The 57,671-nt window shown below is 57.2% G+C and carries 48 protein-coding genes and 3 pseudogenes (1 of these 51 only partly in view); 35 read left to right on the top strand and 16 right to left on the bottom strand.

Annotation, left to right across the window (positions count from 1 at the left end; all coding sequences use genetic code 11):
* Positions 1–64 precede the first annotated feature (64 nt).
* On the top strand, positions 65–1,036 hold the full coding sequence (locus K0P33_RS21980) for a LysR family transcriptional regulator (RefSeq protein WP_094949821.1): 972 nt from the start codon (positions 65–67) through the stop codon (positions 1,034–1,036).
* Positions 1,037–1,305: 269 nt separating this feature from the next.
* Here the strand turns inward: K0P33_RS21980 and K0P33_RS21975 are convergent.
* Positions 1,306–1,518, bottom strand: a pseudogene (locus tag K0P33_RS21975) (IS5/IS1182 family transposase); the annotation flags it as partial.
* Between K0P33_RS21975 and K0P33_RS21970 the strand changes: the two are divergent.
* A complete protein-coding gene (locus K0P33_RS21970; protein ID WP_242151423.1) occupies positions 1,426–1,713 on the top strand; it encodes a hypothetical protein in 288 nt (95 codons plus the stop codon). The pseudogene K0P33_RS21975 and the gene K0P33_RS21970 overlap by 93 nt on opposite strands.
* A 368-nt stretch (positions 1,714–2,081) precedes the next feature.
* A complete protein-coding gene (locus K0P33_RS21965; RefSeq protein WP_094953897.1) occupies positions 2,082–3,503 on the top strand; it encodes a serralysin family metalloprotease in 1,422 nt (473 codons plus the stop codon).
* 86 nt (positions 3,504–3,589) lie between these two features.
* On the opposite strand, the pseudogene K0P33_RS21960 reads toward K0P33_RS21965, so the two are convergent.
* The 6 genes and pseudogenes from K0P33_RS21960 to K0P33_RS21935 form a co-directional block, all read right to left on the bottom strand.
* Positions 3,590–3,670 (bottom strand): annotated as a pseudogene (locus K0P33_RS21960) (hypothetical protein); the annotation flags it as partial.
* 399 nt (positions 3,671–4,069) lie between these two features.
* Complete coding sequence (locus tag K0P33_RS21955; protein ID WP_242151418.1) at positions 4,070–4,330, bottom strand: hypothetical protein; 261 nt, start codon at positions 4,328–4,330, stop codon at positions 4,070–4,072.
* Between the two features lie 240 nt (positions 4,331–4,570).
* Positions 4,571–5,824, bottom strand: coding sequence for a ferredoxin reductase family protein (locus K0P33_RS21950; protein ID WP_242151415.1), 1,254 nt, complete (start codon positions 5,822–5,824; stop codon positions 4,571–4,573).
* Between the two features lie 673 nt (positions 5,825–6,497).
* Positions 6,498–6,899, bottom strand: a complete 402-nt coding sequence (locus K0P33_RS21945; protein ID WP_242151411.1) for a hypothetical protein — start codon at positions 6,897–6,899, stop codon at positions 6,498–6,500.
* 34 nt (positions 6,900–6,933) lie between these two features.
* Entirely contained in the window at positions 6,934–7,359 is a 426-nt protein-coding gene (locus tag K0P33_RS21940; RefSeq protein WP_242151407.1) for a DUF6228 family protein, read from the bottom strand.
* 322 nt (positions 7,360–7,681) lie between these two features.
* Positions 7,682–9,056 (bottom strand): annotated as a pseudogene (locus K0P33_RS21935) (IS1182 family transposase).
* A 220-nt stretch (positions 9,057–9,276) separates the two neighbouring features.
* On the opposite strand from K0P33_RS21935, the gene K0P33_RS21930 reads away from it, so the two are divergent.
* The 8 genes from K0P33_RS21930 to K0P33_RS21895 all read left to right on the top strand — a co-directional run bounded on the left by K0P33_RS21930 (position 9,277) and on the right by K0P33_RS21895 (position 13,168).
* A complete protein-coding gene (locus tag K0P33_RS21930; protein ID WP_242151404.1) occupies positions 9,277–9,930 on the top strand; it encodes a hypothetical protein in 654 nt (217 codons plus the stop codon).
* Positions 9,931–10,051: 121 nt separating this feature from the next.
* A complete protein-coding gene (locus tag K0P33_RS21925; protein ID WP_242151401.1) occupies positions 10,052–10,354 on the top strand; it encodes a hypothetical protein in 303 nt (100 codons plus the stop codon).
* 37 nt (positions 10,355–10,391) lie between these two features.
* The gene (locus K0P33_RS21920; RefSeq protein ID WP_242151398.1) at positions 10,392–10,778 is read left to right on the top strand and encodes a hypothetical protein; all 387 of its coding nucleotides are present in this window, start codon (positions 10,392–10,394) and stop codon (positions 10,776–10,778) included.
* A gap of 137 nt (positions 10,779–10,915) precedes the next feature.
* A complete protein-coding gene (msrA, locus tag K0P33_RS21915; protein ID WP_242151395.1) occupies positions 10,916–11,422 on the top strand; it encodes a peptide-methionine (S)-S-oxide reductase MsrA in 507 nt (168 codons plus the stop codon).
* Between the two features lie 117 nt (positions 11,423–11,539).
* Positions 11,540–12,022, top strand: coding sequence for a GNAT family N-acetyltransferase (locus tag K0P33_RS21910; protein WP_242151391.1), 483 nt, complete (start codon positions 11,540–11,542; stop codon positions 12,020–12,022).
* 55 nt (positions 12,023–12,077) lie between these two features.
* The gene (locus K0P33_RS21905) at positions 12,078–12,557 is read left to right on the top strand and encodes a hypothetical protein (protein WP_242151387.1); all 480 of its coding nucleotides are present in this window, start codon (positions 12,078–12,080) and stop codon (positions 12,555–12,557) included.
* 12 nt (positions 12,558–12,569) lie between these two features.
* Positions 12,570–12,812 carry a hypothetical protein gene (locus K0P33_RS21900; RefSeq protein ID WP_242151384.1) on the top strand — a complete coding sequence of 81 codons (243 nt, stop codon included), beginning with the start codon at positions 12,570–12,572 and terminating at the stop codon, positions 12,810–12,812.
* A 32-nt stretch (positions 12,813–12,844) separates the two neighbouring features.
* A complete protein-coding gene (locus K0P33_RS21895) occupies positions 12,845–13,168 on the top strand; it encodes a hypothetical protein (protein WP_242151382.1) in 324 nt (107 codons plus the stop codon).
* A 118-nt stretch (positions 13,169–13,286) separates the two neighbouring features.
* Here the strand turns inward: K0P33_RS21895 and K0P33_RS21890 are convergent, their stop codons facing one another.
* The 3 genes from K0P33_RS21890 to K0P33_RS21880 all read right to left on the bottom strand — a co-directional run bounded on the left by K0P33_RS21890 (position 13,287) and on the right by K0P33_RS21880 (position 14,489).
* Positions 13,287–13,625 (bottom strand): hypothetical protein, encoded by a 339-nt coding sequence (locus tag K0P33_RS21890; RefSeq protein WP_242151379.1) that lies wholly within the window; start codon positions 13,623–13,625, stop codon positions 13,287–13,289.
* Between the two features lie 68 nt (positions 13,626–13,693).
* The gene (locus tag K0P33_RS21885) at positions 13,694–14,020 is read right to left on the bottom strand and encodes a hypothetical protein (protein ID WP_242151376.1); all 327 of its coding nucleotides are present in this window, start codon (positions 14,018–14,020) and stop codon (positions 13,694–13,696) included.
* A 4-nt stretch (positions 14,021–14,024) separates the two neighbouring features.
* Positions 14,025–14,489, bottom strand: coding sequence for a hypothetical protein (locus tag K0P33_RS21880; protein WP_242151373.1), 465 nt, complete (start codon positions 14,487–14,489; stop codon positions 14,025–14,027).
* Positions 14,490–14,763: 274 nt separating this feature from the next.
* On the opposite strand from K0P33_RS21880, the gene K0P33_RS21875 reads away from it, so the two are divergent.
* Positions 14,764–15,288 carry a GNAT family N-acetyltransferase gene (locus tag K0P33_RS21875; RefSeq protein WP_242151370.1) on the top strand — a complete coding sequence of 175 codons (525 nt, stop codon included), beginning with the start codon at positions 14,764–14,766 and terminating at the stop codon, positions 15,286–15,288.
* 61 nt (positions 15,289–15,349) lie between these two features.
* Here K0P33_RS21875 and K0P33_RS21870 read toward each other — a convergent pair whose 3' ends face one another.
* Positions 15,350–15,682, bottom strand: a complete 333-nt coding sequence (locus K0P33_RS21870) for a DUF6124 family protein (protein WP_094951521.1) — start codon at positions 15,680–15,682, stop codon at positions 15,350–15,352.
* A gap of 542 nt (positions 15,683–16,224) precedes the next feature.
* Between K0P33_RS21870 and K0P33_RS21865 the strand changes: the two genes are divergently transcribed.
* Together K0P33_RS21865 and K0P33_RS21860 are read left to right on the top strand one after the other, a co-directional pair.
* Positions 16,225–17,712: an ATP-binding protein gene (locus K0P33_RS21865; RefSeq protein ID WP_242151367.1), complete on the top strand. Its 1,488-nt coding sequence runs from the start codon at positions 16,225–16,227 to the stop codon at positions 17,710–17,712.
* On the top strand, positions 17,702–18,670 hold the full coding sequence (locus K0P33_RS21860) for a hypothetical protein (protein ID WP_242151364.1): 969 nt from the start codon (positions 17,702–17,704) through the stop codon (positions 18,668–18,670). Before K0P33_RS21865 ends, K0P33_RS21860 begins: the two co-directional genes overlap by 11 nt.
* Positions 18,671–18,811: 141 nt before the next feature.
* Here K0P33_RS21860 and K0P33_RS21855 read toward each other — a convergent pair whose 3' ends face one another.
* Positions 18,812–19,138: a DUF6124 family protein gene (locus tag K0P33_RS21855; protein WP_242151362.1), complete on the bottom strand. Its 327-nt coding sequence runs from the start codon at positions 19,136–19,138 to the stop codon at positions 18,812–18,814.
* A 472-nt stretch (positions 19,139–19,610) separates the two neighbouring features.
* On the opposite strand from K0P33_RS21855, the gene K0P33_RS21850 reads away from it, so the two are divergent.
* The 9 genes from K0P33_RS21850 (at position 19,611) to K0P33_RS21810 (ending at position 40,658) form a co-directional block, all read left to right on the top strand.
* Complete coding sequence (locus K0P33_RS21850; RefSeq protein WP_242151360.1) at positions 19,611–21,332, top strand: ShlB/FhaC/HecB family hemolysin secretion/activation protein; 1,722 nt, start codon at positions 19,611–19,613, stop codon at positions 21,330–21,332.
* A 33-nt stretch (positions 21,333–21,365) separates the two neighbouring features.
* Positions 21,366–35,591 carry a filamentous hemagglutinin N-terminal domain-containing protein gene (locus K0P33_RS21845; protein WP_242151358.1) on the top strand — a complete coding sequence of 4,742 codons (14,226 nt, stop codon included), beginning with the start codon at positions 21,366–21,368 and terminating at the stop codon, positions 35,589–35,591.
* Between the two features lie 308 nt (positions 35,592–35,899).
* Positions 35,900–36,574 carry a hypothetical protein gene (locus tag K0P33_RS21840; RefSeq protein WP_347341858.1) on the top strand — a complete coding sequence of 225 codons (675 nt, stop codon included), beginning with the start codon at positions 35,900–35,902 and terminating at the stop codon, positions 36,572–36,574.
* 151 nt (positions 36,575–36,725) lie between these two features.
* Positions 36,726–37,115, top strand: coding sequence for a hypothetical protein (locus K0P33_RS21835; RefSeq protein WP_242151351.1), 390 nt, complete (start codon positions 36,726–36,728; stop codon positions 37,113–37,115).
* A 308-nt stretch (positions 37,116–37,423) separates the two neighbouring features.
* The gene (locus tag K0P33_RS21830; RefSeq protein WP_347341857.1) at positions 37,424–38,098 is read left to right on the top strand and encodes a hypothetical protein; all 675 of its coding nucleotides are present in this window, start codon (positions 37,424–37,426) and stop codon (positions 38,096–38,098) included.
* A 146-nt stretch (positions 38,099–38,244) separates the two neighbouring features.
* Complete coding sequence (locus K0P33_RS21825) at positions 38,245–38,613, top strand: hypothetical protein (protein WP_232000085.1); 369 nt, start codon at positions 38,245–38,247, stop codon at positions 38,611–38,613.
* A 133-nt stretch (positions 38,614–38,746) separates the two neighbouring features.
* Positions 38,747–39,247, top strand: coding sequence for a hypothetical protein (locus tag K0P33_RS21820; protein ID WP_242151344.1), 501 nt, complete (start codon positions 38,747–38,749; stop codon positions 39,245–39,247).
* Between the two features lie 400 nt (positions 39,248–39,647).
* Positions 39,648–40,178 (top strand): contact-dependent growth inhibition system immunity protein, encoded by a 531-nt coding sequence (locus K0P33_RS21815; RefSeq protein WP_094953270.1) that lies wholly within the window; start codon positions 39,648–39,650, stop codon positions 40,176–40,178.
* Between the two features lie 60 nt (positions 40,179–40,238).
* Positions 40,239–40,658, top strand: coding sequence for a hypothetical protein (locus K0P33_RS21810; RefSeq protein WP_094953248.1), 420 nt, complete (start codon positions 40,239–40,241; stop codon positions 40,656–40,658).
* A 205-nt stretch (positions 40,659–40,863) separates the two neighbouring features.
* On the opposite strand, the gene K0P33_RS21805 is transcribed toward K0P33_RS21810, so the two are convergent.
* Entirely contained in the window at positions 40,864–42,102 is a 1,239-nt protein-coding gene (locus tag K0P33_RS21805) for an acyl-CoA dehydrogenase family protein (RefSeq protein WP_094953249.1), read from the bottom strand.
* A 271-nt stretch (positions 42,103–42,373) separates the two neighbouring features.
* Between K0P33_RS21805 and K0P33_RS21800 the strand changes: the two genes are divergently transcribed.
* The 3 genes from K0P33_RS21800 (at position 42,374) to K0P33_RS21790 (ending at position 44,120) form a co-directional block, all read left to right on the top strand.
* On the top strand, positions 42,374–43,297 hold the full coding sequence (locus tag K0P33_RS21800; protein WP_242151341.1) for an ABC transporter substrate-binding protein: 924 nt from the start codon (positions 42,374–42,376) through the stop codon (positions 43,295–43,297).
* A gap of 138 nt (positions 43,298–43,435) precedes the next feature.
* Entirely contained in the window at positions 43,436–43,738 is a 303-nt protein-coding gene (locus K0P33_RS21795) for a type II toxin-antitoxin system RelE/ParE family toxin (protein WP_242151337.1), read from the top strand.
* Position 43,739: 1 nt separating this feature from the next.
* Positions 43,740–44,120, top strand: a complete 381-nt coding sequence (locus K0P33_RS21790) for an addiction module antidote protein (protein WP_094953253.1) — start codon at positions 43,740–43,742, stop codon at positions 44,118–44,120.
* Positions 44,121–44,277: 157 nt separating this feature from the next.
* Here K0P33_RS21790 and gudD read toward each other — a convergent pair whose 3' ends face one another.
* The gene (gudD, locus tag K0P33_RS21785) at positions 44,278–45,603 is read right to left on the bottom strand and encodes a glucarate dehydratase (RefSeq protein WP_242151334.1); all 1,326 of its coding nucleotides are present in this window, start codon (positions 45,601–45,603) and stop codon (positions 44,278–44,280) included.
* A gap of 19 nt (positions 45,604–45,622) precedes the next feature.
* Positions 45,623–46,984 carry an MFS transporter gene (locus tag K0P33_RS21780; RefSeq protein ID WP_094953255.1) on the bottom strand — a complete coding sequence of 454 codons (1,362 nt, stop codon included), beginning with the start codon at positions 46,982–46,984 and terminating at the stop codon, positions 45,623–45,625.
* A gap of 349 nt (positions 46,985–47,333) precedes the next feature.
* On the opposite strand from K0P33_RS21780, the gene K0P33_RS21775 reads away from it, so the two are divergent.
* From K0P33_RS21775 to K0P33_RS21755, 5 genes are all read left to right on the top strand, one after another.
* Positions 47,334–48,044, top strand: a complete 711-nt coding sequence (locus K0P33_RS21775; RefSeq protein ID WP_094953257.1) for a FadR/GntR family transcriptional regulator — start codon at positions 47,334–47,336, stop codon at positions 48,042–48,044.
* 24 nt (positions 48,045–48,068) lie between these two features.
* On the top strand, positions 48,069–48,764 hold the full coding sequence (locus K0P33_RS21770) for a tRNA (adenine(22)-N(1))-methyltransferase TrmK (protein WP_094953258.1): 696 nt from the start codon (positions 48,069–48,071) through the stop codon (positions 48,762–48,764).
* A 101-nt stretch (positions 48,765–48,865) separates the two neighbouring features.
* Positions 48,866–50,089, top strand: coding sequence for a DUF1444 family protein (locus K0P33_RS21765; protein ID WP_242151331.1), 1,224 nt, complete (start codon positions 48,866–48,868; stop codon positions 50,087–50,089).
* A gap of 293 nt (positions 50,090–50,382) precedes the next feature.
* The gene (locus K0P33_RS21760; protein WP_094953262.1) at positions 50,383–50,928 is read left to right on the top strand and encodes an ATP phosphoribosyltransferase regulatory subunit; all 546 of its coding nucleotides are present in this window, start codon (positions 50,383–50,385) and stop codon (positions 50,926–50,928) included.
* Positions 50,929–51,020: 92 nt separating this feature from the next.
* Entirely contained in the window at positions 51,021–51,311 is a 291-nt protein-coding gene (locus K0P33_RS21755; protein ID WP_094953264.1) for a DUF3144 domain-containing protein, read from the top strand.
* Here the strand turns inward: K0P33_RS21755 and K0P33_RS21750 are convergent.
* A complete protein-coding gene (locus K0P33_RS21750; protein WP_094953266.1) occupies positions 51,290–51,841 on the bottom strand; it encodes an RNA 2'-phosphotransferase in 552 nt (183 codons plus the stop codon). The two genes, K0P33_RS21755 and K0P33_RS21750, sit on opposite strands and share 22 nt — an antisense overlap.
* Positions 51,842–52,133: 292 nt before the next feature.
* Here K0P33_RS21750 and K0P33_RS21745 point away from each other — a divergent pair, with 292 nt between their 5' ends.
* The 4 genes from K0P33_RS21745 to K0P33_RS21730 all read left to right on the top strand — a co-directional run.
* The gene (locus tag K0P33_RS21745; RefSeq protein ID WP_094953268.1) at positions 52,134–54,191 is read left to right on the top strand and encodes a methyl-accepting chemotaxis protein; all 2,058 of its coding nucleotides are present in this window, start codon (positions 52,134–52,136) and stop codon (positions 54,189–54,191) included.
* 267 nt (positions 54,192–54,458) lie between these two features.
* Positions 54,459–56,198: an OPT family oligopeptide transporter gene (locus K0P33_RS21740; protein ID WP_094952123.1), complete on the top strand. Its 1,740-nt coding sequence runs from the start codon at positions 54,459–54,461 to the stop codon at positions 56,196–56,198.
* A 68-nt stretch (positions 56,199–56,266) separates the two neighbouring features.
* Complete coding sequence (locus tag K0P33_RS21735; protein ID WP_094952124.1) at positions 56,267–56,893, top strand: glutathione S-transferase family protein; 627 nt, start codon at positions 56,267–56,269, stop codon at positions 56,891–56,893.
* Positions 56,894–57,191: 298 nt separating this feature from the next.
* Positions 57,192–57,671, top strand: the 5' portion of a protein-coding gene (locus K0P33_RS21730) for a hypothetical protein (RefSeq protein WP_242151328.1). It continues 381 nt past the right edge of the window; 480 of the gene's 861 nt are visible here — the first part of the coding sequence; it begins with the start codon at positions 57,192–57,194; its stop codon lies beyond the right edge, outside the window.

The raw sequence follows: 57,671 nt of genomic DNA, 5'->3' as shown, positions 1-57,671 counted from the left end.
CCTTGCTGTATCAACTATGGAGGTCAATGATAGTGACGTAAATAGTCATAGGCGTGGATACAGTATGAGCAAAAAAGTCATAATGCAGCGCCCGACGCGCGCTGAGGGCATAGAGGGTTCACTTCCTTTACCGCCGGTGCATTTTCCCGGTCTTTTAACCTTCGAGGCTGCCGCCAGACATTTGAACTTCGCTCGCGCCGCCGCAGAAATCGGTGTCACGCCAACTGCGGTATCTCGCACGATCAAAAGTGTGGAAGCGCAACTCAATGTACGGCTATTCAATCGAACAACACGCAGTGTCAGCCTGACCGAGGCCGGCGCGTCATTGAACGCAGCATTAGCACCTGCGCTTGCTTTGATCAGAGACTCCTTGTCACAAGTCTTGCTCGCGACGGATCAACCCTCTGGCACAGTGCGCCTCAACTCTTCGTACGTTGCATACCGCATCTTGATCGAACCGCATCTAACCGCCTTCATGGAAAAATTCCCGCTGATTAATGTCGAGGTATCACTGGATAACCACCTTGGCGATATCGTTAATGCCGGTTTCGATATCGGCATGCGCATGGGGAAAAGAGTGCAAAACGACATGGTCGCGGTACCGTTGGGAGCGGCACAAAAAAGAATTGTGGTGGCGGCGCCGGATTACTTCAGCACGCGGGTTGAGCCTCAGACGCTGGAGCAACTGCTGAAGCACAACTGCATTCGCCAGCGGTATTCAGTTGGCGGAAGATTCTTTGAATGGAAGTTTGAAGATGGCGGGCAAATGGTTCAAATCGATGTTCAAGGGCGTTTTATTTTTGACGAAATGAGATCCGTCCTTGATGCGGCAATACAAGGCCAAGGCATTGGTTTCGTTTTCGAGGACTTCGCGAAGCAAGCGTTAGAAAACGGTACGCTTAGCCAGATATTGAAGCCGCACAGCGGCATGGACGATGCGTTTCATCTTTACTACCCCCATCGTAAACACATGCCAGGCAAGCTGCGTGCGTTTGTTGATTTCATGCGCAGTGCTAATGAGGTGGGAAAGTTATGATTTAACATCCACTGCAGCATGTTTAGAAATATTGAGTAATTAGCACACATAAAGTTAGAACATGTTTTTTGAAATTCCAAGACTATGAATAGTCAGTAATGTCCACTTTTGGCCCAGCGTGTGTAAAAGCGCGCTGATGCACTGTCGGCGCGTAGCGCAGAAGGCTGTTAGCTGAGTAATTGCTCGCAAAAAGTCCTGCGGGTCATCACTAGGGCCTGGGAGCCCCAACGTCACTTCTACCGTGCTGGGTGGCCAAAATAAAGACCTCTTCAGGCCGACAGCGCCTTCATTAAACAGCGGGTGCCGAGAGTTTTCATGACCCGCTTCAGGTAGGCGAGTACGTTCAAGCTCATCTGCGCACTTACTCCGTTCAGCTTTCGTGTCAGGAAATGCGTGGCGCCCCTCCATTGTTTGAGTATCCCGAAGGGATGCTCGACCTTGCGCTTGCGGACTCGCCTCATGTCCGGCGCGTTGCTCAGTCTGGCTTTATACCTCTCGTTTCAAATGGTGCAGTTATTCTATTAATTCAGGGGGTGTTTCGTTTTGAGCATGTAGGTGTTGTGCTGAGGCTGGTTGATAAAAAAGTGGGTGAGCAGCGCTACCCGTACGGACGTATCACACTGAATCCAGCTATCAAATCTTTGTACCAAACCGATCATTTTATAACGAGAATTTAGTCTGATCGATGCTCTGCCCCAGATATCAGGGACAATGCAGGTTAGAAATTGACAACAGCCACCCAAGCCTCGTGCATGGCTGTTATCTTGCTCTTCGGGTAGAGATAATGACGTTTTAAAGCATTTATCTCGTGCTCAAACGCTAGCGCCTATGTCTCACGACACCACAACCACTTAGAAATAATTAAACGGTGATCAACTCAAACTAAACACTTTAAATAATGCTTTGGTATGCTCGGGGCAACATTAATAACTCAGCTCAGCGCTACGTCATCAATCACGCCCCCGCCAACAATGTAAAAAATTGATTTTTTCAGAAGAGCCTTCTCCATTCATGGGTTCTTCATTAGTGATTCACAAGGACGTATATGTCAAAACTAAAAGAGAATAAAGTATTTACTACCAGTCAGACCAGCAAGGCTTACGAGCAGGTCAATAGTTTTCACCATGGGTATGACCGTGGCGGGCCTGTTCTGGTGAATGGTAAGCCTTCGTTCACCGCCGACCAGGCTGCGGACGAATTACTGCGTAAAGGCGCAAGCTGGCACGATCAGAACGGGGACGGAAAAATCAGCCTCAGCTACACATTTCTGACCTCCAAGCCCGCTGACTTCAACCCGAACCTGGGTAATTTCAGTGAGTTCAATGCAATGCAAAAGGCCCAGACAGTGCTCGCTCTGCAGTCTTGGTCTGATGTTGCCAATGTGACCTTCGCTGACACCCCTGGCGGGGCCGATGGTCACCTGACGTTTGGCAACTACAGCAACTATACCGGCGGTGCAGCCTTCGCGTACTTGCCAACCGGTGGTTCACGTGACGGTCAGTCCTGGTATTGGGTCAATGATCAGTATCAGGTCAACACCACGCCGGACAACGGTAACTACGGCCGGCAAACGCTCACCCACGAAATTGGCCACTCCCTGGGGTTGTCTCACCCCGGCAACTACAACGCTGGAAACGGCAACCCGACGTACAACGATGTCACTTATGCTGAGGACACGCGTGGCTATAGCCTCATGAGTTATTGGAGCGAAAGTAATACCCAGCAGAATTTCAGTGGTACTTATTCGTCAGCGCCGTTAATGGATGACATCGTGGCGATCCAGAAGCTCTACGGGGCGAACCTGGATACCCGCAGTGACCACACCGTTTACGGGTTCAACTCGAACACTGAGCGCGACTATTACACGGCGACCGCATCCAGCGACAAACTGGTGTTTTCGGTGTGGGATGGCGGTGGTAACGACACCCTGGACTTCTCCGGTTTCAGCCAGAACCAGAAAATCAACCTCAATGCAGGTTCGTTCTCCGATGTGGGCGGCCTGGTGGGTAACGTATCTATTGCTCATGGTGTAACGCTGGAAAACGCGATCGGAGGCGCTGGCAACGATCTCTTGATTGGTAATTTGGCGGCCAACATTCTTGAAGGCGGTGCCGGGAACGACATCATCTATGGGGGTGGCGGTGGGGATTCCTTGTGGGGCGGTGCCGGGGCAGACACTTTTGTGTTCGGCCAAGCTAGCGACTCGACGATGACAGCGCCTGCCTGGATCATGGACTTCACCACAGGGCAAGACAAAATAGATCTGTCAGGCATTGCCGCGTTCTCGTCGGCCAGCGCGACGCTGAACTTCGTGAGCAGCTTCACAGGTCATGCCGGCGACGCCATCCTGACCTACTTCCAAGAGAGTAATCAGAGCAGTCTGATGATCGACCTCACTGGCAGTGGCCTGGTGAGCTTTGCAGTCGGTACGATCGGGCAGGCCGCGACGACTGATATCATCGCTTAAGCCATCGCTGTTTTGCAGTCTTAGAAATTAGACCTCCAGCTGACGGGTTATAGATGTTCTATCCGCCAGCACTCGGAGGTCGCCCATGAACTGCTGACGTAATCGTCGAGGCTCTCGGGGAGCAAGGTGCTTTGACCGCGATATTCGCCTTGAATGAAGCGTTTCATCAGGCAATACCTGCGTTAAAATCTCCAGCAATCATACACGCGATGACATTTATGAAAGCGCCGAGACTGACTAAGACACATGCCTCTCACAGAGCTCAAAAGCTAGGGGAGCTTGGCTGGACTGTTAAACATGAATTCAAGGCTGACAACGGAACATACGAGTGGTACTTGGAATGGGAGCACGTTGAAGAGCCTCCATTACTTTCCTCACAAGATAACTGGGATAAACCCAGCCTCGAACGCTCCTGTGACTGATTAAGGTTGGCAGATTTAACGTTGCAGATCTAAGTACGATGGATGCGTTTTTACACTGTCTCGGCCGCAAGCAACCACCCACGAAGGGCTGCTTCCGACCCAAAGCGGACGGTGGTGACAGCTAGAAATCGGTCTTGAGGACATTCAAGAGGAGAAGTCATTGGGATTGCTACGAAGCATCTCATAGGTCAACCCAGCCTCAAAATATGAGGCTCTCCATTCGATAAATCCTGCATGTGGCTCGCACAGCAAGCGAACGATACATCCAGCCTCACCCATTGAAATTTCTTCTACCTCGGCGATATCTCCAGGAGCCGCCTCCCTAGAGTTCAACCAATCAGAGAGCACTACCGTTGCTCGGTCAACATTGATCAGCTTTATGATATTGCCTTTGGAGAGTGTCATGCCGTCTCGCCTAAACTTGTGCCGGTATCTGGTTTGTAAACGCATTTTGAGATTTAAGGAAGGGCCGCATCTGGCCAATTACCGCCCTTTTTGATCGGTGGCTTCGGGTCGAAAGCTTTCAGTCACCACTGACCGCAATCGACCCATTGCTGCCATTGACAACTGATTAAGCCAGCCAAGCAAGCCGGTCAAATGAGGCGACACAACCTGAGGCCATTGAGTAGGTTGCACCGCGCAGACTCAACGGAACTCGAAGAGTTCGAAGTGCAGATTAGCTTTCGGGATCCGGTTGATATCCATCAGTTCATGCACCTTGGCCAGTAAACCTTTGGGGCCGCAAAAACTGATGTGAATCTTGTGTGGTTGGGTTTGAGTCACCGCTTGGCGCAAGGTTTCGGCCAACGGTTCGATGCCACCGACATTACGAACGAATTGTGCCCCGCGCATCTTAGTCATGGCTTGCAACTCCTCGGGCGCAGGGAAAGCGCGCGACGGCGTGAAGCAATAGACCAGCGTCGCTTTTTCGAAGTCTTTTGCGTCTGGATCTTGCAACCAAGAAATAAAAGGCGAAATGCCCACACCTGCGCCGATCCAGATTTCCCGCTCGGCCTCAGAGGCGCGTTTAAAGCGTCCGTAAGGGGCGTAGAGGGTCGCGCACATTCCGACTTTTGCGCACTCGCACAGCTTTTTGGTGTAATCCCCCAGCCCTCTGATCATGAACGCAATCTGCCCATTCGCACCGTTGGCGCTGGCTATCGTGAAAGGGTGTGGCTCGCGCAGGCCCTTTTGCTGCATTGCCAGAAACGCGAACTGCCCAGCTTTGAAGTCAAACCCTTTATGGATCGGCTCCAGTGTCAAATGCAGTGCTTCATTGACTCTATTCACGGCTGTCACCCGGTACTCGCCCGCACGGGCAACAAATGGATAGAGCACCAGCTTGTAGAGGGCGGCGAGCACGCCCAGTGCGCAGAACAGCGTCAACCAGATACCCGAGGGGCTGAGCAGGGTGATCGGCGATTTGAAACTGAGCCAATGCAAGATCACGATCAGGAACAATGGGCCGGAGAGCTTGTGCCACCATCGCCATAGGCGGTAAGGAATGTTGCGGTTCAGCGCCAGCAGCACGATCAGACCCAGTGCGACATAGCTCAACTGGCGTACCAGTCGCGTCCAGTATTTGGGTAGTTCCAGGATAGGCACGCTGTTCCAAACATCCAGATTCGCCTTGAACACAAAATGATATGAGGCAAACACGAGCGCCCATATGCCTAGCCACTTGTGCGCCTCATAGACGCGATCCAGGCCGCCAAACAGACTCTCAATTACGCCCCAGCGACTGGCCAGCAGGCAGGCAGCTGCCATGTAAACCAGTGCGCTAGTCCCGAGAATCAAGCTAAGGGTTGCTGACGTCAGCCAAGTATCGACAGGTATGTCTATCAGCAGCAGTGCCGCTGTAATCAGCAAGATTGCGAGTATGCAGTGCGAGGCTTTCAACGCGAATGCTCCAATTATCAATCCGGTGTTAAAAGACTGAAATCTCACCTTCCTTGGAATTTTCAGGGGCTTCAGACCCTAGCAGAACGCTGAAACAGGGCTATGACCTCAGTCATGATCAGGGCGAAAATCCAAATGAGTCCGCTCGTACACACCACCACTCTGCATACTGGGCATCCCTACGTGTTTCCTGAACACTTAGACCAACATGTCCTCTTTGCTTTTTTATTGGGCAATTGCTGCCCTCCGTAAAGGGCAGATTGGGGTCGAATGCAGACGTAAGCGAGTGACTGCCAGGACCCAACGGGCGCGAGCACACGCATCAGACTTAAATAGGTTCTATCCCCTCAGAGTAATGATGTCGGGCATCGCGCGGCGGGACGGCGTTGGAGGCGCAAAGATGGCTGGAGACGAGGGCGCTTTTTCTTGTGATGTTTTGAAACGTTGATTGAAGGTCAATGGCATAGAGGCATTTTTGATCTATTACGGGCTCACGACTTGGTGAACATTAAAACAACGCCATCGCCTTTATAATGTCCGGACGCTGCCCACGAAGCCGCCGCATCGAGAAACGCATCAACCGATGCGTTTTCCTAGCCTGGAGTGCCTGGCCCATAGGGCGATGAAACCAGCGAATCTTCGATTTTGTCCGTTTACGATCCAAGGCGAGCGCTTAATCGACGGTCTCAAAATCTCCTGATGCCACTGACAAGATCGCCCCATATCCGCCTTCCTCCGGAACATATGAAGCAAATTGGCTACTGCCGTCCTTTTGTACCCAAAGACGCCCACACATCGAGCATTCGTAAACAGCTGACATCCGGTGAGCGTGGATGCTGTATATCCGGCTTTCCAGTTCTTCAGTAGCGTTAACCCATGGTGATAACTCGCTAAATGCATCAGCTATCTTGACCTGGTCTCCCGACTCGGCAGCTTCCATTAAGGGTTTGAGTGCTTGATGCACCTCATCCCAAAATGCGTTCTCTGCCTCGTCGCGAAGCAGGCTCGCCTTATAGGGCAAGCTGTCCGTCTGATCGACAATTACATGCCCACATTTGCAGCGCAATTTGCTCATTTGCGGTTCAATTCCTTTGAGTTCGCCTACGTCATTAAATAGCGGACAATTCTTTGGCAAAAGTCTCGACTTGGGTGGGGGTGACCAACAAAGACCCATTTATCTGCCAATCGCAGTCGTCATCTGAAGTAGAGCCCAAGTAGACACGCAGGAAAACGAACCCCGCAAAGGCGGGGTCCAGGCAAATGGAGAAAGCTAAATCTTGGCTTTCGGATAGCCAGTCTTGCGAGTCCCCTTCTTCAAGCAGTACTACCGAGGCGAAGAACTCGTCAAGTGGATGCCGGTTATCCGATGCGCAAATTCTTTCCGATGTAATTTCTGCGTGCAGAGCCGTACCGGCGAGACGAACCACGATGCAGCCGGTCCGGCCGCTTGGGCATGGCATGATGGTCAGTCTCAGCCCATCCTGTTGCCTTATTTCTGCTGACATTACTGCACCGTTATCAGGGATGAACTGCACGATACTAATCAAGCACGCGCTGAATATTCAAAGGTTAGTTAGCATGTTTAATGCGCGTCAATCACAGGCGGCAATGCGACGATTGACCCGCTCCCATCAGACCTCGCAGCCACTCTTTACTAAATGGCTGTTCCCGGCCGGTAGCAGCGCTTCATGACAGGCTACTACCGGCCGATTCTATTGAAAAAGTCGATTTTTCAGGAAACGTGACGTTGAGCTTGGCCTCATCAAAGAACCTATTAAGTGGTTTTTCGGTACTTCGTTGACCGTTGCTGCTTTGTCAGTGGGTTGATTTGAGGGTTTTTGCTTGAAGCAGGCGTACCTACCCTGTGGCGGGTGCCCCTTGAGGTGTAAGTTTGGCCATTCGGCGCAGGTTCTGTACCGCATCCGCTAACGTGAACTCATCGGGCGCGCCACTCATCCCTCGTAGTCGCAAGTGATCCAGTTTCAAATTGCGCTTGAGGTGGGCGAACAACATTTCGACCGTCTTGCGTTCGTGACGAGAGCGCACATATTCCGGCGTCTTCGCGATTCGCCGAGCCACATCACGAGCCGCGTCATGAACGCTACGGGCGATCTTACGAACCGAAGTTTTCGGGCTGCACTTGGCTTTCATCGGACAGGTCGCGCAGTCGGTTTGTCTGGATCGGAAGATGATGGTGTTGGCTTTAGTGAGGTGCGAGCGTTCGTTCTTGAACGCTCGCCATTCGCTGCGCAGTACGTTGCCGGACGGGCAGCGATACTCGTGCGCCTCTTCATTCCAGTGAAAATCGTTGCTGGAGAAACTGTCGTTCTTTCGCTCGGTTTTATCCCACACCGGCACATGTGGCTCGATATCTTTCTCTTCCACCATCCAGGCCAACATCGGTGCTGTGCCATAAGCGGTGTCGCCGATTAAGCGATCCGGTTTGATGTCGAACAACTCTTCTACTCGATCAATCATGGTTTTGGTGCTCTCGACCTCGGCCGTTCGATGAGCCGGTGTCAGTTCTACGTCCATGATCACGCCATGCTCGACATCAATCAGGTAGTTCGTTGAGTAGGCGAAAAACGCTGGGCCGCCCGGGGCGGCCGTCCAACGGGATATAGGATCAGTCAGCGATAAGCGCTTGGGAAGTACTTCAGCCAGCGGCTCTTCATCGAGTGCTTCGAGGTACTCACGTACGGCACGCGTACTGAGCGATGGGTCGCTCCAGTTGACCTCCTCATCACCAGATACGCCGCGCTGCCGACTCGCATCTGCCTTGATGATGCTGACGTCCACGGCAAAGCCTTCCCCATTGACCAGACCTGCTTTCATGCAGCGACGCAACACTTCATTAAACAGCCAGCGAAACAGATCGCTGTCCCGGAAACGGCCGTGTCGATTCTTGGAAAACGTCGAGTGATTAGGTACTTCATCCTCAAGGCTCAACCGGCAGAACCCGCGATACTTCAGATTCAAATGGGCCCCTTCACACAAGCGCCGTTCGGAGCGAATGCCATAGCAATAGCCCACGACTAGCATGCGGATCATCAGCTCAGGACCAATCGAAGGACGCCCAATCGGGCTATAGAAATCGGCGAGGTAGTGGCGCAGGTCGCTCAGATCGAGACACCGATCAATGCTACGCAGGAGATGATTTTTTTGGGATGTGGTCTTCAAGATTGAACGAATGAAACAGCCGATCCTGCCCACTCGATAACTGTCCCATCATGCTGCGTACTCTCCCGCTGGCCGATGAGCAGATTGTGCCTTAGACCAATCAGGAGAGCTATTTTTGCAAAAGGACAGTTCATCATCTGCCTGATGTAAAAGGCAGTTCGCCGAGAGAAGTTTCGTGTGCCTTGATTCCCGAATGTGGATGAAGAAGACTCCATCCATTATCTGAGGTCGAACCAACGACCGACGTTGTCGAATCGGGATTACTTTTGAGCATGGGGCCGACGATGCAGGGAAAAACGTTCGAAATAGTGCGAATAGATCAAATCCACGAAATTGTTTCGCCAACCGTAGAGTTACTTTTACAGCCGTTAGGGTTCGAAGTTCAGGGCCCGCTGTCCTGGCTTCGTAGCGTCAATGCTCCCATTCGCCAACTCTTTCGCCTTGAGCAGTGGAAAGGCGGCGCGCTAGCGCCGTCATGGGCTCTGTCACTGGACTTCGTTCCCCATCTTTCCGGCAATGAAATCAAATGGCACAGGACGTCAAAATCAGCACGACCTGATCTGACTTTCGATGTGCGAGATCGAGCGTTTGATATCTCATACAGCTACGGACCTGATGTCATAGCAACCAGCGCACCCAATATCCTCCGGGCTGCCATTCCAAAAGCTGAATCGTTTTGGAACGAGGCTCGTTCGATAGCCGACCTGCCTAGTGCTTTCGAGCGGGTCAAGCAGCACTTGTCGACTGGTGGCCTGGGTTTCTACAACTACATACAACATCCTCTTGCATACGCGTTTGTATTGGCCATGAACGGCAAGCCCGACACAGCCGAAGAAGAGTTTCAGCGCTATTCACCGCGTCTTTCAGAGGCGGCTCGAAAAAAACTCCGCAAGTTATTCATTGATGCAGGCGGTCACCTTGGCTAAGCGAGTACGAGTGTTTTCAACAGAATCGGTCGAGAGCAGACGCTGCAAATAGCCGAAGTTGACTCTCCAAGATGCAGCACTGCAGCATTCGACCACTCTTTACGCTCCCCCCTGGAAACCCATGCCTAACCCTGTAGATATCGATGAGTTGCTTGCCCGCGTCAGAGACGAGGCGTCGTTCATTCTCTTCATCGAGGCGCTCGGCGCTGATTTTGCCCGTGAGCGTTTATTGGAACAGGCGTCGCCTTCATCGCCCTATGGGCCAGGTGCGCTAGGTTGGGAAAACGCGTCGGTTGACGCGTTTCTCGATGCGGCGGCTGCGTGGGCAGCGTCCAGCACGCGACCTGCCCAGGCGGCCCCAGTGGTATCGAACGTATGGCAGCGCTGTGCAGCCATTTTGTTGGCCGGGAAGTTCTATGAGTGACCCGAGCACGACCTTCGCACCTGACCGGAAGAAGCCCATGAATGGAGCATTACCGACGAACGACCTCAAAAAGCTTTTGGCGCAAGCCGAAGCCGACGGTTTAACGCTGAACGATCTCGCCGCCACTTATGAACAGTACCGTATGGCGCCGCAAGAGGTGCTGAACGAGCTTTCCATCGCAGTTGCCAAGGGCTATCTGGACGGGACGTTGACGTATGAATTCTGCGACGGCGTCATGAACGGGATCATAGCTGCCCTCGTTGATGTTGGGATGAACCGTGAAATGCCTGAGCCAGCCTTTTCGCTTTATCAGGCGTTCGATCAGGGTGGATGGATACGCAGTAACGACCCGCCCGGCACCGATCCCAGTGAGAAATATGCGAAGCCGTTGGTCCTGCAAATAATTAATGACTTTATAGGTTAGTTGTCATCAGTGTGTTGCCACCTGTCCGTGACGCCGGTGGATTCGCGAGCTGCGCGTAATTAGTCATTGTTCAACCTTGCTATTGCCCAACACAGCCCCATAACTACCCCTGTACCCATTCAGCACAAGGACAAACCATGACCAACCAAACCGAAACCGCCATCCTCGCCGGCGGCTGCTTCTGGGGCATGCAAGACCTGTTGCGACGCTACCCTGGCGTGCTGAGCACGCGAGTCGGCTACACCGGTGGCGATGTGCCGAATGCCACCTACCGCAACCATGGCAACCATGCCGAAGCGATTGAGATTGTCTTTGATCCTGCGGTGATCACTTACCGGCAGATTCTTGAGTTCTTTTTTCAGATACACGACCCCAGCACGCCTAACCGGCAGGGCAATGACCTGGGGCCAGGCTACCGTTCAGCGATTTATTACCTGAGTGAACAACAACGGGACATTGCCGAAGACACCGCTGCCGACGTGGATGCCTCCACGTTATGGCCGGGCCGGGTGGTCACTGAAATAGAGCCGGCGGGGCCGTTTTGGGAGGCAGAGCCGGAGCATCAGGATTACCTGGAGAGGATACCGAATGGCTATACCTGTCACTTCATTCGGCCGAATTGGAAGTTACCGAAGCGTGCCTGAGGGTGAGTAGTACCAGAGAAAAATGGGGCAGACCACGATCCGGGAAACCGTATAAACGTGGTCTGGCCCCGGCCTCCCACACTGGTCATCCCAGGATGGGGACGTAGAGCGAAGAATATGCCCATCACACTCAAGTTAGTCCTCGCTCAACCAAGCGACGTAGACGATCTAGTCGCCATTCGAATTGAGGCTATGCGCGAAAGTTTGGAGCGTGTCGGGCGATTTGACCCAGTGCGGGCGCGCGAGCGGTTTGTGAGCGGCTTTGAAGCCCACAACACCCGTTTCATTGAAGTGGCTGGAAACAAGGTTGGCTTTGTGGTGGTCAAGCATCACCCCAATGAACTCGTGCTCGACCATTTATACGTGCGACCGAGCGCGCAAGGATCAGGAATAGGCGCTGCGGTGCTCACTCAGATTTTCAACGAGGCAGATGCGGCGGCACTGCCTATTAAAGTAGGTGCCCTCAAAGAAAGCGCCTCTAATCGTTTTTACACTCGCCATGGCTTCCAGTTCGTCGAAAGCAGCGAATTCGACAATTATTATGTCCGTCAGAACGTTACGACGGGCAACGCAGCTTGCCGGCAGGGTGAAATGCATTGAATCCCACGCCCTCCTTGTAGAGAATCGCCGTCTTTGGCTCGAAAGGATGCGCGCGATGAAGTTCGAAGGGACTTTCCAATACATAGGCAATCACGGGATCGTTTTCAACGTATCGCAGATCATCCTCACCGACAACGAACGCGGACGCCTGCGCGAGCTGCATTTTGGCGAAGCGAAAGCCGCCCACTACGAGGTCAACAGCAAGGTCGTCGAGGTGTACGACAAAATGTTGGCCAAGGGCCTGCCGTGCATGATGATGGTCGGCATCTCCAAGCCGCTGACCCGGCAACAGGGCGATGTGCTCAATGCGCAACGCACCAAGGTCGCTAACCTTGCCGCCGCGGCCTTCGCTTCCGCCACCTCTTATGTTGCTACCCCTTACGTGGGTGCGCCTGTCGGGGCCGGCGTGCGCATGTATGCCAATCAAATCCTGCCCACCTACCACGCAGGGGACGTACTGGTCAGCATCGAGGCGCAGGTCAACGGCGGTATCGGCCCGCAACGCACCGCCTCGACACTGATCATCAAGACCTGACGGGAGACACCCATGTCCGAAATTACCCAGTTGGTCATTGCCCTGGTGCTGTTCTTTTTGTTGGATCGGTTTCTTAAGTCGTATCCGCTGCGCAAGTGGCTGGGGGTGTTGCTGGTGCTGTGCGGTGCGGTCGGTTGCGTTGCTGCGAGCCAGGTGCGCTTAGTAGGGTTTGATCTGGGGTTGTTGTCGATCTTTGCCGTGGCGGTCGGGGTGGGGTTGTTCCTGAAGCGTCGGCGGTTTGAGCAGATTGGCTGAAGGCGGGCCGGCACATGGATAGACTTGAGCGCTTGAACGAACTGCTGCGAGAGCATGACTGTGTCATCGCCATCGACATACAGTTCGAAGACTTCAAATACGACCTGGCGTTGACGCTGTCCGTCGATACAACAGACTGGAATGCCGTGACGATACATTTTCAGGATGTCAGCGCGCTCAACCTCAGCGAGTTTGGCGGCGGAATCACCCAATTTATGCGCCTCAATGTGACGCGCATAGATGATGGGCTCGACCGAATTCGGTATGAGCTCAGAGATGTCAGGCACGAAAAGGTAACGTTTAAATTCTTTACCTTCGGTGGGCCGATGTTTGACGGGGCCGCAGGCGAAGCTTGATAACAGTGGTCGCCGTGGCAATGCGGGTGGAGTATTTCGGCGTTAGCGATATTCAAGGCAGAAGGGCGCAGTGATGCAGTCGGAACAGGCCAGGCTGTTGGCACTGGGCTCTGCTTTCTCACCACAGCAATGCTTCGACTTCGTCATATTTGTCAGCCACTTTAAGAAAAGTGTTCGCCCAACCACTGCTGAGGCTGAGTTCCTGGAGTGGGCCGGTTACTGCGAATAGCACAGAGACGTCCAACTTTCTGGGGAGCTTTCCCGATCTGAGCACGCTGACCAAACCCAGCAACTCGGCCTTTGCCTGATCCTCGTCTTCCCAGCTGGACCAGCAGAACTCATTGTCGGGAAGCGAAATCAGCTCAATAGCGGCTTCCAGCACATGGATGAGACTTCCAACCGGGTCGTCACGATTGATCTCCCCATGAATCAACTGCCTTACACGGTCATGGTTCATAAAGGGCTGCCGTCTCACTGTGCTCACGCGGGCACTGCTGGAGGGTTTGATTATCGAAATAGGCGTGCCTATCGGGAGAGGTGTTGAGGAAACAGCGCTTCATACGGAGGCGACGAAATACCCAGAACGTTGACCTCGATAACATCCTCGAAGTCCTTCTCCGAGTAATCCAGGATGGCGACGCCTGAACAATCAATCACCAGGCCTTCCTCGGTTTGAACAGACAGTAACAAAGCGGACTGATCGCGGTGATTGTTGCGGCATTCACTGTGGATCAATCGATAGCCATCGGCGGGCTCGAAGGCGCCGAAGGCAACACCCATCGAAGGGTCACCCTGTTCAAGCGCTGAATAGCCGACCAAAATCGATCCGCTGTAAATTGAGAAGCGCGCCATGTGATTACTCCTTCATTAGCCCTGCGGCATTGATTATGGTCGCTTCATAGGCATGCTTTTCGAAGGCAAAGGGCCCAACGCCATCGATGATGACGGGCTCTTCATACCCGTTCTCGTAAGCAAAGGCGTACCACGTAAAGCCGTCATCACTCTGGCTGACCTGCACTGAGTAAGCGCCACAACTGATATCGCCGCACTCGGGGCAAACGTACAGCAGGACACGGCCGCTTTCCGTTCCGGCGGGTTCGCGCAAAAGCAAACGAGCGCAAGACAGGTCGTTTGCCTCAGGAAAGCCTTTGACGAAACAGCTCATATAGTCTGAGTGATCACCGGCAGCGGTGACGAGCGTATTGAGCAACGAACATTGGTTAATCAGAAAATCAATTGAACACCGTTCGGCCACCGCGCAACCGTTCAAGTCGCTTCCCGGGCGAAGCAGTGGTTGAAGTGTGAGGGGGCTGATGTCCATTTTTGCGAGCCTGTATGCGCTGCGAATGTGTGAGGTTACCTAAATAACCGAAGGATGGAAGACGTCAGGTAACGGCTATTAACCTTTAGTTCAACCTTGGTGTGGGCCCGCATGGTTTCATAGCTAAGCCCGTATCAATTGTGGGTACAGCCCATCACCAGCCAACCTCTAAGTTCCTCAGACTCACCGTGCATAAAAAATCTAATTGCATCGCCAAATCGTAATCGAGGCTGGCTTACGCTTACCACTCGATGTCCGGACAAGGAATGCCTCGATGATTCGCCACGCCTCACCCGCAGACGCCAGGGCCATTGCCCAAGTGCACATCAGCAGTTGGCAGCAAGCCTATCGCGACCTGATGCCCGCCGACTACTTGAACTCATTGGGTGCGACGCTGGCCAGGCGGGAGTCGTTTTGGATTAGTTCGATTGAATCCGGCGAATCCAATGTATGGGTCGCGCAGGTGAACAAACAGGTGGTCGGCTGGATATCCGTCGGCGCCAGCCGTGATGAAGACGCTGCTGCGGACAACGCCGGTGAGGTCATGGCCCTCTACGTTGAAGCGGAGCATTGGCAAACCGGCGTTGGGCTGGCGTTGTGGAACGCAGGCTTACAGTTTTTGACTGAACAAGGGTTTCAGCACTTAACGCTCTGGGTCTTGGCACGCAATGAACGAGCGATCCGGTTTTATCGCAGGGCAGGCTGCGTTGAGGATGCGGGGAGTGAGCGCACGCTTGAGCGCGGTGGTGTGAAGCTGGTCGAGGTGAGGTATCGGTTGCCGTGTATTCGGTTGGGTTAGGCGAGATGGGAGGCAGGCCACTTTTTTGAATGTGGCCTGCGCCCGGTCATACCGTTGAACGCTAAGTACCCGCTACAGCCGCCTCCCGCTCCATCAACCTATCCATCAACAAAACCCCCAACTCACTCAACTGGTGAATCGCCAGCGCCACATCGCGCTGTTTCCCGGTCAGGTCCTCCGACAGGTCAAGCAGCAAGGCGGTCACCGAGGAAAAGGTTTCGTAGCTGTTGGTGATCAGTGTTTCGTTGCTGGCGTCGGCGGCAACGCTGAATAAACCTGGCGGTGGCGAAGGTGGGTCAGATTCTGGATTGAGATAGCGATCAATGGTGCGATGCGCAGCCTGATTTAGCTTCAGGTCCGGCTCGCTCGGAGGGTTAGGCGTTATTTTGAACATGCTTGGAATTTCCTACTTTAGGGCCGCCACCTCTGAGCTACTAAACAAAGGGGTGGCAGCTGTGCGCAGGTTAGTAGACCGGGGAATTCCAAGAAAGCCGGCGCGCCCGAGGACGCCCTGCACACAGCCACCATCAAGCACGGACTAGGCCGTCCGACAGATGAAGCTTATGCACTGACTGGAATAACCCCAGGCTACTAAACCCGATCACTGAGTTTTCAGCGACCGAGCAACCTTAGAGACGCCCACCCAAGCGCACAAGCCAGCGGATTCTGACTTAACCGTAGGCAACGGAGCAAGGCGCTGTCGCCTCGGACTTTGCTGTTTCAGGGTTGGTTGTAGGACATGTCCTCATGCCTGCAAAACAATAGAGTCGGCCACGTACGTCTCATCGTGCTAAAGGGTGTAAATAAATCCGTCCCTTACCCTTTACGGTAATGACTCACTTTGAGGAGGTGGCAATGTGCTACTTTCTGGGATAGTGTACTTGGATATAGATAAATTTAGACGCTCGCGATGTAGGTCGGCTTAAGGGAAAAGAAATGGAATTAATCGTTGGGGTAAGGGTGGGGGACATTCATCTGGATCTCTCATCTCCCGAGAGATTGGGGTTTGGAAAAATATTTAAAGTTGACTCTTTAAATTTGATCCTTGGGAGAAATGGAGCGGGAAAAACCCGGCTGTTGTTAGAGTTGATCGAAAAACTCACCGACAATTTAGAACAGGGTGATATTGTATATGTAGATCACGATGGTGTGATAAATGCTGTAGCGGCTAATTCACTCGATGGGCTTGGCGTTATATATTTTTCTGCGCTCCCATACAGCAGGAAGCTGCCGGCGAATCGTAAATTTGTAGATGCCTCTCCTGGGAAGTATGGAATTGACAGTGTTGGGGATGTTGAACATTTTGTTAGCGTTGCTTATTCGCTGGGTATTTCTACAGCGTTGACCGCGTATGTCTCATATTCGAATTACGTGTTGCGTGACGTTTTAGTTCCTCGGCTGATCTCCTCTGACGAGGTGGTTGATCCGGTTCTTAAAGAACGTGCTAACGAGTACAAGGTGTTAAGGTCGGAAGGCGCCATTCAGGGATCAATTGCCGCGCATCAGGCGAAAGTTAAAGACAGTTTGTTTTTGGTAGTGGATAGATTACAGAAACTTTTAAGCGAATTTTTCAATGATCCTATTGAGAAGATTCAATATCTTTCCGCGCTGGAATACGTAACAAGGAAAAAGAAAAAATATGGAGCGCTCGCGGCCGATGCACTCCTCAGCAAGGCCGGGATTTGTTTTTACAATGGTGAGAGTTTTCATGAGTCTGTGATTCTCGATTTGGTTGAGCTGGTCAATAATGCACGAGCTGTGAGTGCTAAATTTTCCTTTTCGCCAGATTACGATGTCGATGAGTTTTCTTACTCTTTCAGTATAGCCTCTCAAGAAGATGTGGGGTTTGTCAGGCACGGCGAAACCTTGATTAAAATAAGGTGGTCGATGTTAAGTTCGGGCTTGCAAGCGTTAATCGAACAGTTTTCGCTTATTGAGCGCGCGGTCCACCGCTTATCATCTTCCGGCAGCAAGAGAGTGATACTGTTGCTGGATGAGGGCGATGCTTATTTACACCTCGATTGGCAGAGGAAGTATATTTCATTGCTCAATGACTACTTGGGTGATCTGCGGTTAAGGTTTGAGCTTGATGCATTACAGGTTGTGCTCGCCACGCATTCGCCAATCGTCGCCGCAGATTTGCCTGATTCATTCGTGATGAATTTAGATGCTGGTGTTAATCCAATAAATACATTTGCATCGCCAATAGAAAACGTCATAAGGGGCGCCTTTGATTCCAGTTCGATCGGTAAATTTTCTGCTGATTTAATAAATGGGGTCTATGAAAGAGTGTTGCATCATCGGGTGACGGATGAAGATAAGAGAATTATAGAAAAGATAGGTGACGTCGGAATTAGAAAAGCTATACTTAGAGAGTTGGAGGGCGACGGAGTGATGTGGGAGGAGGGTAATAATGATAATTAATATTTCCGATGCTTGGCGGTTGGCCGTCGTACCTCATAACGTTTTTTTGAAGGCACTACTCATAAAGGGTATTCAAGAGCTTAATGCTAAGTCTTATGGTTCGCCCATTAGGCAATTATTAGTTGGTTTTTTGATAGCGAACTTTAAAACAATATTGTCCAGTTCTCCGGGGCCTTTGCCCTCGGCAATTGAGGCATTCCATATGGTTTTCCCTGGACCCATCACAAGGGCAATTGCCTGTGAGCTACTCAAAGAGATTTTTGATTACGATGCTTTTTCCAAAAAGCCAATGACGGCGCCCGCGATTAATGGATGGCATGCTTATCAGCTTTGCGCGCTGTGTCCTTATAAGTTTTGCCCTTATTGCCAATTTGCACCTATTGATACTAAGCCGCCGCTTAAAGTAGGTGCTAAGTCTTACCGTCCGGATTTGGATCATTACTATTCACAATCCAGGTATCCCTTTTTGGCACTCACCCTCGGCAATTTTATTCCGAGCTGTGAGAAATGCAATGGGCCTCAGATGAAGGGGGCGGTAGATTTTTCTACTACACCTCATTTGCACCCTCTATCTGATGAAGAGGTTATAAGTTTCTCTCTGGTTCCGCTAGCGTCAGGGGTTAACAATCATATTGACTATTTGGCGCTGGAGATGCCACCGGAAAAATATGTTCTAAAACTTCGGGTGCGCGGCGGGCAGGCAAAGGCTGTGTCTTCCATACACACGTTTCAATTGTATGATAGATATCGTGTTTTCGTTGGTGATGCCTATTATTTGGCTAGGACTATGCGTGGCCATCAATCTAGAGCGGCAATGTTGGATGAGTCATTTTCTGCATTGAATATACTTCAAAGGGATAGCCTGGGTTTTGATCCGAAAGGGGATAGCTATAAAAACAGTTACTTGGGTAAGTTGAAGATTGATATTGCCAGGAATTATGGGTTGCCACTCGTGTAGGCGGCGAGCGGTCTGCCTTGTTACGCGTTGTATGCTCTTCGTCAAGCAAATGCCCCCCAAAAAAATGAAAGCGCCGAGTCGTTATAGCTGACTCGCTACGACTCGGCATTCTGGCAGTGGTGTAAGTGTGGGCGGTAACCGTCAGCCGCAGGCCGCCTCCCGCTCCATCAACCTATCCATCAACAAAACCCCCAACTCACTCAACTGGTGAATCGCCAGCGCCACATCGCGCTGTTTCCCGGTCAGGTCCTCCGACAGGTCAAGCAGCAAGGCGGTCACCGAGGAAAAGGTTTCGTAGCTGTTGGTGATCAGTGTTTCGTTGCTGGCGTCGGCGGCAACGCTGAATAAACCTGGCGGTGGCGAAGGTGGGTCAGATTCTGAGTTGAGATAGCGATCAATCGCGCGATGCGCAGCCTGATTGAGTTTCAGGTCCGGCTCGTTTGGAGGGTTAGGCGTTATTTTGAACATGATGTAATTCCTGAATGGGGCCGCCACCCTTTCGCTACTACACAAGAAGGGTGGCAGCTATACGCAGGTTAGTAGACCGGGGAATTACACAAAGCCGGCGCACCCGAAGGCGCCCTACGCACAGCCACCATCAGGCACAGACAGGAACGTCTGATAGATGAAGCTCATGCACTAAGTGTAATTGACCCTAGGGCTACTAAACCCGATCACTGAGTGTTCAGCGACCGAGCAACCTTAGAGACGCCCACCCAAGCGCACAAGCCAGCGGATTCTGACTTAACCGTAGGCAACGGAGCAAGGCGCTGTCGCCTCGGACTTTCCTCTTTCAGGGCTTGTTGTAGGACATGTCCTTATTGCCCTTTATCCCTGCATCAGTCCTGACACATTTTTATACGTTTAATTGACGCCAGCATTTCGCCATCCTATTATCGCCGCCAATTAGTGGCTCAGTGCCATATAGAGGGATCTAGAAATGTGGCGTTTGGAACGCCGGACCAGGCTTGGCCTGCTGTCCGCTTTTTTTTGCCTGGGCTTTCCCGGAGTCGCACACGCCGCGCCGCCGCAGAATACCCCGGGCATCACCGATCTGATTCGCGACCGCCAGGACCGCCTGCTCGAAGAGCAGCAGCGGCGGCTCGAAGAACTCAAAGACCTGCCCGGCAAATCCGCCGCGCCTGCAACGCCGACCACGCCCGTGGATACCCGTTGCTTCCCGATCAAAACCATCGAACTCTCCGGCGCCGACGCGCTGCCCGAAGGCGAGCGCGCCGCGCTGATCAAGCCCTATATCAGCCAATGCCTGGGCGTGCCGCAGCTCAATGAAGTGCTCAAGGTCATCACCGACCGCTACTTGGCCAGAGGTTTGGTGACCAGCCGCGCCTACCTGCCACAGCAGGACCTCTCCAGCGGTAATCTCAAGATCCAGGTGGTCGAAGGCAAGCTCGAAGGCTTGAAGGGCGCCGAAGGCAGCGGCATCACCGACCGCCAGTTGGCGATGAGTTTCCCCGGCAAAACCGGCGAGTTGCTCAACCTGCGCGAAATCGAGCAGATGGTTGACCAACTCAACCGCCTGCCGTCGAACCAGGCGCAGATGGAACTGGCGCCGGGCAAGGCCGTGGGCGGCAGCGATGTGCTGGTCAAGAACACCCCGCAGAAGCCTTGGCGCGTCGGGCTGTCGCGCCATAACGGCGGCCAGCGCAGCACTGGCGAGCAGCAGTGGGGCGCCAGCCTGGATTGGGATAACCCGCTGGGCTTGGCCGATCAGCTGTCATTGCGCGGCGGTCACGATGCCGTCAGCGATCACCAGAAAACCTCACGCAATTCGATGCTCAATTACAGCCTGCCGTTCGGCTGGTGGACCCTCACCTACAGCTACAACGAGAGCGAATACCGCTCCCAGGCCCAGGCGAATAATTTCACGTTCAAACAGACCGGCGACAGCCAGAACCACCAGTTGCGCCTGGAGCGCGTCATCCATCGTGACGCCCTGAGTAAAACCTCCCTGAGCACCGGCGTGGCTTATCTGCGCACCAACAACTTCATCGAAGACAGCAAGCTCGCGCTGAGCAGCAACCGCCTCAGCGAAGCCCAGTTCGGCATCAACCACGGTCGCCGGATTGGCAGCTCATTTCTTAACATCGACCTCGGTATGCAAAACGGCATCGGCGCCTTCGACGCCCAGGCCAATCACGACCCCAAACCCGGCCAGGCCGATGCGCGCTATCGCAAATACACCGCCACGGTCAGCTACCTGTACCCGTTCAAGCTGTGGGGCGAGTCGCTCAGTTTCAGCAGCTTGATGACCGGCCAGCACAGCGAAGACGTGCTGTTCAGCCCGCAGCGCATGAGCCTGGGTGGGCAGTCGTCGATTCGCGGCTACAAAGACCAGATGCTCGCCGGCGACAGCGGCGGCTACTGGCGCAACGACTTGCGCTGGAGCCGCCCGGTGACCTGGGCCTGGCTGCAACCAGTATTCAGCGAATACGGCACCAGCCTCGGTTACGACCAGGGCGTGATCAGCCACGGCCGCTACAACGCCGAGCAGCATGGGCGAATGAGCAGCAACTCGCTGGACCTGTTCGCACGCGGCAAGAACGTCGCGGCCACGGTGACCTTTGCCCACTCTTTGGAACGACCGGCTGCGATCACGGAACGTGAAGCGCCGATCTATTTCCGTATGGATTTTTTCCTTTAAATTTTTTACCGCCCTCGGGCATCGAGTAATGACATGGACGTCCGCCAGTTCGCCTTCCTCGCGCGCCAGCCTTCTGCTGCCGTAAAAAGCCGTTCCCACTTCCTGGGGCTGCCTAAACGTGGGTTAGCGTTGATCCTGGCCAACGCCATGTTCTGGCAGCCGTTGCTGGCCCAGGCCGACGGTATTGTGGTGAGCGCACCGGGCACGGGCCTGGCGCAAGCGGGCAATGGCGTGCCCATCGTCAACATCGCCGCGCCGAACGCGAATGGGCTGTCGCACAACCAATTCCATGACTACAACGTCGGTGCCAACGGCGTCATTCTCAACAACGCCACCGACCGCACCCAGGCCACCCAGCTGGGCGGCATCATCGTTGGCAACCCGAATTTCAAAGGCACTGCCGCCAATATCATCCTCAACGAAGTCAACGGCGGCAGCCCCAGCCAACTGCGCGGCTACACCGAGGTGGCGGGGCAGTCGGCCCATGTGATCGTCGCCAACCCGTACGGCATCAGTTGCAACGGCTGCGGCTTTATCAATACGCCACAAGCCACGCTCACCACCGGTAAAGCGGTGATCGAAAACGGCCAGATCAGTCGCTACCAAGTCGACCAAGGCAGCGTCGCCATCGAAGGCGCCGGCTTGAATGCCACCAACGTCGACCAGTTCGAAATCATCACTCGCGCCACGACCATCAACGCGCAGATCCAGGCGAAAAAACTCACCATCGTGGCCGGTCGCAACGACGTCGACGCGCGCACCTTGAACGCCACCGCACGCGCGGCGGATGGCAGCCAGGCGCCGGATCTGGCGATTGACTCGTCGGCGCTGGGTGGCATGTATGTGGGCGCGGTCAAGCTGGTCGGCACTGAGGCCGGTGTGGGCGTGCGCTTGTCGGGTGACATGGTTGCCGGCGGTGATATCCAGATCGATGCCGCAGGCAATGTGGTCATGGGCCAGACTTCGGCAGGCACAGCCATTAACGTCAAGGCGCAGAGCGCCGAAACCAAAGGTGCGGTCTACGCCGGTACCGACTTATCGGTGAAAACCCAAGGCGCACTGACCAACCAACAAACCCTCGCCGCCCAGAACAGCATCACCCTGGACGCCGCTGGCCGGTTGACCAACAACGGCATTATCGAAGCCGGCGTCAACGCCGATAGCAGCCGCAATGCCCAAGGCGATGTGCGCCTGACCGCGCAGGCCCTCGACAACACCGGCAAGACCGTGATCGCCAGCCGCGACCTCAGCATTAACACCGGCGAGCTGGCCAACCAGCGCGGCACATTGAGCGCCCAGCGCGCTGCGCAACTGACCGCCACTCAAATCGACAACCAAAACCAAGGCCGAATCCTCAGCGCAGGCAGCCTTGGCATAAACGCCGCCCAACTGCTCAACAGCCAAGGTGGCCTCGTCACCAGCACCGGTAACCTGACGGCGGGCATCGGGCAACTGATCAACCGCAACGGCGAGCTGTCGAGCCAGGCGCAAACCACGCTGCAACTGGCAGCGCTGGACAACGTGGCAGGCCTGGTCTCAGCCGGGCAGCTGTTGAGCCTGACGGCCACAGGCCCGATCATTAACCAGCACGGCACCGTGCGCGGCGCCGTGCGCCTGGACTTGAAAGCCGGCCACGTGGACAACAGCGCGGGCGGGCGCATCAGTGGCGGGCGGGCGCTCACTGCGAGTGTCGCCAGCCTTGATCAGCACGAGGATGGTCGGCTCTTCGGCCAGGGCGAGGTCAGCCTCGACCTCAATGGCGGCCACCTGAATAACCAGGGCGGTGTGATCAATGCCCCGGGGCGCTTGTTGCTCAGTAACCTCAACAGCGTCGACAACCAGGGCGGTGAAATCTCCAGCAGCCAGGCATTTGCCCTGGCTGCCAACACCTTGAACAACCGCAACGCCAAGCTTTTGAGCGAACAGGCACTGACCGTACGCATCGCCCAGGCGCTCGACAACACCCAAGGCCTGGTCTCGGCCAACGCCCTGGATATCCATGCCGGCAGCCTGGATAACAATGGCGGCACACTCAGCGCCGGTGACGGGTTGCTCGCACAGATCGACGCGGCGCTGGATAACCGCAACGGCAAAGTGTTGGCACGCACGGCAGTGGTCAGCAGTGCGACCCTGGACAATCGCCAAGGCCTGGTGCAAGGCGACGCCACCCTCAACCTCACCAGCCAGGGCCTGCTCGATAACCGCCAGGGCACGCTGTTCGCTGGGCAAGGGTTGGCTGTCAGTGCCGGCAGCCTCGACAACAGTGGCAAGGGCAACCTCTACAGCCAAGCAGGCGTCAGCCTTAACCTCAATGGCGGCCACCTGAATAACCAAAGCGGCGTGATCCACGCGCCCGGTGTGCTGCTGCTGAGCAACCTGAACAGTGTCGATAACCAAGGCGGGGAAATCTCCAGCGCCCAAGCGCTAGGCTTCACCGCCGACAGCCTCGACAACCGTGGCGGCCAATTGCTCAGCGAGCAAGGGCTGCTGGTGCGTATCGCCAAGGCGCTGGACAACACCAAGGGCTTGATTGCCGCCACCAGCCTGGACCTGCAGGCCAACAGCCTGATCAACGCCGAAGGCGAACTCAAAATACGCGATGACGCAAAGGTGCTCGTCACCACTGCGCTGGATAACCGCCAAGGCAAAATAGTCGCTGCGGCCACCACCTTGGGCAGCCAGACGCTGGATAACAGCCAAGGCCTGCTGCAGGGCGACCGTTTGCTGACCGTCACCCATGCCGGGGTCGCGATCAACCGTGGCGGTCACTTCATCAGCGGCCAATACCTGAACCTGAATATCGACCAGTTCGACAACCAGGGCGGTGAGGTTTCCAGCGTCAGCGACTTGTCCTTGCACGGCAAACAGTTCGACAACCGTAACGGCGGGCGCCTGCTGGCCAACGGCGCGGTGCAACTGAACCTCGATGACCTGAACAACCAACAAGGCACCGTGCGCAGCGATGGCACCTTCACGCTGCACGCCCGCACGCTGAACAACGACAGCGGCCGCCTCAGCAGCGGCGCGGCGCAGCAATTGACCACCCGCGGCGCCATCAGCAACCGCAACGGCGAATTGCTCAGTGCCATGGCGCTGACCCTCAACAGCGCCAGCCTCGATAACCGTGGCGGCAAGCTGATCGGCGACGGCGCCGTGCGCGTCACCACCGCCAGCTTGAACAACCAGAACAGCGGGCGCCTCTCCAGCGCCGAGGGCCTGGACCTGACGGCGGGGCAGGTGGATAACCGCTTTGACGGCCAGATCGCCAGCAACCAAGCCCTTAGCGCCAGCATCACCGGTCTTGACCAGCGCAGCGGCGGCAAGCTCTACAGCCTCAGCGACCTGAGCCTGGACATGAACAATGGCCACCTCAATAACGCCGGCGGCCTGATCCATGCGCCAGGGCAATTGCTGCTTAAAAACCTGTCCACGGTCGCCAACCAGGGCGGCGAAATCTCCAGCGAACACGCCTTCACCCTGGCCGCAACCAGCCTGGATAACAGCGCCGGCAAGTTGCTCAGTGACCAAGCGCTGACCCTCAAGCTTGAGCAGGCACTGATCAACATCAAAGGCCAGATCTCCGCCGCCGGGCTCAACGCCCAGGCAGCGCGCATGGACAACAGCAGCGGCGTGTTCGGCAGCTCTAAAGACCTGGCGCTTAACCTCAGTGCTGACCTGCTCAACGATGACGGTGAGGTCTCAAGCGCGGGCGCGAGTGTGGTCAACGCGATGACGTTGAACAACCGCAACGACGGCCATGTGACGGGCGACGTCAGCCTCGACCTGACCACCACCGGCGCGCTGTTCAACCAAGGCGGCACCTTGGGCAGTGGCCAGCGCTTGAACGTGACCGCGGCCAGCCTGGATAACCGCCAGTCCGGCAGCTTGGTCAGCAATGGCAGCTTGAGCGTGAAGGTCGACGGCCTGTTGGACAACCAAGCCAAAGGCAGTGTGTTGGCCAAAGGCGTCGTGGATATTCAAGCCGGCAGCGTGGACAACCGCGCAGGCCGCCTGTCTGGGCAAAACCTGCTGACCCTGCGCAGCGCCAGCCTGGATAACCGTGGCGGCGCGGTGCGGGCCAATCAGGATCTGAACCTGCAGGTCGGCCAGTTGGACAACCGTCAAGGCGTGCTCAACAGCAAGCAGGCGCTGGCGATCACCGGGCAATCCCTGAGTAACCAGAACGGCCTGGCCAGCGCCGTTGGCCCGGTGCGGCTGACGGTCGACAGCGTCGACAACACCAAGGGCCGCATTGCCAGCCAGGCTGATCTGGACGCTACGGTCGGGATCTTCAACCAGCAGGGCGGTCAGTTGGTCGCCCAGGGCAACTTGAGCCTCAACGCCGACACCCTGGATAACCGCGACGGCGGCGTCCTCGGTGCGAAAAAAGCGCTGAAGCTCACGATCAACAGCGTCGACAACCGCGCGGGTGAAATCTCCAGCCAGCAGAACATCGACCTCAGCGGCCAGCGCCTCGACAACAGTGGCGGCAAGCTGTTGGCCGGGACTGCGCTGGAGCTGGCGATGCACGCTGTGATCAACCAGGCCAAAGGCTTGGTCTTCGCCCAGGACACGCGCTTCACCGGCACCCGCCTGGATAACACCGAAGGCACCTTTGGCGCCAAGCGCTCCCTGGCGTTGCAATTGGCGGCTGGGCTGGACAACACGGGTGGCAAATTCACCAGCGAAGGTTCGATGGACCTGGCGGCCCAGCGCATCGATAACACCGGCGGCAGCCTCTCCAGCGCCGGCCCGCTGACGATCGCCAGCGCCACGGCGTTGATTAACCAAGACGGCACCGTCGAGAGCGCGCAAAGCCTCAAGCTGACCAGTGCCAGCCTCGATAACACTCACGGCCTGATCAAAAGCCAGGGCGCCGCAAGCCTCGCGACCGGCGCGTTCAAAAACGCTGTTGAGGGGCATGTCACCAGTGCCGACAGCCTTGACCTCACGGCCACCCAGGTCACCAACAGCGGGCAAATCCGCAGCGTTGGCAGCCTGACTGCCAACCTCACTGGCCTCACGCAAATGGGCGGCGCCGAGCTGCTCAGCACCACGCAACTGAACCTCGACCTGCACAACGGCGAGCTGGTCAACGCGGGCGTGATCAACGCACCGATCCTGGTGCTCAACAACCTCGGCAACCTCAACAACCAGCACGGCGAAATCTCCAGCCAGAACGCCTTCACCTTGGCGGCCAACAACCTCGACAACAGCCACGGCAAGCTCATCAGCAACCAAGGGCTGACCTTGCGCGTTGAGCAACTGCTGGCCAACGTCAAAGGCCATATCAACGCCGTTGGCCTCGACGCGCGCAGCACCCGTTTGGACAACACCGACGGCCTGCTCAGTGGCCGCGGTGATGTCGCAATCCATGCCACCGAGCGCATGGATAACCAACGCGGCAGCGTGATTGCCGACGGCGACTTGCTGCTGACCGGCGCCGGCCTGGATAACCGCAATGGCGAGATCGCCGGCAAGGCGCAGGTGACGGCCAACATCGAGCAATTCGACAACCAGAACGGCAAGCTGATCAGCACCGCAGGCCTGCAGTTGCGCGGCGCCAATCTGGATAACCGTAACGGTCTGGTAGGCGCCACAAAAGCGCTGAAACTCGACGTGGGTTTGATCGACAACCGCGCCGGTGAGCTGACCGGCAACGCCGACGTCAGCGTCACCGGCCAGCAGTTGAACAACAGCGACAAAGGCGTGGTGTTTGCGCGCGGCGGCTTGAACCTGGCGGTGGACCAGGTCATCAACCGCGCCCTCGGTGAATTGAACGGCCAGCGCCTGAGCCTCACCGGCACCTCGCTGGACAACACGGGCGGCAAGCTGCTCAGCGAACAACCGTTGGTGCTGGAACTGGCCGGCGACCTGGACAACAGCCAAGGCGTGCTGAGCAGTGAAGACGCACTGAGCGTCAAGGCGCGAAGCCTGATTAACAACAAAGGCAGCCTTTCCAGTGCCCAAGGTTTGAGCGTCGCCGTGACCGGCAACCTGGATAACCAGGACGGCAAGTTGGTCACCGATGACAGCCTCACGCTGCACAGCGCGAGTCTGGGCAACCAGCAAGGCATCATCAGCGGCAAGGGCCCGGTCGTCGTCAGCACGGGCGCGCTGAACAACCAAGGCGGGCACCTCAACAGCAGCGCCACCTTGGCGTTGACCACCGCACAGTTGAACAACGGTGGCAGCATCGGCGGCGAGCAGGGCATGACGGCCAGCGTCACCGGGCTCGATCAACAAGGTGGCAAGCTGTTCAGCAACGCCGGTTTGAGTCTGGACCTGAACAACGGCGCGTTGAACAACACCGGGGGCTTCCTCAATGCCAAGGGCCCGTTGCTACTCAATAACCTCAACACCGTCACCAACCAGAACGGCGAAATCTCCAGTGGCCAGGCCTTCACCCTGGCTGCGCAAAGCCTGGATAACAGCAACGGCAAACTGCTGAGCGACCAAGGCCTGACCTTGCGCATTAACCAGGCGCTGACCAACCTCAAAGGCATGATCGGCGCTGCCAGCCTCGATGCCCGCACGGCGGCGTTGGACAACCGTGGTGGCCGCGTGAACAGCCGTGGCGACCTGCTATTGAGCAGCGACGGCCAGCTGAATAACCAAGACCAGGGCCTGATCAATAGCCTCGGCACCCTGAACCTCACGGCTGCCGGCCTGAACACCGGCAATGGTGGCGAAGTCTCGGCCAAAGGTGCGCTGGCCGTGGGCGTCAATGCCCTGGCAGCGGCGGGCGGCCGCATTGTCGGCGAGCAGGGCGTGACCCTCGACCTGAACAACAGCGACTTGGATAACCGCAACGGCCTGCTGCTTGCCAATGGCCCGCTGACCCTGAAAAACCTGCGTGACCTCAATAACCAGGGCGGTGAAATCTCCAGCCAGCAAGGCTTCTCCGTGACCGCGCGGAGCCTGGACAACACCGGCGGCAAGCTGATCAGCAGCCAGACCCTGAGCGTCAACGCGGGCACGCTGATGAACTCCGCGAAGGGCTTGCTGAGCGGCTGGCAAGGCCTGAGCGTCAGTGGCGGCAACCTCGACAACCGCGACCACGGCACGCTCTCCAGCCGTAGCGGCGCGATTGATGTGCGCCTGAGCGGCGCGCTGCAAAACAACACCGAAGGCGCACTCGTCAGCCACGGGCGTTTGGACGTCAGCGCTGCCAGCCTGGATAACCGCGGCAGTGGCGTGCTTTCCAGCGGCACCGGGCAAGCGCTGGCAGTGACCGGCGCGTTGGTGAACGGCGACGGCGGCTTGATCGAAAGCGGCGCCGAGCTGGATGTGCAAGCGGCCACCCTGGCCAACCAAGGCACCATCAACGTGCAGCAGGGGTTTTCCTTTACCGGCACCGACCTGAGCAACAACGGTGGCAGCCTGATCAGCAACGCTCAGATGACCCTCGACCTGCTCGGCAACCTCAATAACAGCGGCGGCAAACTGGCCAGCGCCGGGCCGTTGCTGCTCAAACGCGCCAACCAGGTCTACAACAACGCCGACGGCAAGATCATCAGCCAGAGCCTGTTGACCCTGCTCACCGGCGGCTTGAATAACAGTGAGCGCGGCACCCTTGCCGGCAAAGAGCGGGTGGTCATCACCAGCAGCGGCGTCGTGCAAAACCAAACCGACGGCTTGATCTACAGCCAAGACGCCGACGTGCAACTGAACGCCGCAAGCCTGAACAACGCCAAGGGCAAGGTGCAGGGCCAGACCGGCCTGGGCTTGACCGTCAGCGGCGACGTCAATAATCAGGGCGGCAAACTGGTCAGCGCCCGGGGCCTGGACCTGCGCGCTAACCGCATCGACAACCAGAGCGGGCGCATCGCTGCGCAGACCGGCGATGCAGTGGTCAACGCCAATTATTTCGCCAACGCCAACGGCGGTTTGTACGCCAAGGGCCTGGTGCGCGTGGGCGGGCAAACCCTAGACAACAGCAGCGGCCAGATTGGCGCGGGCACGATCGACCTGGGGCTCAGCGGCGCGTTACGCAACCAGGCGGGGATTATCGAAAGCGACACCACGCTGAACCTGCTGGCCGGGGATGTCGATAACGTCGGCGGCCAACTGCGCGCCCTTGGCAGCAGCGGCAAAACCACCGTCCAAGTTGGCGGGCAGATCGACAACCGCAATGGCCAGCTGGAAACCTCCAACAGCGACTTCACGCTGACCGGCAGCCTGCAGAACCAAGGCGGCAGTGTGCTGCACGGCGGCACCGGGACCTTTGATATCGCTACCGCCAACCTTACCCGTGCGGGCGGCAATGTGGTGACGCGCGGCGGTTTGACCCTGACCGCAGATAACTGGACCAACAGCAGTGTGATCCAGGCAGGCCGTTTGACGGTTAACGTCAACACCCTGAACCAGACGGCGGGCGGGCAATTGCTGGCGTCGCAAAGCTTGGTCGGCAACGGCGGTAATTGGAACAACGATGGCTTGATTGCCAGCGACGGCAGTGTGGCTGTGCAATTGGCTGGCGGTTATGAAGGCAACGGGCGCATCAGCAGTGTCGGTACGCTGAACCTTAGCGCCGCGCAAATGACCCTCAAGGAGCCCGGCAGCCTGGCAGGCGGGGGCGCCAGCCACGTGAGCGTCGGCGGCCAGTTGAGCAACCGTGGGCGCCTGACCTCCGGCAGCGGCCTGCGTATCGACGCCGGCAGCGTGGTCAACACCGGCACGCTGGGGGCTGCGCAGAACCTTGACCTGACGGCCCAAAGCCTGCTCAACGACCACGTTGCGGGCGACATCAATGCGCGCGGCTTTGTGTTCAGTGGCCAGGACGCCACGTTCAACGTGGGCAGCCTGACCAACAATTATTCGGACATCTACAGCCTCGGCAACCTGACGATGGCAGGTGTTGCCGGCGGGACAGCCGCACAGAGTATCCGCAACATTTCCGCCAGCATCGAAAGCATGGGCGACCTCCGGCTCTCGGCCAATGACGTGGTCAACGAGCGCGAGAAATTCCAGCTCAACCAACGCTTGACGTCGGTGGGCGTCAGCATTCGTTGCACGCAACATTGCAGCGGTGGCTGGAGCGACAGAAGGCCTGCGGTCACCCTGAGCCGCACGGTTGAAAGTGTGGTGGAGGCCAACTCACCGTCGGCCACCCTCAGCGCCGGGCGCAACATGGTGATTGCCGGCCAGAACTTCACCAACCGCTACAGCGTGGTGTCGGCCGCCAATGACCTGTCGATTACCGGCGAGAATATCCAGAACCTGGCGGCCACCGGTGGCTCCGGCACTCGAAGCCAGGAATACGGCGGTGTTACCAAAATCGGCAAGGGCCAGTACAACCAGATGGTCGCGGCGGTGCAGGCCTACAACCGCGCGCACCCTCAAGGCTCGCCGGTGGATGAGGCGGCCTTTGCGGCATTGATGACGAAGTTCAGCCCGTCGCTGTTTTCAGGGATCAATGCGCCCATACCGGTGGCAGGCGGCACGCAAGTGGTGGCCCCGGCCATCATCCAGGCCGGCGGCAACGCTCAACTCATCGCCAGTAAAAACATCAGCAACATCACGGTGCTCAAGACCGCGCTTGGGGTTGGCGGCCGCGCGCTGGATACCGGTGTGGGCGCCAACAAAACCCAGGTGGTGGTGCTGAATGCACAATTGCCGCCTGACCTGGCCCAACAGCAAGTCAACCCCTTGACCCTGCCGGGCTTCGGTTTGCCCAGCGGGCAGAACGGCTTGTTCCGCTTAAGCGGCCAAGGTGGCACCAGCGGGCAGGCGACCGGCAATCAGGGCGGCGCTCAGACGTGGACACTGGGTAGCGCCAGCATTGACCCGGCCACGCGTGATCAAGCGCGACCTGAAAACCAGGGCCGTACGATCCAGGTGGAAGGGGCTGCCCTTGTCACCGCCAGTACCCATCAAATCGCCCTGACCGCTCGCGAAGCCGGCGCCATCGACGCCGTGGCCAGCGTTATCAACATTGACGCTGTCGGCAGCGCCGACGTGCAGACCCTACAGCCTGGCCGCTCCAGCGGTGGCGACATCACTCATGTAGCCGGCATTGATGCGCATAACCCGGCGCAGGGTGCCGGGCCAGCGGTCGGCGCAACGGACTTGTCCGGTCTGGCTGCAGCCGATCGCGACGCCCGCGCGGTGCACACCGCGCTCACTGAGTCGGACGGCGCTCGCCCCGACCTGAGTGACCGTGGCACCAACGTGGCTGCCATTGCGCCACAGACGGCCGTGGGGCAACCGACCCCGTTGACCAGTCAAACCTTCACCCGCGTCCAAGGCCTGCCCGACAGCCGCGCCGCCTCGCAGCCGCACAAGTACCTGATCGAGACCAACCCGGTACTCACCGACCTCAAGCAATTCATGAGCTCGGACTACCTGCTGCAAGGCCTGGGCTACAACCCCGACCAGAGCTGGAAACGCCTCGGCGATGGCCTCTACGAACAGCGCCTGGTGCAGCAAGCGGTACAAGCGCGCACCGGCCAACGCTTTATCGACGGTCAGAACACCGACGAGAAGCTGTTCAAGTACCTGATGGACAACGCCATCAGCAGCAAGCAGCAACTAAACCTGTCGATGGGCGTGAGCCTCACCTCGCAACAGGTTGCGGCCTTGACCCACGACATCGTGTGGCTGGAACAACACGAAGTGAACGGTGAAAAGGTCCTGGTGCCAGTGCTCTACCTGGCCCAGGCCAACAACCGCCTGGCGCCGAATGGTGCCTTGATCGCCGGTAACGACCTGAACCTGATCGCCGGCGAAAACTTGGTCAACGCCGGCACCCTGCGCGCGAACAACAACCTGTCGGCCAAGGCGGCCAACGACTTGACCAACAGCGGGCTGATCGAAGCGGGCAACCGCCTGGACCTGCTGGCCGGTAACAATATCGTCAACAAAGCCGGCGGCATCATTGCCGGGCGCGATGTGACGATGACCGCGATCAATGGCGATGTGATCAACGAGCGCAGCGTGACCGGGTGGGACGATAGCGGGCGTGGGTATTCGCAGCACCGTGACTACGTTGACAGTGCGGCGAGGGTGGAGGCGGCGAATGACCTGGATATCAGCGCCGGCAAAGACGTTGCCAGCGTCGGCGGCGTTTTGCACAGCGGTCGTGACACGACAATCGTGGCGGGTCGCGATGCCAGCCTGGCCTCTGCCGAAGAGCGCAATGCGACCGACATGGGGCGCCGCCTGCAATCGAGCAATGCCACGCAATACGGTTCCAGCGTAGAGGCAGGTCGCGACATCAACGTCAAAGCCGGCCGAGACATCACGGCTATCGCCAGCCAGATCGATGCCAAGCGCGACATCAATATGAGCGCTGGCGGCGATATGTTCCTGGCCTCGGCTGCGGACGAGCAACACTCCTCCAGTAAAAGTAAAAAGGAAAAGCGTCAGGAAGATCATGTCAGCCAGGTGTCGACCACGCTGAGTGCCGGTGGGGACGTCTCGCTCAGTGCAGGTAAGGACCTGGGCCTGATTGCCAGCCGTATCAGTGCAGGCGATGAAGCGTACCTGGTGGCGGGTGGCAACCTGGCGTTGCTGTCGGCCGAAGACAGTGATTATTCGCTGTATGACATGAAGAAGAAGGGCAGTTGGGGCAGTAAGAAAACCCAGCGGGATGAAGTGACCAAAGTCACCAACATCGGTAGCGAAATCAAAACCGGTGGTGACCTGACTATTCAAAGTCAGGGCGACCAGAAATACCAGGCTGCCAAGTTGGACAGTGGCAATGACCTGACCATCGCCAGCGGTGGTAGCGTGACCTTCGAGGGCGTCAAAGACCTCGACCAGGAGAGCCACGCCAAGAGCAAAAGCAGCCTTGCCTGGAACAGCATGAGCGGCAAAGGCAACACCGACGAGACCCTCAGGCAGACCCAAATGGTTGCCAAGGGGGAAATCGCGATCAAGGCCGTTGATGGTCTGCATATCGATGTCAAACAAGTCAACCAACAGACCGTCAGCCAGGCGATCGACGCGATGGTGAAGGCAGATCCACAGATGGCTTGGCTGAAGGACGCGGAGAAACGTGGAGATGTTGATTGGAAACTGATCAAGGAAACGCACGACTCGTATAAGTACAGCAACTCCAGCCTCGGACAAGGGGCGATGCTGGCGATCATTATTATTGTTACGGTATTGACGGCTGGGGCGGCCAGCGGTGCAGTAGGCACAGCGTTTGCGGGTGCAGGAACTGCGGGTTCTGGCACCGCTATGGCGGCGGCGGGTAGTTCGGCAATGGTCTCGGCAGGCACTGCTGTTGGGACTGCGGCGGCAGGCTGGGGCAACGCCATGGCCACTGCTGCGTTAACGTCACTTGCAAGCGGCAGTGCTGTCAGCTTTATCAATAATGGCGGCAACCTTGGCGCGACGCTTAAAGATGTGACTTCAAGCAACGCGCTGAAAGGCTATGCAACAAGCGCTCTTACAGCAGGTTTCACAACAGGTGTCATCGATCCCAACTTGGGCGGCACCACCAAGCCTTTCAATAACCTCACCAAAGGGTTCGATCTCAAAACTCTGGAAGGGATTGGCGGCTTTGCGGTTCACGCGGCGGCTCAAGGTGTGGCTGCTGGCACCATTCAGACGGTGGTGGGTGGCGGAAATCTGGGCAAGAACGTCACCGGCGGCCTGGTTTCACAGGCCGGCAATGTGGTGGCTGCGACGGCGTTCAACTACGTGGGCAGTTATGCCCAGGACCATTGGCAGGCCGCGAAGAACGCCGGTGATACCACCGGGATGGCGATGTGGGCGGAGGGTGGTTCAGCCCGAGTCACCATGCACGCCTTGTTTGGTGGTGCGGTGGCCAGTGCCACGGGTGGCGACTTCAAGACCGGGGCTATTGCTGCGGGCGCAAGTCAGGCAATGGCGCAGGTCCTGAACGATACGTTTGATAAGCAACCGGAGTTGAGACAGGCGTTCGCCCAGGTGGTCGGTTTGACTGCGGCGGGGCTGGCCGGCGGCGATGTCAACAAAGCGTCCTGGGTGTCGCAAATGGCGGATCAGTACAACCGCCAACTGCACCAGAAGGAAACGCTCGCGTTGGAAGCTTTGCAGAAAGACGACCCGGCCAATGCCTATAAGTTGAAGGCCGCGGCCTGTGCCTTGGTGCACTGCAGTGCTTCCGTTCCGACTGAAGATCCAAACTACAAGTACATCAGCGAACTTGAGTCTGACGGCGGCAGCTTCAAGGATGCTCAGAAGCAGCTGTTGGCAACCGGAGCTTTTGATGAGTACGGCCGGTGGGATAAAGCCAACGACAAGCTGTTGAAGAATGACGAGGCACTTACCCGCTCGGGCAATGCGAGTCGAGCGGTGCTGGGGGCGATAGGGGCCGCTGCCGGGTTCGGCGGTGCAGCGTTGACGGCGCCTGCCTGCGTGACGGTGGTGGGGTGCGCGGCACCTGCATTGTCTGGCTTGGGCGGCGCGCTCTCCTTTCACGATGGTATGCAGGCGACGGGTGCTCTGCTAACGCCTTATCAATACACGCAGGGGAGCAAGGTACTTGCCTCGTTCAGTATAGATACCTACCCTGGCGATGTTAATCCCATGCGTGATTATGGGACTGCGGCGGCGCGGGCGGCGATAGAAATTGCGCTGTTCAAAGGTGCCGGAAAGTTGGCTGAAGGTAAATCTCTTCTGCTGACGGGGGAGAAGACGGGTTCAAAAGCTACTCCATCCGGTTTGGTTTCTGGGGAAACCAGAGTTGTAGGTACTGGTAAAACTGCGGCTAACGATGCGAGTTTCGATGGTGCAAAAGGACCAGGGCAGGTTATCCCTGATGCAATCAGCCCACCCAAGTTCAGCCGGGTTGAAGACCTGTTTGGGCAGACATTTGAAAGTATCCCGCTGTCGCACCTTCCCAATTGGAAGACCGGTTCGCTTGTAAATGATGGGGTGTTGGGCGAGCAACTGGCCCTTCAAACCCTCAACGGAAAAACCGGCCTCAATTTCAAGCCATTGCAGAACGGTAGCAACCACGGCTGTGATGGCTGCGCGGTGGCGATCAATGGCGATACGATTACCGTGGTGGTGATGGATGCGAAGTCTTCGGTGAATGGCGTGAATAAGGCCGGTACGCCGCACGGAGATCCGGCGACGAGGTTGAGAGGGTGGTTGGGTAATAGCTCAATTGCCGATTCGGACCCAGCGTTACGTGATGCTTTGCGAGCAGCGCTGCTTTCTGAAAACGTCAAAGTCCAAGGCGTGACCGTCAAAGTCGGTGTTCCTGCCCCCGGTAAAACAGGTGTAGCAGAATTTAAGGTGGAACCATGGTCCAAGAAATAATTCAGTGCGAGCGCTCGGGCGTAAACCCGAAATGGCCTTCTTACAAAAGTGTGCTGGGGCGCATAGCCAAGGGGCCACATGTCTCGGATGAATATGAGATAGCCGGTATTCGCGAGTACGTTACTCGCGAGGATGCTTCGCCGAAGCGTTCAATGATGGTTCCAAACAGAAACAATGCAACAGATGCTCGTGCAGAATGGATGTCGGTGACAAGGGCTCACAAAGTACTTGCCACTGCAACGGGAAACCCGCGATGGCTTTCCGAATTGGCACACTGGATGCGTTACTACCAAGTAGGCATTTGGCAGTTGTTTTTTTGGGCGGGGCAGTTTGACGTTTTGGCTAAAGCCGTAGGTAATGACAGACGCCAACAAAACTACAGCATCCAAACCGCTGCCAACATGATGGCCACCATGGCGATTCTGGGCTGGAAGGAAGCTGTCATCCACCAAGGCTATTTGACCCATGCGGCGCTCAACCGTGGTCATCAACTGGTCATCGAGTATGAAGAGGAGCACCGCCGCGCCCAAGCCTTTATGCTGCGTGTGTTTGCCGATTGGGTGGGCGATGTCTCGCATCAATGGCCTGCTTATGCTTACGACGAACCCATCTACGAAGCCTTGTTGGCCAAGTGGCGCACTCCCAGCCCCGACGACCTGATGCCCTGCCTGTTGGCCGCGTGTGACCGCCACACTTGGCAAACCGGCAAAGAGAGCCAGAAGAATTCCTACGATTTCAATCAGGACTGGCACTTGGAGCGCGTGCCGGTGGAAATTCTCTATATCCTGCGCCTGCGCCAGTGGGAAGGTTTAGCCAATCCGCAGAAGATTGATCATCCGCTGCTGGCCGTGCCCTTTGACCAATTGCCGCCCGAGCAGCCAGTGCCTGAGTTGGACGAGTTGATGCAAGGTGTACTCAACCGTGCCAGAGAAGACTGGCCAAATTACGATGACGTGCTGTCTTTGCCAGCGCTGAAAGGTTGAATCGGGTTCAAAAGGACCAGGGCAGGTTATTCCTGATGCAATCAGCCCACCTAAGTTCAGCCGGGTTGAAGACCTGTTTGGGCAGACATTTGAAAGTATCCCGCTGTCGCACCTTCCCAATTGGAAGACCGGTTCGCTTGTAAATGATGGGGTGTTGGGCGAGCAACTGGCCCTTCAAACCCTCAACGGAAAAACCGGCCTCAATTTCAAGCCATTGCAGAACGGTAGCAACCACGGCTGTGATGGCTGCGCGGTGGCGATCAATGGCGATACGATTACCGTGGTGGTGATGGATGCGAAGTCTTCGGTGAATGGCGTGAGTAAGGCCGGTACGCCGCATGGGGACCCGAGGACGCGGTTGGAGGGGTGGCTGGGTAATAGATCAATTGCCGACTCTGATCCTGCTTTACGCGATGCTTTGCAAGCGGCGTTGGATTCAGGAAAAGCCAAGGTTCAAGGTGTAACAGTCAAAGTCGGTGTTCCTGCCCCCGGTAAAACAGGTGTAGCAGAATTTAAGGTGGAACCATGGTCCAAGAAATAATTCAGTGCGAGGGCTCGGGCGTAAACCCGAAATGGCCTTCTTACAAAAGTGTGCTGGGGCGCATAGCCAAGGGGCCACACGTCTCAGATGAATACGAGTTGAATGGCATCCGTGAATATGTTGAGCGCGGCGATGCATTTGCGAAGCCATCAATGCCTGTACCGAATAGTGACAACGTTACGCGTAGTAGCTCCGAATGGATGGCCGTCACACGAGCCCACAAGGTATTGGCAACCGCACCAGATAACCCGCAATGGCTTCTGGAATTGGCCCATTGGCTGCGCTATTACCAAGTAGGAATTTGGCAGTTGTTCTTCTGGGCGGGTCAGTTCGACATTATTGCCAAAGCGGCAGGCAATGATCGACGCCGCCAAAACTACAGCATCCAAACCGCCACCAATATGATGGCCGCCATGGCGATCCTAGGCTGGAAGGATGCCGTCATCCATCAGGGCTATCTCACCCATGCGGCTCTCAACCGTGGGCATCAATTAGTGATTGAGTACGAAGAGCAACACCGCCGCGCCCAAGCCTTTATGCTGCGTGTGTTTGCCGATTGGGTGGGCGATGTCTCGCATCAATGGCCTGCTTATGCTTACGACGAACCCATCTACGAAGCCTTGTTGGCCAAGTGGCGCACTCCCAGCCCCGACGACCTGATGCCCTGCCTGTTGGCCGCGTGTGACCGCCACACTTGGCAAACCGGCAAAGAGAGCCAGAAGAATTCTTACGACTTCAATCAGGACTGGCACTTGGAGCGCGTGCCGGTGGAAATTCTCTATATCCTGCGCCTGCGCCAGTGGGAAGGTTTAGCCAATCCGCAGAAGATTGATCATCCGCTGCTGGCCGCGCCCTTTGATCAATTGCCGCCCGAGCAGCCAGTGCTTGAGTTGGACGAGTTGATGCAAGGTGTACTCAACCGTGCCAGAGAAGACTGGCCAAATTACGATGACGTGCTGTCTTTGCCAGCGCTGAAAGGTTGAATAGGGTCCAAAAGGACCAGGGCAGGTTATCCCTGATGCAATCAGCCCACCTAAGTTCAGCCGGGTTGAAGACCTGTTTGGGCAGACATTTGAAAGTATCCCGCTGTCGTACCTTCCCAATTGGAAAACCGGTTCGCTTGTAAATGATGGGGGTGTTGGGCGAGCAACTGGCCCTTCAAACCCTCAACGGAAAAACCGGCCTCAATTTCAAGCCATTGCAGAACGGTAGCAACCACGGCTGTGATGGCTGCGCGGTGGCGATCAATGGCGATACGATTACCGTGGTGGTGATGGATGCGAAGTCTTCGGTGAATGGCGTGAATAAGGCCGGTACGCCGCATGGGGACCCGAGGACGCGGTTGGAGGGGTGGCTGGGTAATAGATCAATTGCCGACTCTGATCCTGCTTTAAGCGATGCTTTGCAAGCGGCGTTGGATTCAGGAAAAGCCAAGGTTCAAGGTGTAACAGTCAAAGTCGGTGTTCCCGCCCCTCGTGCCTGCATCAGCATGGGGTGAGGCTTGGGCCGAGGTCAGGAAAAATGGCCCCCCGAAGAAGGTTAAGTAAGTGCCATTCAAATCTGTCCCCTTTTTTGTTCCACTTTAATGGCAAGGTCGTCGGACCTTGGATCTTAGATAAATGGGTGTGAGCATGTCGAACGACGTTTGTGGCTATGTTCATCCGTCGCCAAGTCCTGATGCTTGGACGGCGGTAGATGACTATATTTTAGAGAGTGAATTGGGGATATTTAAAATTACCAGCGCTGAGCTGTTTAACTATCCGCCTGATTTTTTACCAAGTAAAGGGACCTTCGTCTTTTTAATTGGAGACAGGCCTGGCTACCCTAATGCTACCTATTTGACGGACTATGATGAATACGATCCATTGACCTCAGGTATTGGATTTCCGAGCAAACCCCAAGACAGAGTTGCGATTCTATTAGAGACGATTACTGAGATTGCTTCGATTTGCAAGGCCGAGAAAATAGTTTTTTCAATCTCGGACAGTAGTCAAATAGAGGCGGTTAGGCGTATTAACATGTCGGACCTGTATGAGGTGGTTTTATCTGACTTTGAAAAACATCAGGCACCTCCAGATACACTATACGAAGTGTTTTGCGGGGATGTCTGTAGCGATGTTGTTAAACGCTAAAACGGGGGCGGATTTGAATGGCACCTACTTAACAGCTAACCAGCTGATATGGCTACAAAAAAAATGAAAAAGACCGTCCTTGGTCTACGGTGATAGTTGCGAACACACACCACGAGAACAAGTAAAGCCCGCGTGAATCGTAGACGCCAAATCGTCAGGCATCAACAGCAACGCATTCAGCAGCACACCAAAAACAGCAATGCCCATGCGTTCTTTAAGCTGCTAGCCGATCCGAAGTAGAAAGGGGACAGATTTATTTGGTTTTCCAAACTGCTGTGTCGCTAAAAATAAAACTGCCCCCTTTATGTCCCCTTTTTTCATAAGATTGGATCAAATCAATAGCGCCATTGAGTAGGGCCTGGCAAAGGCGTTACGGTAGATGTCACTAAGGTGGATTAAGATGACTGACGTCGTAAAAACAGCTTGGGCAGATGCAAAAATAAATACAGATTTTATTTTCGTAAACACTTTTTCTGGCTATCGAAGTAGCCGAGCGGACCCGCAAGGTGTGGAGCATTTTTTCAGCCCTGACGCTGCCGATAATGAGCTAGGCTTTGCGCTGCTTGACGCCTTGGCGCATAGTCGGTTTGTGCTTCCCGAGCCGCGGAAGGATGTTTGGATTCATCCTGAAGCTACTTTTGATAGGGAGTTATATGACTACAGCTTGACCAATCAACGATATGGTCAGTGGGTTGGCAGCACGTTGAAGCGCTATGGCTACAAGACTAAGCGTGCATTATTTAAAGAGATGAAGAAATGCAGTATCGAAAGTAAGAAGGACCAGATAATCATTCGTCCTAGCCATCATGAAAAGCTAGAAGTCTGGAGTGGCAAGGGACTAAGTGAGAGTGATTATGTCATTATCCCCAGCGGTAGTAGCCCTGCTGCTGTAGGTGCAGCCTTACGCTTAGCTTTTAGTCGATGTACTTAATGGGGGGAATGGGACCAGACCCTGAGGAATCTCCCATTTTTAACATTCAATAGGTGGCTGATGTTTGAAACGTACAAAACATTACTGACCTCAGCTCTTTCTGAAGATTATTGGTCGGATGTAGGCATCGATATTGCCAGCGCTCACGTCTCTCAATTTGATCATTCAGACTGGCGCGCGCTTGAGGCTGTGCTTTTGCTGAAGCCCGAGGCGTGGCGAGGTCGATGTGCTGAATCTCTAAGCGATACGCGTGATGCTCGAGCCCTGAGGCTGTTGTTGAAATTGCTTGACGCCAAAGAGGAATCCGTCGTCATTCATGCGATCGAGTCACTCGATGCGCTGTTTTTTGCAGGCTATATTCATGGCGCGCGGCCGATAGTGGTGGCTTTAGGTGAAGGATTTGAGCCCTCGACACGCACTATAAAATTAATGGCGGCGACATTAGTCAGGAAATGCGGGCACCCGAATAAAGCAGGTTGAATGGGTCGGCATCGGCTGCGATGCGGGTGTTGTGGTCTGGCAGGTGCACTGCGGTGATCCCTTCGCAGCCTCGCTGAAGCTCGACAGCTCCCACATTTGGCCTTGGTGGTCTCGATCATTGTGTTGGCGGCCACTCGGCGGAGGCTGTAAGCGCCCGCTCGGAACCCAATCTCCAACTCGGCAACACTGCTCCAGTGTTGTTTCATCAAGCTTTGGCCACACCCACTCGCCACTGCGCTGGCGGCAACTCTCCATTCACCAGGTAATTGCCGACGATCCGCGACTTGTACACCCGTGGATTATGGTTCGCCAACGTGCGCGCATTGCGCCACAACCGGTCCAGTGCCTTGTTGCTCGCCGTGGCGCTCGCCCCCAGCGCATCAAACAGTGCGGTGGTCGCGGCAAGTGTCGCATCCACCACCGGGTTCACCGCCAGGCACACTTCCAACTCCGCCAATGCCACCTGCGGGTCGTCGTCATGCAGCGGCTGGTCGTGGGCGATCACATACTGCGCCGTGTGCTCCAGGCGCTGCGCCGCTTGTTGGGTGATGGCGTGTGCGGCGTAGGCCTGGCTGGCCACTTCGCCGATGACTTGCAGCAGTTGCACGTCTTGCGCGGCGGTGTCGGCGTTGCCGGTGGTGAAGGTCCGGGCGCGTTGGCTGAGCTCTTGCGCACCACTCAGCGCCGCACGGCGGGCGATGCCGGCGAGGGTGCTGAGGTGGTAGATCTGGTAGAAGGATTGGCCGTAGCCGAAGCGTTGGTGGGTGGGGCGCAGGTCGTCTTCCACCGGGGCATTGTTAAAGAGGCAGGTGCCGCTGGCGGTGAGGCGTTGGCCGAAGCCGTTCCAGTCATCGATGATCTGCACGCCGGGCGCCTTGAGGTCGACGACCACGCTGTAGACCGTGCCGTCTTCGCCGGTGGCGACGGTGTTGATCAGGTCGCTGTAGAGCGCGCCGGTGGTGTAGAACTTTTTGCCGCTGATGCGCAGGGTGCCGTCCGCATCGCGGTGCAGGCGGGTTTCGAAGTCGCCGCGCGTCTGGTTGCCGACTTCGGTGCTGCCGGGGGAGAGCAGGGCGCCTTGGCCGAGTCGCTCGAGCCACTTGGCGCGCCAGTCGAGGTCTTTGGCGCAGAGCACGTCCTCGCAAAAACCAAAATGCCCGCGCAGGGCCTGGGTGATGTTGGAGTCGGCGGCGGACAGCTCTGTGAGCAGCGCGAGCAGTTCAGCTAAGGTTGCGTCCTGGCCGCCGTAACTGACGGGCAAGCGCCAGCGCGGCAAGCCCAGCGCGTTCAGTTGCTGGATGACGGGCGCCAGGCTGGCGCGAGTCTGATCAGCCTCAGCGGCGTGCGCAAGGATGTGGGCAAAGAGTGGGCGAAACGGTGCGGCCAGTTGTTCATAACGGGACGAGGGCGCAGTGCCCCAGATATTCAACGCGGGAATCGACATGCAATGGACCTTGCAGAAAGTGGCTCAAGTGCTGGGGTCCAGTGGTCTGGTGACGCCACCCTAACCCACGGGTGGCAAAGTTTTTAATACGAAAAATAGCTATCGAACTGCGCAGCGGTTCTATCGATAGTGCGCAACAGTATTAAACCCCGCGCTTTTATTGCGTTAGCTTCTACGGGCGCCACGCTCGGCGACCTTCAAACCTCTTCTCTCATCACCAGACTGCATGCACACAGATGGTTGAGTCAGCCATAAACTGTGTGGATTCCTCATGATCAATCGTCGAAATGTACTCGCCCTGCTGGGCCTGGCTTCTCTTGCGCTGCATGGCAGTTCGGTAGGCGCGGCAGAGCCACTGACCCTGGTGGTGGGTGACCAGTTCTTCTCCAACCGTATCGTCCTGGAATTGTCGGGTGAGTTGAAGGACTTGCCGTATAAAATCGATTTCAAACGCTTCAACACCGGCTCCCCAGTGGCCTCGGCGGTCGCCAGCGGCGCGCTGGACGTGGGCATTGTCGGCGACACGCCGGTGATCAGCCTGGCCGCCAATGGCGCGCCAGTGAAGGTGGTCGCCAGCACCCAGACCAGCCTCGATGGCGTAGGCATCGTGGCACGCAAAGGCATTCAGTCGGTGGCCGATCTCAAAGGCAAAACCGTGGCGATCTGGAACGGTTCGTGGAGCCAGCAATTGGCGTACAAAGCCCTGGACGAAGCCGGCGTGCCGCGCAGCAGCGTAACCTTCAAATACCTGCTGCCGGCCGAAGCCAGCCTGGCGCTGACCCAGGGCGACATCGATGCCTTCGGCACCTGGGAACCCTACGTGTCGCTGCAAGAGAAAGAGGGCAGCACGCTGATTCGCAACGCCAAGGGCCTGATGAGCGCGCCGACCTACATCGTTGCGTATGAACCGGCGCTGGCGCAAAAAGGCGCAATCATCAAAGACTTTGTCGCGCGTCTTACCCGCGCTCGGGTGTGGAGCGGCAGCCATGTCGATGAGTACGCCGAGGCATGGTCGAAGGCCAACCAATCCGCACCGGAGATTGCCAAGGTGTGGTTCAAGCGTGACGCGATCAAGGTGCTGCCGATCTCGCCGACGATCGTCAGCGAGGCCCAGGCCACGGCGGATTTCCTGGTGGATGCGCAGATGTTGAAGCAGCGGTATGACGTGACGCCGTTGTTTGATCGGGCGCTTTAAATGTGAAGGAAACAAGCGCTAATAGTATCGACAGCTTGATTATGCGGGGGCTGGGCTAGGGTTTTTGTTCCGGATCGCGCCGGAACAAAAAATTAACTAGCATCGGCAAGGAGTAGCCAGTAGGCTACATTTGAATCTGTGACTAACTTGATCGGCAGGACGCCGGAGTTCGATACAGGGCTCGACGGTATGCAGGATATTTGGGGCAAAACGGCTGTGTTGGCGCGTTTGGACCGCGCCGAAGACAACAACTTTGGTGATTGCGAGCCCGTCGGTGAAGGCCTGAGTGAAATGCGTGTTTTTGTCGGGCCCGGCTACAGGATCTACTTTGTGCGCACTGGTATCACCGCTTACCTGATGCTTTGGGGCAGCGATAAAACCGACCAGACGCGAGGAATCAATCGGGCAAAAGAGATCCTCGATGCCCTGAGAGGTCAATGAAATGAGCGAATCGAAATTCAAACCCGAGGACATGCCGATCCTCGACCTTGATACATCCGGCACCAGTGTCTATGAAGCCTCGCGCTTTCTCGACAGCCCTGAAACCATCAGCGCTTACCTGGCGCAAAGCATGAAGTCGCAAGACCCGCAGGTGCTCATGAAGGCGCTTGCCGAGGTCGTTAAAGCCCAAGGTGTGAACAAGGTTGCCGAGGCTGCGGGGGTTAATCGGGAGAGCCTGTACAAGACGCTCAAAGGCGGCTCGAAAACGCGCTATGAGACGGTCCAGAAGCTGATGCTGGCGTTAGGGGTTGAGCTCACTGTGCAGCCGTTGGCTGTCAATCAGGCGGCAAGGGCTAAGCCAGCAGCCGTCGGTAAGCCCTGATCAGCGATAACAACGCCGATCAAATGTGGGAGCTGTCGAGCTTTAGCGAGGCTGCGAAGACGGCGGCAGAGCCAATAGATATATCGCCTGAACCACTGCTTTCGCAGCCTCGCTAAAGCTCGACAGCTCCCACATTGACCTCCGTTGCCCTTAAGCCTTAGCGCACCAGGCACGGCTGCTTGTTATTGAAGCGCCACCCCGGAACCAAGAACTGCATCGCCACGCTGTCATCCCGCGCCCCAAGGCCCATGCCTTTGTAGACTTCATGGGCTTTCGCCACGGCGTCCATATCGATCTCCACGCCCAGCCCAGGCTTGGTGGGCACCTTGACGTAGCCGCCTTCGATTTTCAGCGGCTCTTTGGTCAGGTGCTGGCCGTCCTGCCAGATCCAGTGGGTGTCGATGGCGGTGATTTCCCCCGGTGCGGCGGCCGCGACCTGGGTAAACATCGCCAGGGAAATATCGAAGTGGTTATTGGAGTGCGAGCCCCAGGTCAGGCCCCATTCATTGCACATCTGCGCAACGCGCACCGAGCCTTGCATAGTCCAGAAGTGTGGGTCGGCCAGCGGAATGTCCACCGATTGCAGTTGGATCGCGTGGCCCATTTCGCGCCAGTCGGTGGCGATCATGTTGGTCGCGATTTTCAGGCCCGTGGCACGGCGAAATTCAGCCATGACTTCGCGGCCCGAGTAGCCGTTTTCTGCGCCACACGGGTCTTCGGCATAGGCGAGTACGTGGTGTTGGTCGCGGCACAGGCGGATGGCTTCTTTGAGTGACCACGCGCCGTTCGGGTCGAGGGTGATGCGCGCATCCGGGAAGCGTTCGGCCAGGGCGGTGACCGCTTCGATTTCTTCATCGCCACTCAAGACACCGCCTTTGAGCTTGAAGTCATTGAAACCATATTTGGCCTTGGCGGCTTCGGCCAGACGCACCACGGATTCGGCAGTCATGGCTTGCTCATGACGCAAGCGGAACCAGTCGTCATCGGCGTCAGCCTCGTTGCGATAAGCTAGGTCAGTGGCCGTGCGGTCGCCGACGTAGAACAGGTAACCGAGCATTTTCACCGCATCGCGCTGCTGCCCTTCGCCGAGCAGGGCCGCCACCGGCACGTCGAGGAATTGCCCCAGCAGGTCGAGCAGGGCGGCTTCCATGGCGGTGACGGCATGAATGGTGATGCGCAGGTCAAAGGTTTGCAGGCCTCGCCCGGCGGCGTCGCGAGAGGCAAAAGTGCTGCGCATCTGATTGAGGATGCGCTGGTACTGGCCGATAGGCTGGCCGACCACCAGGCTACGCGCGTCTTCCAGGGTTTCGCGGATGCGTTCACCGCCGGGTACTTCGCCCACGCCGGTATTGCCGCTGCTGTCCTTGAGAATCACGATATTGCGGGTAAAGAATGGCCCATGGGCGCCGCTCAGGTTGAGCAGCATGCTGTCGTGGCCCGCCACCGGGATGACGTGGAAATGGGTGACTACGGGAGTGTTCATGGCAAGTTCCTAAATAGGCTCAAAGAGGTTTGCTGATGGCGGCGCCCGTCGGCACAGCGCTTGGCGAGGCCAGCGCGGCAGCGGGCGAAGTCTTGGCAAAGAACACCAGGATCGCCGCCAGCACCGAGGTGCCGGCCAGGCCGTAGAGGCCGCCCTGGATCGAACCGGTGGTCTGTTCCAGGAAGCCAAAGGTGGTTGGCGCGACGAAGCCGCCCAGGTTGCCGATGGAGTTGATCAACGCGATCACGGCGGCGGCGATGCGCACATCCAGGTAGCCCTGGGGGATTGGCCAAAACAGTGACGAGGCGGACTTGAAACCGATGGCTGCAAAGCAGATCGCCACAAAGGCGAAAATCGGCCCGCCGGTGGTGGACATGAACATGCCCGCGGCGGCAATCAACAGCGCGGCGGCGACCCAGGCCTGTTGGAACTTGAACTTGCCCGACAGTGATGCGAAGGCGTACATGGCGATGATCGAGATCAGCCATGGGATCGAGTTGAAGAACCCGACCTGCACGTCACTCAGGTCGCCCATCTTTTTGATGATGCTCGGCAGCCAGAACGTCGCAGCGTAAATCGTCAGCTGGATGCAGAAGTACAGGGCGCAGAACAGCAGGATCTGGCGGTCTTTGAGCAGCTTGCCGATGGTCGGTTTGACCGTGGTCAGCGCTTCCCGCTCGCGCTGTTCCTGGTCGATGGCGCCGACCAAAGTGTCCTGTTCTTCGCGGGTCAGCCATTTGGCGTCGTGGGGTTTGGAGTCGAGCCAGAACCACACAAAGAACCCCAGCGCCACGGAGGCCAGGCCCTCGATGGCGAACATCCATTGCCAGCCGTGGAAGCCGAAGCCTTCGATCTGCAACAGCACGCCCGACAATGGGCCGGAAATCAGTGACGCGACCGCCGAACCACTCAGGAAGATCGCAATGGCTTTACCGCGCTCCACGCCAGGCAACCAGCGGGTGAAGTAATAGATCACACCCGGGAAGAACCCGGCTTCGGCCACGCCGAGCAGGAAGCGCAGGACGTAGAACTGGGTTTCGTTCTGGATGAACGCCATCAAGGTCGCGACGATGCCCCAGGTGAACATGATGCGGGTCAGCCAGATACGCGCGCCGACCTTTTGCAGCAGCATGTTGGAGGGCACTTCGAACAGCGCGTAGCCAATGAAGAACAGCCCGGCACCCAGGCCGTAGGCCGCCGCGCCGATGCCCAGGTCATGCTCCATGTGCGTGCGCACAAAGCCGATATTGACCCGGTCGATGTAGTTAAGGATGAACATGATCACGAACAGTGGGAGCACATGGCCCTTCACTTTGCTCACGGCACGCGCGAGGACTGAATCACTGTGTGGCGCGACAGATGCATGGCTTGAATTGTTCACAATTCAAAACTCCCCCTGATTATTTTTATGCGGGTTTGCGTGTTTTGTTGATAGACATCATACAAGTTGTTTTTTGTGCTGCGCAATGTGGTGCGGTGTGTATTTGTTCTTATAAGCACGATGGTTGAATAGCTAATTTGGTTATTTACTCAGTGTTTGCTTGGGTTTGTTAATGTTTAAGGCGTGTTGAGGGAACCTGCATATCCCCGCCAGAGCGATCACGGCATGCAGTGGGTGGTGGGTTGCTCAGGTTGGTTGTCATACAAGTAGAGCGTTTTTTCAATCAACCCAACGTCGCCGCCAAGCGCGGTGTTAAGCTCCCTCCAGCCCAACCCCGTGGACCCTCGCGATGCCCATTGAAAACGGAACCCTTGTCCGTCGACGTTCCAACAACCTGGCCCAAGGCGTAGTCGATACGCTGACCCAGCGCATCCTGCTCGGCCAGCTCAAACCCGGTGAAAAACTGCCGTCCGAATCCACCATCGTGCTTGAGCACGGCGTGAGCCGGACGGTGGTGCGCGAAGCCATCTCCAAGTTGCAGGCGTCAGGTTTGGTCGAGACGCGCCACGGCATCGGCACCTTTGTGCTGGCGCAACACGCCCAGCAAGGCTTGCGCTTGCATGTGGACACGGTCGCCAGCGTGCGCAACATGCTCGAGCTGCGCCTGGGCCTGGAAGTGCAAGCCGTGGCGCTGGCCGCCTTGCGCAGGTCTGATGGGCAACTGGTGCGCATGCGCGAAGCGCTGGACGACTACCAAGCTTCGCTGGCCAACAACGACAGCTGCGTGGAAGAAGACCAGCGCTTTCACCAGCTGATTGCCGAGGCCACCGGTAATACCTTCTTTACCGAAATCATGCTGCACCTGGGCAGTGCGATGATCCCGCGCACCCAGGTCAAAGGCGCCGAACGCGGCGGCGCGGACTTCGCCAAGCTGGGGCAATTGGCGAACCTGGAGCATGAGGCGATCTTCAATGCGATCAAGCGCCAGGACCCGGACGCCGCACGGGCGGCCATGGTGTTGCACCTGACCAACAGCCGGGATCGTTTTTCGGGTGAGTAATGTTGTGCTGATAAGGAACAAACGGTGAACGAACACACATTGTCCATGCGCCTGGAGCGTGTGGCGGCGCATGTGCCGGCCGATGCGCGCCTTGCCGATATCGGCTCGGACCACGGCTACCTGCCCGTGGCATTGATGCGCCGTGGCGTGATCGCTGCGGCGGTGGCGGGGGAGGTGGCGACCACGCCCTTTCACGCGGCCGAACGCACCGTGCGTGACAACGGCCTGGAGCAGCACATCAGCGTGCGCCTGGCGGATGGGCTGGCGGCGATCAAGCCTTGTGATGGGATCACCGCGATCAGCCTCTGCGGTATGGGCGGCGAGACCATCCGCGACATCCTCGACAGCGGCAAAGCGCACCTGAGCGGCCAGGAACGCCTGGTCCTGCAACCCAACGGCGGCGAGCAACCGCTGCGCCAATGGTTAATGGAAAACGGCTACCGCATCCTGCTTGAAGAGCTGCTGCAGGAGAATCGCTTCTATTACGAAATCATCGTCGCCGAGCGTGCTACGCCTGTGACCTACACCGATGAGGAACTGTACTTCGGCCCGCTGCAAATGCAGGCGCGCAGCCCGGTATTCCTGGCCAAATGGCAACGCATGCTGCGTCAGAAGCACAAGACCCTGGCCAGCTTCGAGCAGGCGCGCCAGGCAGTGCCGCAGGCGAAGGTGCAGGAGATTGAACAGCAGGCGCGGTGGATTACGCAGTTGCTGGCTTGAACCGGTAACAGTGAACGGGGTCACACAACCCAGACCGGCGCTTTACCCGGTCTCGTGCACCGCCCATGATGGACGGCTCGCACTCATGGAGGACTTTGCGCATGTTTGGCTCCCTGTTGAACACACTCTTCAATCGCCCCCTGACCGAAGACGCATTCGCTGAGAAAGTCATCAAGGCTGCTCGTGATGCCGGTTTCAGCGAACCTCTTGAGTACGTGCCCAAAGAGTTCCGCCTCAAACATGGCGACGGCGGCTACTTCAACCTGCATAACGCATTCAATGACTATCAGAGTGCCGAAAAGGCGCACAAATCTGAGGTGTTGAAGGGTTATGTATCGACACTGCTCGGCTACAAAAAGGAAGCGCCGCAAAGCTTTGAAGGCGTCAAGCCGATGTTACGTCCGGTGATTCGTAACCTGGCGATGCTTGAAGAAGTGCGCCTGCATCACGTGCGCACCGAAGGCTGGGACGCGCCTTACACCGCTGTTCACCAGGCCTTGGGCAAAGACTGCGTGACCTTGCTGGCAGTGGACTACCCCGAGACCACCTCCACCCTCACCGAGGGGCCGAAGGAAAACTGGGGCGTGAGCCTGGGCGAGGCGCTCGCAGTGGCGGTGAGCAACCTGCGCGAAGCAACCCAGGAGGCGTTTGATGAAATTGTGCCCGGCCTCTACGTCGGCCGCTGGAATGACGGCTACGACACCAGCCGCGTGCTGCTGCCGGATGTCCTGCAGCGTGCGGCCATCAAAGGCCGCCCGGTGTTCATGATCCCGACCCGCGACATCCTCATGGTGACCGGTGACAAGGATGAAGAAGGCATTCGGCATATGGTCGAGGTCAGCTTCAAGGCCATGGAAAGCGGGCGCGCCGTTTCCAGCCAGGTCTACACCTACGACGATCAACGGATCGTGCCTTTTATCAGCCAGGACGAAGCGCTCCTTGAGCGTGTGGCGAGCCTCGAACACATGCTGCTGCAAGGCAATTACCACGCGCAGAAAGAGCAGCTCGACACGATCCATGAAGAGCAGAAGATCGACGTGTTTGTAGCGACCTACAAGCTGTTCGAGTTGAAGGACAGCAACGGCAAGACATTCTCGATGTGCAGCTGGACAGAAACCGTCGACACCTTGCTGCCCAAGACCGACCGCGTGGCGTTGGTGCAGATCCAGCCTGACGGCACCGCCCAGACCCAAGTGGTCGAATGGGATGAGCTTCAAGCCAAGCTGGGTGATTTGCTGGCACCGGCGAGCCTGTACCCAATGCGCTATCGTACGCTGGGTTTTCCGACGGCTGCACAGTTGAGCCAGTTGACGCCGTTGTTTTAACGGCGGCTTGTAATGCTTCGTCTGACTGTGCAAGGATCGCCCATGACTCAATTTTCGCAAAGCAACCGCCACCACCACCACGGACCTTGCCCAAGGTGCTGCGGTTGCTTGCGCTCACTGATTGACCAGAACCTCTGATCACTCAATGAACCATCACCCAAGGCGCCCACGGCGCCTTTTTTATTGCCTGTAAATAATGGAGATACAACACATGACTATGCTACGTGGAACCCGAATAGTGACGGGTAAAGAAGCCGCAGCGATGCGTGAGATAGAGGGCCGTTTTCGGAGCTATCTTCATCGAAGCGGGCGCTGAAGAAGCCATCGTGCCGGCCCTGTGGGGCCAGGATACGTTTATCGAAAAAGCCGGCGGCAGTGAAATCATCGGGCAGATGTGGGCCTTTGATGACAAGGCGGGCCGACCCTGCTGCCTGATCCCGGAAGCCACTGCGCTGTTCCAGGAGCGCAACGCGCAGTTACTGGGCGGGCGAGAGGAGGCGATGTTTTTCTACGTGGCGCGGTGTTACCGGTATGAGCGGCCGCAAGCCGGTCGTTATCGTGAATTCACCCAGTTGGGGGTCGAGATTCTCAGCCCTGACCCGGTGTCGGCGTTGCAGCGCAGCCAGGCGCTGTGCAGCGGTTTTCTGGACACGCTGGGGCTCGATTACGAGCTCAACCTGGCGGTGAAACGCGGGCTGAGTTACTACCTGGAGGGCAATGGCTTCGAGGTGCGTTGCCCCGCGTTAGGTGCGCAGCAGCAAGTGGTTGGCGGCGGCGCTTACCGAGAAGGCGCGGGGTTCGGCATCGGGCTTGAGCGGGTGGTGCTCGCACTGGCTTGATGTTCAAGGCGCCTCCACCCGGGGGCGTCTCCTCTACGGCGGCCGGATATGCTCCAATAGCCGCCATTATTCGATCACCCAGGAACCCCACCATGGCCGAAGCCACCGACCAAGCCTTCTACGACCGTGCGGATGCACACATCGAACTGTCGAACGAGCAGCTCAAGACCTGTGAAAACCTCGGCGAGGTCAGCGCCTCGATGATGTTCGGCACCACGCGCTTTAACGCCTGGGCCAGTGCGCGCAACTTCAAGTCCGGCGCCGAAATGGCCGATGCGCGGGAAGCGATGCTGAAGTATTTCTGTGACCAGTACCGGATGATGCTTGAGGATAATCTGGATGATCACATTAATAATTTCAGTCAGTACATGCTCGTCAAATAGTTCGCCGGCACCGACGCCACCAACCACACCCCATTGTCCGCTTGATAAAACGCTATTCCCGCCTGGCTCATACCCAGCGCATCAACCGTAAGCAGCACAGGCTGCCCATAGCGTTTGCCAACGGCCAGCGCTGTTTCTGGGTTGTCCGTAAGGTGTACATGGTGCCGACTGCCAGGGATCAATCCCTGCGAGTCGATAGAAGCCATGAAGCGACTGGCGGTGCCATGGTAGAGCAGGGCGGGCGGCGCCTTCTCGATGTGCTGCACCTGGACCTGCGCGGTGCTGTGCCCTTGTGCGGCGCGGATACGCTGGCCGTCGCCTGAGAGCGTGAAGCGCTTTTTTTCGTTGGTCTCGACCACGTCGAGCAGCGCTTGGCGATCCAGCGTGTGGCCGTGTTGGTTGGCGTTGAGGATCAAGCCGTCAACATCGGTCCAGCCATCGCCGTCCAGGACGACACCAATGGACTCGGGCGCGTGGCGCAGTATGTAGCTGAGGAACTTGCTGATGTCGTCGCGTTGTTGCTTGTTCACGGGTATTGGATGTCCATGGCGATTTTAGATGTCCTTGCAGGGTAAGTCGGGCGGGCCAGTGCGGGTGGAACTCTAGGGCAACCACGCATCTCTGGAAAGCCGGTTACCATTCAACTCTACGCACTGAGTGCTTTTGCCCCATTTTCGCGCATGCCACTGCGCTTTCAAGTCGCCAAGCCGCCTATTTCGCGGCCCGGTACCAACGGCCCGTATCTTGCTAGTGCCTTCCCAATCAATGACATGGCATTTTGCTTCTAGTCATATCCAGGTTGTTTGGGGGAGTGGGTCGGCCATGCACAGTCTTTTATCACCGGGTATCCGCCTGCTTGGCCGTTTCGGTTTTGCGCGCAAGTTCCAGATCCTGTTTTTCCTGTTTATGCTGCCCCTGGCCGGGAGCCTATGGCTGATCGGCCAGGACTATCGCGACAAATTAGCGGTGATTTCCAGCGAGCAGTCCGGCGTTCACCAACTGCTGGCCCTGGACACGCTGGATGGCCAATTGACGGCGCAGCGCAACCAGGCGGCGCGCTGGAAAGCGCTGGATATCCTGCACACCCCAACCGCTGCGGCCCAAGCGGCGATGGACAAGGTCGATGCCGGCAGCCCAATCATCGTGCACAGCCTGCAAGCCCTGGGCGATGCGCTCAAGACCCAGAACGCCAGCGCCGACACCTTGGCGCGTTTTGAAGCATTGCAGGCGACGGTCAAGGGCATGGACACCCAGTCACTGCGCACGGTGGGTTGGTGGCCGGACGGTTACGACCGCTTCACCGCCGCCTTGACCGCCATGCAAACCCTGCGCGAGCAGATCACCCAGGACGCTGGGCTGATCCTCGACCCGTGGCTGGAAACCTACTTGTTGATGCAGATCTCCACCCAGCACACGCCGGACCTGATCGAGCGCATCGGCCGCACGGCCAGCGTTGGGCAGTCGTCGATTGCGTCGGGCCAGTTCACTTTGCAAAGTCGTTTGCAGATGCGCGACCTGCGCGGCCGTATCGGCGATGCGCGGGAGCAGTTGGTCAAGGCCGCCGCTTCGCTCAAAGCCAAGCAGTACCCCGGAATTGAACCGTGGGCGGCGCAATACGACACCAGCCTGCAATTGCTCGACAGTGAACTCAAAACCCTGGACGACGGCGTATTTGGCGGCACCATCAAGCTCGACACCACAGCGTTTGATCGCAGTGTCGACAGCATCCTCGGTGCATTGGGCGCGTTGCGCAGCCAGTCGCTGCATTCGCTGGACGAGCGCTTGAGTTATTACCGCGACCGCTCACTTAAACAGTTTATTCCGGTGGTGGCGACGTTCAGCCTGCTGGCGCTCGCTGCACTGTACTTGTTCATCTGCCTGCAAGCCTCGATCCGCCGCAGTGCCAGTGGCATCACCACGCTTGCCGAGTCCCTGCGCGACGGCAACCTGTGCGTCGAAGTGGCGGTGGAAGGCCGCGATGAGCTCGCGGCGATCAGCACGGCACTCAACGTCGCCGTGGTGCAGTTGCGCACCAGCTTGTTGGGCGTTAACCACGAGACCCAGCAGCTCGGCTCGGCGGTGCACACCCTCAACGCGCAATCGGGCAGCACCCTGACCGAAGTCGAAGACCAGCAATACCAAATCAGCCAGATTGCCGCCGCCGCCACGCAACTGGCCGCCACTTCGATGGGCGTCGCCAAAAGCTGTGAGCAGGCCTCGGGCAGTGCGCAGCAAACCCGGCGCATCGCCGAAGACAGCAGCCGTGACAGCCAGCGCACCACGGCGAGTATTCAGCAACTCAACCAGCGCCTGACCGACACCGCCAATGCCCTGGAGCAAGTGAGCCAGCAAGGGCAGCAGATTCAGTCGGTGGTCGACACCATTCGCGGCATTGCCGAACAGACCAACCTGCTGGCGCTCAACGCCGCCATCGAAGCCGCCCGCGCAGGCGAGCAGGGCCGTGGGTTTGCTGTGGTCGCGGACGAAGTGCGCAGCCTGTCGCAACGCACCCAGGCCTCCACGGCGCAAATCGCCAGCACGGTGGACAGCCTGCGTGCGACGGTCAGCCAGGCGGTCACGCTGATGGGCGCCGCGTGTGACCAGGCGCTGACCGATGCCGAGTCCGTCACCGGCCTGGGCACACGCCTGGGCGAGATTGCCGGCGCGGTGCAAAACGTCACCGACACCCTGGCGCAGATTGCGGCGGCGGTGGAGGAACAGGCGACGACGGCGGATGAGGTCAGCGGCAATATCCAGCAGGTCGATCAGGCCGCAGGGCGCTTGCTCGACGGCGCGCGCGCGGTGAACCAGGCGGCGGATACGTTGAGCAAAGGCAGCCGGGCATTGAGCGAAAACACTGCGCGTTTTCGGCTGGGCTGATCCATTTTCTCAGTTGAACTGCTCATACTTCCTTGGGGCGAGCGGGCATTCAAATGTGGGAGCGGGCTTGCCCGCGAAGACGTCGGCACAGCAAACATTGATGTTGACTGACCCACCGCTTTCGCGGGCAAGCCCGCTCCCACAGAGGTTGCACTACCTTTCGAAGCCAGCGGACGTTGAGTGAAAACACCGCGCGGTTGATGAACCTTCAGCCCCAACAGCGCTCACTTATCAAGTCGCCCTGTTTCGTTGCCGAAAGGAATCCGCATGCCTTCAACCCCGCCAACACCCGACCTGACCGCCCCAGTGGAACGCGAACTCAGCCTGCGCGCGGTGATTACCGGGGTCGTGCTGGGTATCCTGCTGACACCTTCCAATGTGTACGCGGGGCTCAAGATCGGCTGGTCGTTCAACATGTCGATCATTGCCTTGCTGGTCGGCTACGCCATCTGGCAAGGCCTGGCCAAGCGCAGCCCCGGGCAACTGCCGTGGACACTGCACGAAAGCAACATCAACCAAACCGTCGCCTCGGCCGCTGCCTCGATTATCTCCGGTGGGCTGGTGGCGCCGATCCCGGCCTACACCTTGTTGACCGGCAACACGCTGGACGCGCTGCCGATGATCGCCTGGGTGTTCTCGGTGAGTTTCCTCGGGATCTGGATCGCCTGGTACCTGCGGCCCTCACTGCTCAACGACAAGACGCTGAAATTTCCTGAAGGCATGGCCACCCTCGAAACCCTACTTCACATCTACAACCACGGCCGCGAAGCCGCCACGCGCTTGAAGGTGCTGCTCGGCGCTGCGTTGCTGTCCGGGTTGGTCAAGTGGGTGGATACGTTCCTGTGGGCCTTCCCGCGCTGGTCACCCACCGCGCAGTTGGAGCGCCTGACCTTTACCGCCGACCCTTCGCTGCTGTTGCTGGGGTTCGGCGGCATCATCGGCATTCGCGTAGGCCTGACCCTGCTGCTCGGCGCCTTGCTCGCGTGGGGCGGGCTGGGGCCGTGGCTGTTGGCGCAAGGCCTGGTGACCTTGCCGGCAGGCAGCAGCGGCCCGCAATTCGCCGCGCTGGTGGCGTGGTTGTTGTGGCCAGGCGTGAGCCTGATGGTGTGCTCGACGCTGGCCTCGCTGGCGATTCGTTTGTGGGCCTTGCACACGACCACCAAGGCCAGTGGCGGCCTGCCTTGGGCCGTCCCGAACGCTTGGCCTGCCGCCGGGTTTGCACTGGCGATTGTCTTGGTAGTGAGCCTGCAGTCGGTGTTGTTTGGCATCAACCTGTGGATGGCCTTGTTGACCATTCCCCTGGCGATTTGCCTGGCCGCCGTGGCCGCCCGCGTGGTGGGCGCCACTGGCATTCCGCCTATCGGCGCCATCGGGCAATTGTCCCAGTTGAGCTTCGGCATCGTCGCGCCGGGGCAGGTGCCGATCAACCTGATGAGCGCCAACACCGCCGGTGGCTCGGCCGGGCAATGCACGGATTTGATGAATGATTTCAAGGTCGGCAAGGCGATTGGCGCCACGCCGCGCAAGCAAGTGATCGCGCAGATCCTGGGGATTTTTGTTGGCAGCATCGTCGGCGTGTTTGCCTACCTGGCGTTGATACCCGATCCGCAGAGCATGCTGCTCACCGAAGAGTGGCCGGCGCCTGCGGTCGCCACCTGGAAAGCCGTGGCGCAAACCCTGACCCATGGGCTGGATTCATTGTCGATGAGCATTCGCTGGGCAATTGCTCTGGCAGGCGCGGTCGGCGTGCTGCTGGGGATTCTCGACAGCACCTTGCCCGCCCAACGCGCCCGGTACTTGCCCAGCGCCGCCGCCTTGGGCCTGGCCTTCGTGCTGCCGGCCTCGGTGTCGCTGATGATGGCCCTCGGCGCAGTGCTGACGTGGCTGGTGAGCTGCCGTTGGCAGAGTGTCACCGAGCGCTTTGCGATTACCGCCGCCGCCGGGTTGATTGCCGGGGAGAGCATCACCGGCGTCGGCGCGTCGCTGTGGGCGATGGTTGCGAATTAATCCATGGCACTCCAGCGCGACAGCGTAGTCTCTTACCTTAATACCCACTCGTGTACAGCGGAGCCCTTATGATCACCGTCCACCACCTCAACAACTCGCGTTCGCAACGCATCCTATGGCTGCTCGAAGAACTCGGCCTGCCTTACGAGATCAAGCGCTACCAGCGCGACCCGAAAACCAACCTTGCTCCGCCTGAACTCAAGGCCATCAACCCACTGGGCAAATCCCCGGTGATCGAAGACGGCGCGCTGGTGCTGATCGAATCCGCCGCAATCATCGACTACCTGATCCGCCGTCACGGCCAAGGCCGCCTGCAACCCGATCCGGCCACGGCCACCTACGACAAATACGTGCAATGGCTGCACTTCGCCGAAGGCTCGGCCATGCTGCCGCTGATGCTCAACCTCTACGTCGGGCGCCTCGGTGAAGCGGGCGCGCCGTTGCATCCGCGTATCGAATCGGAAGTGGCTAACTACCTGGGCTACCTGAACGATGTGCTGGCGGATACGCCGTACCTGATGGGTGACGAACTCAGCGGTGCGGATATCCAGCTGAGCTTCATCGGCGAAATCGCCAAGGCCCAAGGCAAGTTGCAGGCCTACCCGAACCTTGCCGCATGGGTGCAACGCTTCCAGGCGCGGCCGGCTTATCGCAAGGCGGTGGAGCAGGGCGGCGAGTACGCGTTCGCCAAGTAACGAATTAGCCTGTAGGGGTAGGCCGTGAGTGTTGACGACGTGGTCTACTCCTCATTTCACTTGCGGGCTTGTGGAAATGTTGTCATTCCTGAACAATCACCAGCAGTGATGGCACTTTGCCGTGCTCGCCCCGTTTTTTTAAACATCAAGGACGATGCGTGTCGCAAGATCGTAATCTCTTTCCTTGTGGGCATTCGCTATTTCGATGCGACAGTTGATGGGATCCTTTGGCTAAATAGGCCCACGTCGCATTTAAACTAAAATACGCAATGCAATCATGCTGGAAAAGATAAGTATCATGAGTTATAAAAAATTTGCAGGTTTGGTATTCACGACGCCTACGCTTTGGTTGAATATTAGTACGCTGGTGATAGGTTTGTTTTACTGGAAAGGCCTTTCCACTTCTAACAGTAATAGCTTGTATTTAGGCACGGTGATATTTTTTGCTGTCTTGAATATTGCTATCAGCTTTTGGCTCTATTTTTCGGAAGATAGAGAGGTGCAAAAGTTTCTAAAAGATCAAAAAATAAGGCCGTTCTTTACCACCCCGAAAGAAATCCTCAAGCTTATTGAGAATCCTAAAAAGGCATACTCGTACTCTACTCGAACTCGCAAGAAGTATCAGGTAGGCCTGACTTGCTCGGCTTTCTGGGCGGTTTTGTGGTTTGGGCTTTCCTTGGCGGGGCCGGCAGAAGATACCATCAGCGGGTTTGCCCCTGTTGCCATGCCTTGGATAGGCGCTGTAGTAAGTCTTATTCTTTGCATCGCACTCACGGTG

Source organism: Pseudomonas sp. ArH3a, assembly GCF_022648765.1.
GTDB lineage: Bacteria > Pseudomonadota > Gammaproteobacteria > Pseudomonadales > Pseudomonadaceae > Aquipseudomonas.
Note: the sequence above shows the minus strand (reverse complement) of the source record. Positions and strands in the feature narration are given on the sequence as shown.

Coding starts and splice junctions, on each gene's coding strand:
- K0P33_RS21925 (WP_242151401.1), top strand. CDS start 10,052: ATGCCTAACCCTGTAGATATCGATGAGTTGCTTGCCCGCGTCAGAGAC.
- K0P33_RS21805 (WP_094953249.1), bottom strand. CDS start 42,102: ATGTCGATTCCCGCGTTGAATATCTGGGGCACTGCGCCCTCGTCCCGT.
- K0P33_RS21920 (WP_242151398.1), top strand. CDS start 10,392: ATGAATGGAGCATTACCGACGAACGACCTCAAAAAGCTTTTGGCGCAA.
- K0P33_RS21970 (WP_242151423.1), top strand. CDS start 1,426: ATGCGTGGCGCCCCTCCATTGTTTGAGTATCCCGAAGGGATGCTCGAC.
- gudD (WP_242151334.1), bottom strand. CDS start 45,603: ATGAACACTCCCGTAGTCACCCATTTCCACGTCATCCCGGTGGCGGGC.
- K0P33_RS21875 (WP_242151370.1), top strand. CDS start 14,764: ATGATTCGCCACGCCTCACCCGCAGACGCCAGGGCCATTGCCCAAGTG.
- K0P33_RS21790 (WP_094953253.1), top strand. CDS start 43,740: ATGAGCGAATCGAAATTCAAACCCGAGGACATGCCGATCCTCGACCTT.
- K0P33_RS21810 (WP_094953248.1), top strand. CDS start 40,239: ATGTTTGAAACGTACAAAACATTACTGACCTCAGCTCTTTCTGAAGAT.
- K0P33_RS21910 (WP_242151391.1), top strand. CDS start 11,540: ATGCCCATCACACTCAAGTTAGTCCTCGCTCAACCAAGCGACGTAGAC.
- K0P33_RS21955 (WP_242151418.1), bottom strand. CDS start 4,330: ATGACACTCTCCAAAGGCAATATCATAAAGCTGATCAATGTTGACCGA.
- K0P33_RS21905 (WP_242151387.1), top strand. CDS start 12,078: ATGAAGTTCGAAGGGACTTTCCAATACATAGGCAATCACGGGATCGTT.
- K0P33_RS21900 (WP_242151384.1), top strand. CDS start 12,570: ATGTCCGAAATTACCCAGTTGGTCATTGCCCTGGTGCTGTTCTTTTTG.
- K0P33_RS21850 (WP_242151360.1), top strand. CDS start 19,611: ATGTGGCGTTTGGAACGCCGGACCAGGCTTGGCCTGCTGTCCGCTTTT.
- K0P33_RS21865 (WP_242151367.1), top strand. CDS start 16,225: ATGGAATTAATCGTTGGGGTAAGGGTGGGGGACATTCATCTGGATCTC.
- K0P33_RS21735 (WP_094952124.1), top strand. CDS start 56,267: ATGATCACCGTCCACCACCTCAACAACTCGCGTTCGCAACGCATCCTA.
- K0P33_RS21860 (WP_242151364.1), top strand. CDS start 17,702: ATGATAATTAATATTTCCGATGCTTGGCGGTTGGCCGTCGTACCTCAT.
- K0P33_RS21885 (WP_242151376.1), bottom strand. CDS start 14,020: ATGGCGCGCTTCTCAATTTACAGCGGATCGATTTTGGTCGGCTATTCA.
- K0P33_RS21800 (WP_242151341.1), top strand. CDS start 42,374: ATGATCAATCGTCGAAATGTACTCGCCCTGCTGGGCCTGGCTTCTCTT.
- K0P33_RS21825 (WP_232000085.1), top strand. CDS start 38,245: ATGGGGGTGTTGGGCGAGCAACTGGCCCTTCAAACCCTCAACGGAAAA.
- K0P33_RS21880 (WP_242151373.1), bottom strand. CDS start 14,489: ATGGACATCAGCCCCCTCACACTTCAACCACTGCTTCGCCCGGGAAGC.
- K0P33_RS21815 (WP_094953270.1), top strand. CDS start 39,648: ATGACTGACGTCGTAAAAACAGCTTGGGCAGATGCAAAAATAAATACA.
- K0P33_RS21745 (WP_094953268.1), top strand. CDS start 52,134: ATGCACAGTCTTTTATCACCGGGTATCCGCCTGCTTGGCCGTTTCGGT.
- K0P33_RS21945 (WP_242151411.1), bottom strand. CDS start 6,899: ATGAGCAAATTGCGCTGCAAATGTGGGCATGTAATTGTCGATCAGACG.
- K0P33_RS21870 (WP_094951521.1), bottom strand. CDS start 15,682: ATGTTCAAAATAACGCCTAACCCTCCGAGCGAGCCGGACCTGAAGCTA.
- K0P33_RS21740 (WP_094952123.1), top strand. CDS start 54,459: ATGCCTTCAACCCCGCCAACACCCGACCTGACCGCCCCAGTGGAACGC.
- K0P33_RS21775 (WP_094953257.1), top strand. CDS start 47,334: ATGCCCATTGAAAACGGAACCCTTGTCCGTCGACGTTCCAACAACCTG.
- K0P33_RS21755 (WP_094953264.1), top strand. CDS start 51,021: ATGGCCGAAGCCACCGACCAAGCCTTCTACGACCGTGCGGATGCACAC.
- K0P33_RS21930 (WP_242151404.1), top strand. CDS start 9,277: ATGGGGCCGACGATGCAGGGAAAAACGTTCGAAATAGTGCGAATAGAT.
- K0P33_RS21980 (WP_094949821.1), top strand. CDS start 65: ATGAGCAAAAAAGTCATAATGCAGCGCCCGACGCGCGCTGAGGGCATA.
- msrA (WP_242151395.1), top strand. CDS start 10,916: ATGACCAACCAAACCGAAACCGCCATCCTCGCCGGCGGCTGCTTCTGG.
- K0P33_RS21855 (WP_242151362.1), bottom strand. CDS start 19,138: ATGTTCAAAATAACGCCTAACCCTCCAAACGAGCCGGACCTGAAACTC.
- K0P33_RS21820 (WP_242151344.1), top strand. CDS start 38,747: ATGTCGAACGACGTTTGTGGCTATGTTCATCCGTCGCCAAGTCCTGAT.
- K0P33_RS21845 (WP_242151358.1), top strand. CDS start 21,366: ATGGACGTCCGCCAGTTCGCCTTCCTCGCGCGCCAGCCTTCTGCTGCC.
- K0P33_RS21765 (WP_242151331.1), top strand. CDS start 48,866: ATGTTTGGCTCCCTGTTGAACACACTCTTCAATCGCCCCCTGACCGAA.
- K0P33_RS21890 (WP_242151379.1), bottom strand. CDS start 13,625: ATGAACCATGACCGTGTAAGGCAGTTGATTCATGGGGAGATCAATCGT.
- K0P33_RS21965 (WP_094953897.1), top strand. CDS start 2,082: ATGTCAAAACTAAAAGAGAATAAAGTATTTACTACCAGTCAGACCAGC.